This window comes from Paracoccus sp. P2, assembly GCF_046335115.1.
Classification (GTDB): domain Bacteria; phylum Pseudomonadota; class Alphaproteobacteria; order Rhodobacterales; family Rhodobacteraceae; genus Paracoccus; species Paracoccus pantotrophus.
The window spans coordinates 1-56,013 of the sequence record NZ_JBGOSN010000014.1; the positions used below are offsets into that span (position 1 = coordinate 1).

General features: G+C 68.1%; 50 protein-coding genes, 1 pseudogene and 1 other annotated feature. Of the genes and pseudogenes, 21 read left to right on the forward strand and 30 right to left on the reverse strand.

Going from position 1 to position 56,013, the window contains the following annotated elements; genetic code table 11:
- Window positions 1–750: 750 nt before the first annotated feature.
- The 3 genes and pseudogenes from ACDP63_RS10760 to rsmI all read right to left on the reverse strand — a co-directional run bounded on the left by ACDP63_RS10760 (window position 751) and on the right by rsmI (window position 3,487).
- Window positions 751–2,017: pseudogene (locus ACDP63_RS10760) on the reverse strand (IS3 family transposase).
- Window positions 1,619–1,736, reverse strand: a sequence feature (AL1L pseudoknot). Its footprint overlaps the pseudogene before it by 118 nt.
- Before the next feature lie 151 nt (window positions 2,018–2,168).
- Window positions 2,169–2,534 (reverse strand): YraN family protein, encoded by a 366-nt coding sequence (locus ACDP63_RS10765; protein ID WP_028711098.1) that lies wholly within the window; start codon window positions 2,532–2,534, stop codon window positions 2,169–2,171.
- 44 nt (window positions 2,535–2,578) lie between these two features.
- Window positions 2,579–3,487 carry a 16S rRNA (cytidine(1402)-2'-O)-methyltransferase gene (rsmI, locus tag ACDP63_RS10770; RefSeq protein ID WP_024845266.1) on the reverse strand — a complete coding sequence of 303 codons (909 nt, stop codon included), beginning with the start codon at window positions 3,485–3,487 and terminating at the stop codon, window positions 2,579–2,581.
- Window positions 3,488–3,589: 102 nt separating this feature from the next.
- On the opposite strand from rsmI, the gene ACDP63_RS10775 reads away from it, so the two are divergent.
- From ACDP63_RS10775 to murJ, 3 genes are read left to right on the forward strand one after another with little or no spacing between them, the layout of a single operon-like run.
- A complete protein-coding gene (locus ACDP63_RS10775; RefSeq protein ID WP_409928022.1) occupies window positions 3,590–4,792 on the forward strand; it encodes a penicillin-binding protein activator in 1,203 nt (400 codons plus the stop codon).
- A gap of 2 nt (window positions 4,793–4,794) precedes the next feature.
- The gene (locus ACDP63_RS10780) at window positions 4,795–7,605 is read left to right on the forward strand and encodes a [protein-PII] uridylyltransferase (protein WP_409928023.1); all 2,811 of its coding nucleotides are present in this window, start codon (window positions 4,795–4,797) and stop codon (window positions 7,603–7,605) included.
- A 10-nt stretch (window positions 7,606–7,615) separates the two neighbouring features.
- The gene (murJ, locus tag ACDP63_RS10785; protein ID WP_024845269.1) at window positions 7,616–9,160 is read left to right on the forward strand and encodes a murein biosynthesis integral membrane protein MurJ; all 1,545 of its coding nucleotides are present in this window, start codon (window positions 7,616–7,618) and stop codon (window positions 9,158–9,160) included.
- On the opposite strand, the gene ACDP63_RS10790 is transcribed toward murJ, so the two are convergent.
- A complete protein-coding gene (locus ACDP63_RS10790; protein ID WP_231486865.1) occupies window positions 9,151–9,867 on the reverse strand; it encodes a rhomboid family intramembrane serine protease in 717 nt (238 codons plus the stop codon). The genes murJ and ACDP63_RS10790 overlap by 10 nt on opposite strands.
- Window positions 9,868–9,974: 107 nt before the next feature.
- Between ACDP63_RS10790 and trpS the strand changes: the two genes are divergently transcribed.
- Together trpS and bmt are read left to right on the forward strand one after the other, a co-directional pair.
- Entirely contained in the window at window positions 9,975–10,994 is a 1,020-nt protein-coding gene (gene trpS, locus ACDP63_RS10795; protein WP_024845271.1) for a tryptophan--tRNA ligase, read from the forward strand.
- Window positions 10,995–11,077: 83 nt separating this feature from the next.
- Complete coding sequence (bmt, locus tag ACDP63_RS10800) at window positions 11,078–12,037, forward strand: betaine--homocysteine S-methyltransferase (RefSeq protein WP_024845272.1); 960 nt, start codon at window positions 11,078–11,080, stop codon at window positions 12,035–12,037.
- On the opposite strand, the gene ACDP63_RS10805 is transcribed toward bmt, so the two are convergent.
- Window positions 12,038–13,120: a PA0069 family radical SAM protein gene (locus ACDP63_RS10805; protein ID WP_024845273.1), complete on the reverse strand. Its 1,083-nt coding sequence runs from the start codon at window positions 13,118–13,120 to the stop codon at window positions 12,038–12,040.
- A 144-nt stretch (window positions 13,121–13,264) separates the two neighbouring features.
- Here ACDP63_RS10805 and ACDP63_RS10810 point away from each other — a divergent pair, with 144 nt between their 5' ends.
- Complete coding sequence (locus ACDP63_RS10810; protein WP_166435398.1) at window positions 13,265–13,429, forward strand: hypothetical protein; 165 nt, start codon at window positions 13,265–13,267, stop codon at window positions 13,427–13,429.
- 73 nt (window positions 13,430–13,502) lie between these two features.
- Here the strand turns inward: ACDP63_RS10810 and ACDP63_RS10815 are convergent, their stop codons facing one another.
- The 3 genes from ACDP63_RS10815 to ACDP63_RS10825 all read right to left on the reverse strand — a co-directional run bounded on the left by ACDP63_RS10815 (window position 13,503) and on the right by ACDP63_RS10825 (window position 15,009).
- On the reverse strand, window positions 13,503–13,739 hold the full coding sequence (locus tag ACDP63_RS10815; protein ID WP_028711094.1) for a hypothetical protein: 237 nt from the start codon (window positions 13,737–13,739) through the stop codon (window positions 13,503–13,505).
- Window positions 13,740–13,942: 203 nt separating this feature from the next.
- On the reverse strand, window positions 13,943–14,539 hold the full coding sequence (locus tag ACDP63_RS10820) for an HNH endonuclease (RefSeq protein WP_028711093.1): 597 nt from the start codon (window positions 14,537–14,539) through the stop codon (window positions 13,943–13,945).
- A 149-nt stretch (window positions 14,540–14,688) separates the two neighbouring features.
- Window positions 14,689–15,009: a DMT family transporter gene (locus ACDP63_RS10825; protein ID WP_024845275.1), complete on the reverse strand. Its 321-nt coding sequence runs from the start codon at window positions 15,007–15,009 to the stop codon at window positions 14,689–14,691.
- Window positions 15,010–15,106: 97 nt separating this feature from the next.
- Between ACDP63_RS10825 and ACDP63_RS10830 the strand changes: the two genes are divergently transcribed.
- On the forward strand, window positions 15,107–15,541 hold the full coding sequence (locus ACDP63_RS10830; protein ID WP_024845276.1) for a VOC family protein: 435 nt from the start codon (window positions 15,107–15,109) through the stop codon (window positions 15,539–15,541).
- Window positions 15,542–15,742: 201 nt separating this feature from the next.
- On the opposite strand, the gene ACDP63_RS10835 is transcribed toward ACDP63_RS10830, so the two are convergent.
- Genes ACDP63_RS10835 through ACDP63_RS10845 form a run of 3 tightly spaced genes read right to left on the reverse strand, consistent with a single transcriptional unit; the run spans window position 15,743 to window position 17,672 of the window.
- Complete coding sequence (locus tag ACDP63_RS10835) at window positions 15,743–16,402, reverse strand: alpha/beta hydrolase (RefSeq protein ID WP_024845277.1); 660 nt, start codon at window positions 16,400–16,402, stop codon at window positions 15,743–15,745.
- 11 nt (window positions 16,403–16,413) lie between these two features.
- Window positions 16,414–17,037 (reverse strand): DNA-3-methyladenine glycosylase family protein, encoded by a 624-nt coding sequence (locus ACDP63_RS10840; protein ID WP_024845278.1) that lies wholly within the window; start codon window positions 17,035–17,037, stop codon window positions 16,414–16,416.
- Complete coding sequence (locus ACDP63_RS10845; RefSeq protein WP_024845279.1) at window positions 17,037–17,672, reverse strand: GntR family transcriptional regulator; 636 nt, start codon at window positions 17,670–17,672, stop codon at window positions 17,037–17,039. The genes ACDP63_RS10840 and ACDP63_RS10845 overlap by 1 nt, the downstream gene beginning before the upstream one ends.
- A gap of 64 nt (window positions 17,673–17,736) precedes the next feature.
- On the opposite strand from ACDP63_RS10845, the gene ACDP63_RS10850 reads away from it, so the two are divergent.
- The 6 genes from ACDP63_RS10850 to purF all read left to right on the forward strand — a co-directional run bounded on the left by ACDP63_RS10850 (window position 17,737) and on the right by purF (window position 23,696).
- Complete coding sequence (locus ACDP63_RS10850) at window positions 17,737–18,423, forward strand: pyrimidine 5'-nucleotidase (RefSeq protein WP_024845280.1); 687 nt, start codon at window positions 17,737–17,739, stop codon at window positions 18,421–18,423.
- Between the two features lie 40 nt (window positions 18,424–18,463).
- A complete protein-coding gene (locus tag ACDP63_RS10855) occupies window positions 18,464–18,661 on the forward strand; it encodes a hypothetical protein (protein WP_024845281.1) in 198 nt (65 codons plus the stop codon).
- A gap of 43 nt (window positions 18,662–18,704) precedes the next feature.
- Window positions 18,705–19,895, forward strand: coding sequence for a UbiH/UbiF family hydroxylase (locus ACDP63_RS10860; RefSeq protein ID WP_024845282.1), 1,191 nt, complete (start codon window positions 18,705–18,707; stop codon window positions 19,893–19,895).
- Window positions 19,896–20,043: 148 nt separating this feature from the next.
- Window positions 20,044–21,408 carry a DNA repair protein RadA gene (gene radA / locus ACDP63_RS10865; RefSeq protein ID WP_024845283.1) on the forward strand — a complete coding sequence of 455 codons (1,365 nt, stop codon included), beginning with the start codon at window positions 20,044–20,046 and terminating at the stop codon, window positions 21,406–21,408.
- A 43-nt stretch (window positions 21,409–21,451) separates the two neighbouring features.
- Window positions 21,452–22,063: a CvpA family protein gene (locus ACDP63_RS10870; protein ID WP_409928024.1), complete on the forward strand. Its 612-nt coding sequence runs from the start codon at window positions 21,452–21,454 to the stop codon at window positions 22,061–22,063.
- A 136-nt stretch (window positions 22,064–22,199) separates the two neighbouring features.
- The gene (gene purF, locus ACDP63_RS10875; protein ID WP_024845285.1) at window positions 22,200–23,696 is read left to right on the forward strand and encodes an amidophosphoribosyltransferase; all 1,497 of its coding nucleotides are present in this window, start codon (window positions 22,200–22,202) and stop codon (window positions 23,694–23,696) included.
- Window positions 23,697–24,020: 324 nt separating this feature from the next.
- On the opposite strand, the gene ACDP63_RS10880 is transcribed toward purF, so the two are convergent.
- The 6 genes from ACDP63_RS10880 to ACDP63_RS10905 all read right to left on the reverse strand — a co-directional run bounded on the left by ACDP63_RS10880 (window position 24,021) and on the right by ACDP63_RS10905 (window position 31,250).
- Window positions 24,021–25,463 (reverse strand): NAD(P)(+) transhydrogenase (Re/Si-specific) subunit beta, encoded by a 1,443-nt coding sequence (locus ACDP63_RS10880; RefSeq protein ID WP_024845286.1) that lies wholly within the window; start codon window positions 25,461–25,463, stop codon window positions 24,021–24,023.
- A gap of 13 nt (window positions 25,464–25,476) precedes the next feature.
- Window positions 25,477–27,051, reverse strand: a complete 1,575-nt coding sequence (locus tag ACDP63_RS10885) for a Re/Si-specific NAD(P)(+) transhydrogenase subunit alpha (RefSeq protein WP_409928076.1) — start codon at window positions 27,049–27,051, stop codon at window positions 25,477–25,479.
- A gap of 126 nt (window positions 27,052–27,177) precedes the next feature.
- Window positions 27,178–27,843, reverse strand: coding sequence for a D-lyxose/D-mannose family sugar isomerase (locus tag ACDP63_RS10890; protein WP_024845288.1), 666 nt, complete (start codon window positions 27,841–27,843; stop codon window positions 27,178–27,180).
- A 10-nt stretch (window positions 27,844–27,853) separates the two neighbouring features.
- Window positions 27,854–28,300 (reverse strand): methyltransferase family protein, encoded by a 447-nt coding sequence (locus ACDP63_RS10895; RefSeq protein WP_231486867.1) that lies wholly within the window; start codon window positions 28,298–28,300, stop codon window positions 27,854–27,856.
- A complete protein-coding gene (locus tag ACDP63_RS10900; RefSeq protein ID WP_024845290.1) occupies window positions 28,297–30,444 on the reverse strand; it encodes a malate synthase G in 2,148 nt (715 codons plus the stop codon). Before ACDP63_RS10900 ends, ACDP63_RS10895 begins: the two co-directional genes overlap by 4 nt.
- A 170-nt stretch (window positions 30,445–30,614) precedes the next feature.
- A complete protein-coding gene (locus tag ACDP63_RS10905; protein WP_409928025.1) occupies window positions 30,615–31,250 on the reverse strand; it encodes a hypothetical protein in 636 nt (211 codons plus the stop codon).
- Between the two features lie 150 nt (window positions 31,251–31,400).
- Here ACDP63_RS10905 and pepN point away from each other — a divergent pair, with 150 nt between their 5' ends.
- Both pepN and ACDP63_RS10915 read left to right on the forward strand, forming a co-directional pair.
- Window positions 31,401–33,944, forward strand: coding sequence for an aminopeptidase N (gene pepN, locus ACDP63_RS10910; protein ID WP_024845292.1), 2,544 nt, complete (start codon window positions 31,401–31,403; stop codon window positions 33,942–33,944).
- 53 nt (window positions 33,945–33,997) lie between these two features.
- Window positions 33,998–34,903: a 1-acyl-sn-glycerol-3-phosphate acyltransferase gene (locus tag ACDP63_RS10915; RefSeq protein WP_024845293.1), complete on the forward strand. Its 906-nt coding sequence runs from the start codon at window positions 33,998–34,000 to the stop codon at window positions 34,901–34,903.
- A 153-nt stretch (window positions 34,904–35,056) separates the two neighbouring features.
- Here ACDP63_RS10915 and proB read toward each other — a convergent pair whose 3' ends face one another.
- Window positions 35,057–36,169, reverse strand: a complete 1,113-nt coding sequence (gene proB, locus ACDP63_RS10920; protein ID WP_024845294.1) for a glutamate 5-kinase — start codon at window positions 36,167–36,169, stop codon at window positions 35,057–35,059.
- On the reverse strand, window positions 36,157–37,188 hold the full coding sequence (gene obgE, locus ACDP63_RS10925) for a GTPase ObgE (RefSeq protein WP_024845295.1): 1,032 nt from the start codon (window positions 37,186–37,188) through the stop codon (window positions 36,157–36,159). Before obgE ends, proB begins: the two co-directional genes overlap by 13 nt.
- Before the next feature lie 123 nt (window positions 37,189–37,311).
- On the opposite strand from obgE, the gene ACDP63_RS10930 reads away from it, so the two are divergent.
- From ACDP63_RS10930 to eno, 4 genes are all read left to right on the forward strand, one after another.
- Window positions 37,312–37,650, forward strand: a complete 339-nt coding sequence (locus ACDP63_RS10930; RefSeq protein ID WP_024845296.1) for a DMT family transporter — start codon at window positions 37,312–37,314, stop codon at window positions 37,648–37,650.
- 62 nt (window positions 37,651–37,712) lie between these two features.
- Window positions 37,713–39,128 carry a protein adenylyltransferase SelO gene (locus ACDP63_RS10935; RefSeq protein WP_024845297.1) on the forward strand — a complete coding sequence of 472 codons (1,416 nt, stop codon included), beginning with the start codon at window positions 37,713–37,715 and terminating at the stop codon, window positions 39,126–39,128.
- Between the two features lie 18 nt (window positions 39,129–39,146).
- Complete coding sequence (locus ACDP63_RS10940; RefSeq protein WP_024845298.1) at window positions 39,147–39,929, forward strand: endonuclease/exonuclease/phosphatase family protein; 783 nt, start codon at window positions 39,147–39,149, stop codon at window positions 39,927–39,929.
- A gap of 66 nt (window positions 39,930–39,995) precedes the next feature.
- Entirely contained in the window at window positions 39,996–41,273 is a 1,278-nt protein-coding gene (gene eno, locus ACDP63_RS10945) for a phosphopyruvate hydratase (RefSeq protein WP_028711087.1), read from the forward strand.
- A gap of 48 nt (window positions 41,274–41,321) precedes the next feature.
- Here the strand turns inward: eno and ACDP63_RS10950 are convergent, their stop codons facing one another.
- Genes ACDP63_RS10950 through cysS form a run of 3 tightly spaced genes read right to left on the reverse strand, consistent with a single transcriptional unit; the run spans window position 41,322 to window position 45,181 of the window.
- A complete protein-coding gene (locus ACDP63_RS10950; protein WP_024844496.1) occupies window positions 41,322–42,140 on the reverse strand; it encodes a squalene/phytoene synthase family protein in 819 nt (272 codons plus the stop codon).
- The gene (cimA, locus tag ACDP63_RS10955) at window positions 42,137–43,759 is read right to left on the reverse strand and encodes a citramalate synthase (RefSeq protein WP_024844495.1); all 1,623 of its coding nucleotides are present in this window, start codon (window positions 43,757–43,759) and stop codon (window positions 42,137–42,139) included. Before cimA ends, ACDP63_RS10950 begins: the two co-directional genes overlap by 4 nt.
- A 33-nt stretch (window positions 43,760–43,792) precedes the next feature.
- A complete protein-coding gene (gene cysS, locus ACDP63_RS10960; protein WP_024844494.1) occupies window positions 43,793–45,181 on the reverse strand; it encodes a cysteine--tRNA ligase in 1,389 nt (462 codons plus the stop codon).
- 156 nt (window positions 45,182–45,337) lie between these two features.
- Between cysS and ACDP63_RS10965 the strand changes: the two genes are divergently transcribed.
- Window positions 45,338–45,679, forward strand: coding sequence for an MmcQ/YjbR family DNA-binding protein (locus tag ACDP63_RS10965; protein ID WP_024844493.1), 342 nt, complete (start codon window positions 45,338–45,340; stop codon window positions 45,677–45,679).
- A gap of 80 nt (window positions 45,680–45,759) precedes the next feature.
- Here ACDP63_RS10965 and ACDP63_RS10970 read toward each other — a convergent pair whose 3' ends face one another.
- The 6 genes from ACDP63_RS10970 to rmuC form a co-directional block, all read right to left on the reverse strand.
- Window positions 45,760–46,206 carry a pore-forming ESAT-6 family protein gene (locus ACDP63_RS10970; RefSeq protein WP_024844492.1) on the reverse strand — a complete coding sequence of 149 codons (447 nt, stop codon included), beginning with the start codon at window positions 46,204–46,206 and terminating at the stop codon, window positions 45,760–45,762.
- A gap of 96 nt (window positions 46,207–46,302) precedes the next feature.
- Window positions 46,303–47,400: an ABC transporter ATP-binding protein gene (locus tag ACDP63_RS10975; protein ID WP_177209321.1), complete on the reverse strand. Its 1,098-nt coding sequence runs from the start codon at window positions 47,398–47,400 to the stop codon at window positions 46,303–46,305.
- Window positions 47,401–47,465: 65 nt separating this feature from the next.
- Window positions 47,466–48,272, reverse strand: a complete 807-nt coding sequence (locus ACDP63_RS10980; protein WP_024844490.1) for an ABC transporter permease — start codon at window positions 48,270–48,272, stop codon at window positions 47,466–47,468.
- Window positions 48,269–49,138, reverse strand: a complete 870-nt coding sequence (locus ACDP63_RS10985; RefSeq protein ID WP_024844489.1) for an ABC transporter permease — start codon at window positions 49,136–49,138, stop codon at window positions 48,269–48,271. The genes ACDP63_RS10980 and ACDP63_RS10985 overlap by 4 nt, the downstream gene beginning before the upstream one ends.
- Window positions 49,139–49,227: 89 nt before the next feature.
- Window positions 49,228–49,650: a secondary thiamine-phosphate synthase enzyme YjbQ gene (locus ACDP63_RS10990; protein WP_409928026.1), complete on the reverse strand. Its 423-nt coding sequence runs from the start codon at window positions 49,648–49,650 to the stop codon at window positions 49,228–49,230.
- Window positions 49,651–49,725: 75 nt separating this feature from the next.
- On the reverse strand, window positions 49,726–51,165 hold the full coding sequence (gene rmuC / locus ACDP63_RS10995; protein ID WP_231486737.1) for a DNA recombination protein RmuC: 1,440 nt from the start codon (window positions 51,163–51,165) through the stop codon (window positions 49,726–49,728).
- A 164-nt stretch (window positions 51,166–51,329) separates the two neighbouring features.
- On the opposite strand from rmuC, the gene ACDP63_RS11000 reads away from it, so the two are divergent.
- Window positions 51,330–51,878 (forward strand): NADPH-dependent FMN reductase, encoded by a 549-nt coding sequence (locus tag ACDP63_RS11000; protein ID WP_024844486.1) that lies wholly within the window; start codon window positions 51,330–51,332, stop codon window positions 51,876–51,878.
- A gap of 63 nt (window positions 51,879–51,941) precedes the next feature.
- Here ACDP63_RS11000 and rpoD read toward each other — a convergent pair whose 3' ends face one another.
- Together rpoD and dnaG are read right to left on the reverse strand one after the other, a co-directional pair.
- Window positions 51,942–53,924, reverse strand: a complete 1,983-nt coding sequence (rpoD, locus tag ACDP63_RS11005) for an RNA polymerase sigma factor RpoD (protein WP_024844485.1) — start codon at window positions 53,922–53,924, stop codon at window positions 51,942–51,944.
- 141 nt (window positions 53,925–54,065) lie between these two features.
- A complete protein-coding gene (gene dnaG / locus ACDP63_RS11010; RefSeq protein ID WP_024844484.1) occupies window positions 54,066–56,009 on the reverse strand; it encodes a DNA primase in 1,944 nt (647 codons plus the stop codon).
- Window positions 56,010–56,013 lie beyond the last annotated feature (4 nt).

Below are 56,013 nucleotides of genomic sequence, written 5' to 3' on the forward strand. Positions count from 1 at the left end.
AAAAAGAGACTTTCGATCTGCAAGCGACGCTGACCTGATATCTGCAAGACTCCTTAGCGCGGGTTAGCTCGTTTCAAGCCAGGAAAGGGCCATAGCGTCATCGCGCCATGTGCCCCACCTATCGCCCCGCCCTGCCAACGACTGGCAACATTCTGGTACCGGATCTTCCGTCTAGCAGGAATCCTACCGCCCCAGCCAATTCATCTAAGTCAATAAGAAGATGATATTTTCTGTTCTCACGAACGGGATCTTTCCGGACCTTTTCGACGGAATAGCTTAGATTGGCTCGCGACCTGCTGCGTCATGGCGGTTGGGCGACGGAGAGGGTTATGCCCCAAGAGATGCCCCAGGGTCGGGCTGCTGGCGAGATAAAATGCAAGGTCGCCCGAGACGGTCGGAGCCTCGGGCAAAGACTGCATCATGGTTCAGGCACGGGAAGCCTATCCAGCCTGCTCCACCAAGAACTCGTACAGCATTTCCTGACACTCCCGCCGGTAGGTCTGACCCAGCGACTGCCGAAGGGAATCGGATTCTGCCGTGGAACTCCAGACACGATCCGTCAGCCATAACCCCACGACCACCATCAGAAGTGCGATTGCCTTCTCATTCTCATCTTCAACTTTTTCGAAGAGTTTTTCGTGTATAGCTCGAACTTCAGCTTTGAGCACTCCGGAGGCTTTGGCCCGGTAGATCTGTTCCGCACGCTCGGGATGAACCGCGCCGGGTTTTCCGGAGGCTGATTTGGGTTAGTTACGCGGCCATGTCTTCAGTTTCCAGAGCGGCGTAGAAGTTGGCCTCTGCTTCCGAAGGCGGGATGTTCCCGATCGGTTCGAGCAGACGGCGGTTGTTGAACCAGTCGACCCATTCCAGCGTGGCATATTCGACAGCCTCGAAGCTGCGCCACGGGCCGCGACGGTGGATAACCTCAGCCTTGAAGAGGCCATTGATCGTCTCGGCCAAGGCGTTGTCATAGCTGTCGCCGACGCTGCCCACCGATGGTTCGATGCCAGCTTCCGCCAGCCGCTCACTGTAGCGAATGCTCAGGTACTGCGAACCGCGGTCGCTATGGTGGACCAGCCCCATGCCCTTGGACGGGCGCCGATCATGCACGGCCTGCTCCAAGGCATCGAGCACGAACCCTGCATGGGCGGAAGTGCTGACGCGCCAGCCCACAATCTTGCGGGCATAGGCATCGATGACGAACGCGACGTAAGCGAAGCCTTTCCAGGTGGCGACATAGGTGAAGTCGTCGTCCATTGGGCTCGGACCAATGGCGCCACAATGGACGACCCCAGAGCATGTTCGGCGCAGGCACGCGAAACTGGCGGTTGACCTTGTCCAGCGGGCATGGCGCCTTCTTGTCCGGGATCGTGGTCCGGTGCGGCTTGCCGCGAATAATCCCCTGAACGCCCATGCCCTTCATCAGCCTTGCCACCGTGCATCGGGCAATATCGAAGCCTTCTCGGCCCAGCTGCCGCCAGACCTTGCGCACGCCGTAGACGCGCCAGTTCTCCTCGAACACGCGCAGGATCTCTGGCCGCAAGGCCTCGTCCCGGCGCGCCCGGTCGGACTGCCGCGTGGGATCGGCCCGCTTCGCCAGATGATCGTAATAGGTGGACGGGGCAATCGGCAGCACGCTGCAGATCGGCTCGACCCCGTGTGCATCCCGATGCGCGTCAATGAACGACACCATCACTTCGACCGGCGGTCGAGTATCCGCCATCGCAAAATACGCTGATGCCTTGCGCAGGATCTCGTTCGCCTGGCGCAGTTCCCGGTTCTCCCGCTCCAGCGCCTTTATCTTCTCGGCCATCTCGGTCGGTATGCCCGCGCGCCTGCCGCTGTCGACCTCGGTCTTCTTGACCCAGTCATTCAACGTCTGCGGGGTGCAGCCGATCTTCGCCGCGATCGACATGATCGCCTGCCAGCGCGACGGATGCTGAGCCTCGTTGTCGAGAACCAGCCGCACCGCACGTTCGCGCACTTCAGGGGAAAACTTGGTCGTCGTCTTGCTCATGATGCTCCATCCTACTCAGGAGTTGGAGCCTCCGGAAAACCCGGCGCGGTTCACCGGGGCGCAGCTCGGGTGCGGAGACAAGCGCCACCGGCTTGAGGACGGCAGTCTTCACCGGTCTTTGTACCGCTTACCAACGATGCAAAGGCGTTGCTCAGTTCGAGCCGAAGGCGTTCTCGATGATCTCGACGCGCCCGAACTGATCGACAAGGGCGGCATCGAAACGCATCGCGGTCAGCAGTCCCGAAGGCAGGCGCCCACAATATTCCAGCGCGGCATTGCAGATCCGCGCGATCTGCCGCGTCCCGATCCGTTCCGCCGCCCCGGCGTGAAAACGCGACTTCTTGACCTCCACAAAGGCATATTCGTCATCCTTGCGCAGGATCAGGTCGATTTCGCCGCCGCGCCCGCGCCAGCGTTCGGCCATGACCTCATAACCGCGCTGGCGATATTCTCGCGACACCGATTCCTCGGCGAAACGGCCGGAGGAATAGGCGACGGCACCTTGCCGGGCCTTCATGCCCAGGGCAGAAACCGGCGTTCCGCCGGAAATCCGTTCCAACCTCATTCCCGCTCCTTCTTCATCTCAAGCGCCAGCGCATAGATTTCGCGCCGGGGACGCCCGAACCTGGACGCCACTTCCGCAGCTGCTTCCTTTACCGGAAGCGTGCCCAGCAGGCCCGCCAGGGCCGCGCGCAAACTGTCCTCGTCGGCGACGACCGGCTCGGGGCGCCCGAACAGCACCACGATTTCGCCGCGCAACCCCTCGGCCGGGATCCGTTCCAGCAGCTCTGCGGCCGTGCCGTGCATCACCTCTTCGAATTTCTTCGTCAGTTCCCTGCAGATTACCGTATGCCGATTCGCCTCAGTTTCGCAGAAATTCTCCAACAGTTGCTTAACGCGCCTGGGGCTTTCGAAAACGATCACCGTCGCATCGACCTTGCGCCAGCTTTCGACCCAGCTTCGCCGCGCTCCGCTTGCCGCCGGGGGAAAGCCCACGAACAGGAACCGGTCGCTGGGCAGGCCCGAGACCGACAGCGCCGCCAGGGCCGCCGAGGGGCCGGGCAGCGCCCGGACCGCAAAGCCCGCCTCGGCGGCATCCCGCGCAAGCCGGTAGCCGGGATCGGCGACCAGCGGCGTGCCGGCATCCGAGGCATAGGCCACCGACCGTCCCTGGCCCAGGGCGGCAAGCACCGCCGGACGCTGCCGGTCGGCATTGTGGTCGTGATAGGCGATGATGCGCCGGCCGCGCAGCGGGATGCCGTGAATATCCATCAGGTGCCGCAGGTTGCGCGTATCCTCGGCCGCCAGGACATCCGCGGTGTTCAGGACGTCGAGCGCGCGCAGGGTGATGTCGCGCGCTGTGCCGATCGGGGTCGCAACCAGGTAGAGCCCCGGTTCGGGCGAGGCGGCCGATACGGTCAGGGAAAGCGGCCGCGCGCCCGTCCCGGTTGTGCTGGCGCCATCCTCCATCGCGGTCCCTTTCGTGCTGCCGGGGCAAGTTGCCATGTCCCGAATATGCCAATAACCTGCCCCCATCAAACCCCCAGCCTCGATCCAACAGGGAATCACGCCATGACCGTCCTGAAAACGATCCGCGGCGCCTTCGACCTGCGCCGCCCGCTCGCGCGCATCGGCGCTGTCCTTTCCGCCCTGGCACTTGCCGCCTGCCAGCCGATCGAGATGGGAGCCTCGGGCCCGCGGACCGGCCCGAGCATCGATCCTTCGCAGCCGGTGCAGGTGGCGCTGCTGGTGCCGGGCGGCACGGGAAGCGCGGATCTGGACTGGCTGGCGCGCTCGCTGAGCAATTCCGCGAAGATGGCGGCGGCCGATGCGCGCGGCGCCACCATCGACCTGCGCATCTACGATGCGGGCTCCGAGCCGGGCACCGCCGTCGCCATGGCCAACCGCGCCGTGGCCGAGGGCGCCAAGATCATCCTGGGTCCGCTTTTCGCCGACAGCGCCAATGCGGTCGGCAATGCCATGGCGCCGCAGGGCGTGAACGTGCTGTCCTTCTCGAACAACACCGACATCGCCGGCGGCAATGTCTTCGTGCTGGGCAACACCTTCGACAACGTGGCCGACAGGCTGGTGAAATACGGGGTCCGGAACGGCAAGCGCCGCATCCTGATGGTGGCCGAGGACGACACGGCCGGCCAGGTCGGTGCCCACGCCATCGAGCGGGCGATCCGCCGGAACGGCGCCACCCTGGCCGGGACCGCCGTGCATCCCCTGTCCCAGTCCGGCATCGACGGTATCGTCCCGAACGTCGCCCAGGCGGCGCTTTCGGGCAATGTCGATGCGGTGTTCCTGACCGCGAACCAGGGCGCGGTGCTGCCCTATCTGACCGACAGGCTGGCCGATGCCGGCGTCACCTCGGCCACGGTGCAGATGATGGGGCTGACGCGCTGGGACCAGCCCTCGGCCCGGCTGCAGCTGCGCGGCGTGCAGGGCGGCTGGTTCGCCATTCCCGACACCACGATGAAGGCGCAGTTCGACCAGCGCTATCGCGCCGCCTATGGCGAGACGCCGCATGAGCTGGGTTCGCTGGCCTATGACGGGGTATCCGCCATCGCCGCGCTGGTGCGGGCGGGCAAATCCAACGCGCTGACCACCTCGGGCCTGACGCAGAACTCGGGCTTTGCCGGGGTCTCGGGCGCCTTCCGCCTGCGGCGCGACGGCACCAACGAGCGCGCGCTGGCCGTGGCCACCGTGCGGGGCGGCCAGGTGGTGGTGCTGGATCCCGCGCCGCGCAGCTTCGGCGGCTTCGGGTTCTGATCTTGAGCGCCAAGGACACCGACAGCCTGCCGCAAAGCGCCCCGGCCCTGCCTGGGGCGCATTCGCTGTTCAGCCCCGAAAGCTTCCTGCCGGCGCTGACCGAGGCGCTGAACGACATCGCCGAGCCGCGCGAGATCCGGGCGCGCACCGTGGCCATCCTGGCCCAGGCCCGCAGTGCCGCCATGAGCGATATCGCGGCGGGCTTCATGTCCCATCCCCGCGCCGCGCGCGAGACGGTGCGCGCCATCGCCAGCCTGACCGATGCCACGGTGGCGGCCGTCCATCACGTCGCCACCACCGTCCTGCATCCCCTGCTCAACCCGACCGATGCCGAGCGGCTGGCCGTGCTGGCCATCGGCGGCTATGGCCGGGCCGAAATGGCGCCGCAATCCGACGTCGACCTGCTGTTCCTGACGCCGTGGAAGGTCAGCGGCTGGGCCGAGAGCGTCGTCGAATCCATGCTCTACATGTTGTGGGATCTGAAGCTGAAGATCGGCCAGTCCACGCGCTCGATCGACGATTGCCTGCGGCTGGGCGCGGGCGACATCACCATCCGCACCAGCCTGCTGGAACACCGGCTGATCTGCGGCCATGCCGCCGCCGCCGAAACCCTGCGCGACCGGCTCTGGGCCGAGCTGTTCGACAAGACCGTTCCCCAGTTCATCGAGGCCAAGCTGGCCGAGCGTGCCGAGCGCCACCGCCGCCAGGGCGGCCAGCGCTACGTGCTGGAACCGAACGTCAAGGAGGGTAAGGGCGGCTTGCGCGACCTGCAGACCCTCTACTGGATCGCGAAATACATCCACCGGGTCGACCGCGCCGTCGAGCTGGTCGACCTGGGCTTCTTCACCCGCGAGGAGCATCTGACCTTCTGGCAGGCCGAGGATTTTCTCTGGGCCGTGCGCTGCCACCTGCACCTGATCGCCGGGCGGCCGCAGGACCAGCTGACCTTCGACATGCAGGTCGAGGTCGCCCGCCGCATGGGCTATCGCGACCTGGGCGGCCGGCGCGCGGTCGAGATCTTCATGCAGGACTATTTCCTGCACGCCACCCGCGTGGGCGAGCTGACGCGGGTCTTCCTGGTCGCGCTGGAGGCCCGCCACCTCTATCGCGCGCCGATCATGAACATCCTGTTCCAGCGCCGCCGCCGCGTCCGCGCCGGCTTCCGCATGGACCGCGGGCGGCTGACCTATGGCGACGAGCGGCAGTTCCTGTCCGACCCGCTGAACATCCTGCGGCTTTTCGAAGAGGCGCTTCGGACCGGCATCCTGATCCACCCCGACGCCATGCGCGCCGTCACGGCCAACCTGGACAGCATAGACGACCGCATGCGCTCGGACCCCGAGGCGGTCAGGATCTTCCTCGACCTGCTCTTGAAGCACGGCAACCCGGAACGCTCGCTGCGGCGGATGAACGAATTGGGCGTGCTGGCGGCCTTCATCCCGGAATTTGCCCCGGTCGTGGCGATGATGCAGTTCAACGTCTATCACCATTACACGGTGGACGAGCACCTGATCCAATGCGTCGCGGCGCTGGCTGCCATCGAGCGCGGCGAGGATGCCGAGGATCTGCCCGTGGTCAGCAAGATCATGAAGGGCAAGGTGAACCGGCGGGTGATCTACCTGGCGGTGCTGCTGCATGACATCGGCAAGGGCCGGGCCGAGGATCACTCGATCCTGGGCGCCCGGCTGGCGCGGCGCATCTGCACCCGCTTCGGCCTGCCGGCGGACGAGATCGAGACCATCGAATGGCTGATCCGCAACCACCTGCTGATGTCGGACGTGGCGCAAAAGCGCGACATCGCCGATCCGCGCACGCTGCGCGACTTCGCCAAGGCGGTCAAGACCACCAAGCGGCTGGACATGCTCTTGGTGCTGACCGTCTGCGACATCCGCGGCGTCGGCCCCGGCACCTGGAACAACTGGAAGGCGATGCTGCTGCGCAAGCTGCACGAGGAGACCAAGCGCGCGCTGGAAAACGGCCTCGAGGAGCTGAACCGCGACAAGCGCATCGGCGAGGCCAAGCGGTCGCTGCGCCACCTGCTGACCGCCAAGGGCTGGGAGCCCAAGGCGATCAAGGCCGAGCTGGGCCGGCATTACGACAACTATTGGCCGGGCCTGCCGACCGAGACGCAATATGTCTTTGCCGAGATGCTGAAGGATCTGGGCGAGGACGAGATCCGCACCGACCTGCATCCCGACACCGACCGCGACGCGACGCGGGCGGCCTTCGTGCTGGCCGACCATCCCGGCATTTTCTCGCGCATGGCCGGGGCGCTGGCGCTGGTGGGCGCCAATATCGTCGATGCGCGCACCTATACCACCAAGGACGGTTTCGCGACCGCGGTGTTCTGGCTGCAGGACGCGGACGGCCATCCCTATGCCGCCGACCGCCTGCCGCGGCTGCGCACCATGATCCAGCGCACCCTGGGCGGCGAGATCGTCGCGCGCGAGGCCCTGGCCGGCCGCGACAAGCCCAAGAAGCGCGAGGCCGCCTTCCGCTTCCCGACCCATGTCACCTTCGACAACGAGGCCTCCGACGTCTATACGGTGATCGAGGTCGATACCCGCGACCGGCCCGGCCTGCTCTACGACCTGACCCGGACCCTGGCCGACAACCACATCCAGATCGCCAGCGCCGTGATCGCCACCTTCGGCGCGCAGGTGGTGGACACTTTCTATGTCAAGGACATGTTCGGGCTGAAGCTGCACCAGCCGGGCCGCCGCGAGTCGCTGGAAAAGAAGCTGCGCCAGGCGATCAAGGAAGGGACCGAACGCGCCGAACGGGCCGAGCGCCCGCCGGGCGGGACGTTCTGAGGGACAGAAGATGCAACCGATCAGGCTAATCCGGGGCTTTCTCTCGGTGGGGGCGTGGACTCTGGGCAGCCGCGTGGTGGGCTTCGTGCGCGACGTGATGATCGCCGCCTATCTGGGCACCGGCCCGGTGGCGCAGGCCTATATCGTCGCCTTCACCCTGCCCAACATGTTCCGCCGCTTCTTCGCCGAGGGCGCCTTCAACACCGCCTTCGTGCCGATGTTCGCCAAGCGGCTGGAAAGCGGCGAGAACCCGCGCGGCTTTGCCGAGGAGGCCTTCTCGGGCCTGTTCTCGGTGGTGCTGGCCGTGTCGCTGGTCGCGCATCTGGCGATGCCCTGGCTGGTGCTGATGCAGGCGGCGGGCTTTCAGGACGACGAGCGTTTCGAGCTGGCGGTGATCTATGGCCGCATCTGCTTTCCCTATATCCTGTTCATCTCGCTGACGGCGCTCTTGTCGGGGCTGCTGAACGCGGGCGGGCGCTTCATGGCCGCGGCCGCCGCGCCGGTGCTGATGAACCTCATCCTGATCGCGGCCATGCTGCTGGCTGACTGGCAGGGCTGGGACATGGGACTGGCGATGGCCTGGTCCACCCCGGTCTCGGGCATCGCCCAGCTTGCCGCGGTCTGGTGGGCGGCAAAGCGCATGGGCTTTGCGCTGCGGCTGCGCCGGCCGCGGCTGTCACCGGACATGCGCAGGCTGCTGGCGGTGGCGGCACCCGCGGTGCTGGCCGGGGGGGTGGTGCAGGTCAACCTGCTGGTCGGCCGCCAGGTCGGCTCGTTCTTCGACCGCGGCATCGCCTGGCTGACCAATGCCGACCGGCTGTATCAGTTGCCGCTGGGCGTCGTCGGCATCGCCATCGGCATCGTGCTCTTGCCCGACATCTCGCGCCGGCTGAAGAACGGCGATACCGGCGGCGGCCGCCATGCCTATAACCGCGCCGCCGAATTTGCGCTGTTCCTGACCGTCCCGGCCGCCGTGGCGCTGGTGATCGCGGCCTATCCGCTGATCTCGGTGCTGTTCCGGCGCGGCGCCTTCCTGACCGCCGATGTCGGTCCGACCGCGCTGGCGCTGGCGATCTATGGCCTGGGCCTGCCGGCCTTCGTTCTGCAAAAGGTGCTGCAGCCGCTGTATTTCGCCCGCGAGGACACGCGCACCCCGTTCCGCTTCGCTGTCTGGTCCATGGTGGTCAACGCGGTGGTGGCGCTGGGGCTTGCGCCCTTCATCGGCTTTTCCGCCGCCGCCTGGGGCACCACCGTCGCCGGCTGGACCATGGCGGCGCAGCTCTGGCGCGGCACGAAAGCCTTTGGCGAGGCGGCCGAGCTCGACGACCGCTTCCGCCACCGCCTGCCCCGCATCTGCGCGGCATCCGCGGTCATGGGCGCGGTGATCTGGGGCCTGATGCTGGCCCTGGGCGATACGCTGGAGCAGCCCGGCACCCGCTATCTGGCGCTGGCCGCGCTGGTCCTGGGCGGCATGGCGGCCTATGGCGCGGCGGCGCTGGTGCTGGGCGCGTTCCGGCCCTCGGACCTCCGCGCGGGCCTGCGGCGTCAGCGCTGACGGATCTGGCGCATCACGCGCCCGATCCCGCCCGGCACCAGCACGAAGGACAAAAGGAAACCGCAGCAGAAGCCGGCGATCTCGGCGATCCAGGTCAGGCTGCCGTCCTGGAACAGGATGCCGAAGACCAGCTGGAAGGCCAGCAGCATGCCGATCAGGGTGAAGGCGCGCAGCCGGTTCGCGTTCTCCTGCCCCAGCCGGGTCCAGAGCAGGAAGGTGAAGGCGCCGACGAAGCCGTAGACCGCCGGGTAGCCGCCGATCAGCGCCTGGAAGCGGAACTGCGGCAGAAGCCCCGCCGCCAGCGTATAGACCAGCGCGCCCCCGACGGCCGAGCCGAAGAACAGCGCCGCGACCGCCCAAGGCCGGAACTGGTTCGCGATCAGGTTTCCCAGCGCCAGCGTGAAGACGATGACGAACAGCGCATGGGTCAGCGACAGATGCACGAAGGAATAGGTCAGGATGCGCCAGCTCTGGTCCAGCAGGAGCACCTTCATCTGCCACAGCCGCAGCACGAATTCGGGGATATAGGCGGTGCGCTCGACCGCGATCTGGCGCATGGCAAGGCCGGCGCCCTGCCCGCTGCCGCCGATGAACCCCATCTGCGCAAGGCCGAACACCGCCTCGCAGGCGATCATCGGCAGGGCGATCATCCACACCACGGCGGGCACGGGGTTCAGGGGCGATTCATCGTAACCGGGTCGCATCATGGCTCCTTTCCAGCGGGCTGTTGCGCAACCCGTCACCCTGCGGGCGGTTGCGCCCGGACGGGGCAAGAGGTAAGCCAGCCACCGGGATTTTCCAAGCAGGTAGTGCCATGACCACGAGCTTCGCCAAGCGCATCTTCTCCGGCATCCAGCCCTCGGGCGGGCTGACGCTGGGCAACTATCTGGGCGCGCTGAAACGCTTTGCGGACTATCAGGGCAAGGGAGCCGAGACGATCTATTGCGTCGTGGACCTGCATGCGATCACCGTCTGGCAGGAGCCCGAGAAGCTCAGGCACAACACCCGCGAGGTCGCGGCGGCCTTTATGGCCTCGGGCGTCGATCCCGAGGTCTCGATCCTGTTCAACCAGAGCCAGGTTTCGCAGCATGCCGAACTGGCCTGGCTTTTCAACACCGTGGCGCGGGTGGGCTGGATGTACCGGATGACCCAGTTCAAGGACAAGGCCGGCAAGAACAGCGAAAACTCCAGCCTGGGCCTGCTGGCATACCCGTCGCTGATGGCCGCCGACATCCTGGCCTATCACGCCACCGCCGTCCCGGTGGGCGAGGATCAGAAGCAGCACCTGGAGCTGACCCGCGACATCGCCGCCAAGTTCAACCACGATTACGGCGTGGACTTCTTCCCGATCACCGAGCCGATGATCGAGGGCGCGGCGACGCGGGTCATGTCCCTGCGCGACGGGTCCAAGAAGATGTCGAAATCCGATCCCTCGGATGCCAGCCGCATCAACCTGACCGACGATGCCGATGCCATTGCGCAAAAGATCCGCAAGGCGCGCACCGATGCCGACCCGCTGCCGGGATCGATGGACGGCCTGAAGGACCGGCCCGAGGCCAAGAACCTGGTCAATATCTATGCCGCGCTGACCGGCGAGAGCGGCGACCAGGTGCTGGCCCGGTTCGAGGGCCAGGGCTTCGGCGCCTTCAAGCCGGCCCTGGCCGAGGTCGCGGTCGAGGCCCTGGCGCCGATCACCCGGCGGATGACCGAGTTCATGGCCGACCCGGCCGAGATCGACCGCATCCTGGGCCGCGGCGCCGGCCAGGCGCAGGCCATCGCCGAGCCGATCGTCGAGCGCACCAAGGACATCATGGGCATGATCCGCTCGCGCTGAGCGCGGGCTGTCCACGAATGTTGCAATGACTTCCCGGCAGGATGGGCTATGATTCCCCATCCTGCCGCAAAACGGGAAAAACCATGCCTGATCAATTGTCGAGGATGCTCGGCGAGCGCCCATGGTTGCTGGCCGATGGGGCCACCGGAACCAATCTCTACAACATGGGGCTGGCTTCGGGCCAGGCGCCGGACCTGTGGTGCGAGACCCATCCCGACCAGGTGCGCGTGCTGCACCGGCAGATGATCGCCGCGGGCGCCGACATCATCCTGACCAACAGTTTCGGTGCCAATGCCAGCCGGCTGCGGCTGGCCAAGGCGCAAGACCGCGTGGCCGCGCTGAACCGCGCCGCCGCCCGGCTGGCGCGCGAAGCGGCGGCCGAGGTCGGCCGCGCCGTGGTCGTCGCCGGCTCGGTCGGCCCGATCGGCGAGATCATGGCGCCGATGGGCCGGCTGACCGAGGCCGATGCCACCGCCATGTTCACTCAGCAGGCGCAGGCGCTGAAGGAGGGCGGCGCCGACGTGCTGTGGATCGAGACGATCAGCGCCGCCGAGGAAATGCGCGCCGCCGCCAAGGCCGCACAGGCGGTCGGCATGCCCTGGTGCGGCATGATGAGCTTCGAGCCGGGCGGGCGCAGCATGATGGGGGTGACGCCGCCGCAGCTTGCCTCGCTGATCGACCGGCTGCCGCATCCGCCCCTGGCCTATGGCGCGAATTGCGGCACCGGCCCGGCCGAGCTGCTGCTGGCCGTGGCCGGGTTCGCCGCCTCGGGCAACGAGCGCCCGCTGATCGCCAAGCCCAATGCCGGGGTGCCGCGCTATCAGGACGGCGGGCTGATCTATGACGCGACGCCCGAGGTCATGGCCGAGTTCGCCGTGCTGGCGCGCGACATGGGCGTGCGCATCATCGGCGGTTGCTGCGGCACCACGCCTGCGCATCTGGCCGCCATGCGCGACGCGCTGGTCGCCGCACCGCGCGGCCCCCGCCCCTCGCCCGAGCGGATCTCGGCCCGCATCGCGCAGGTGATGGGGCCGGGCGAGTAGTCAGAACAGCGACAGCTGGTCCCCCGCCCGCGGCGGCGGGGCGAAGCGGCTGCAATCCAGCACTTCGGATTCGCGCTGCAATCCCAGCCGCTTGCGGGCCAGGCGGAAACGCTGGTGCAGCAGGTCGGCCTCGGGCCCCTCGCCGCGCATGCGGCTGCCGAAGCGCGGGTCGTTGTCGCGTCCGCCGCGCATCGCCTGGATGCGCGCCATGACATGCGCGGCCTTGCCGGGATGGTGCCGCTCCAGCCAGTCGCGGAACAGCGGCGCCACCTCCAGCGGCAGGCGGATCGGGATCATGCCGGCAGCACTCGCCCCGGCGTCGCGGGCGGCCTGCATGATGCGCTCCAGCTCATGCTCGGTCAGCACCGGGATGATCGGCGCGACCATGACCCGCACCGGCACGCCGACATCCGAAAGCACCCGGATCATTCGCAGCCGGGTCGAGGGCGCGGGCGCCCGCGGCTCCATCTGCCGCGCCAGATCCGCATCCAGCGTGGTCAGGGAAATGCAGACCATCGCCTGCCCCTTGGCCGCCATCGCCCCGAGCAGGTCAGCGTCGCGCATCACCGTGGCGCCCCGCGTCACCAGGCTAAGCGGGTGGTTCCAGTCGTGCAGCACCTGCAGGCAGCTGCGCATGATGCCCAGCCTGGCCTCGACAGGCTGGTAGGGATCGGTATTGGTGCCAAAGGCGATGGGCGCGACGGCATAGCCGCGCCGGCCGATCTCGGCCTCCAGCAGTTCGGGGGCGTTGGGCTTGGCGACGATCCGCGTCTCGAAATCCAGGCCCGGCGACAGGCCCAGATAGGCGTGGCTGGGCCGGGCGAAGCAATAGATACAGCCATGCTCGCAGCCGCGATAGGGGTTGATCGAACGGTCGAAGGGAATGTCGGGCGAGCTGTTGCGGGCGATGATCGAACGCGCCCGCTCCTGCGTGACCTCGGTGCGCAGCAGGGCCTGCTCTTCGGGAATGTCCCAGCCGTCATCCTCGCGCTCGGTTCGATAGGGCTCGAAGCGTCCGGCAGGGCGCGAGTCGGCGCCGCGGGCGCGCAGGATCTCGTCGGGATTGCGGGGTGGCAGGCGCATGCCGCCAGACTAGAACATTTCGCGAACATTTTCCAGATCGTGCCGCGAAAGCGCAGCCGGAATCGGCAGCGGAACGCACAAAGCCGGATCTGGGGCTTTTCGACGCGCGCCGGCGGGGCCATATTGAAGGCAACGGAGGATGCCATGCCGCTGCCGCATTTCCTGATCCTGATCCTTGCCGTGATCCTGGCCGCCGGGCTGACGATCTGGGCTGCAAGCGCCATCGGCATTCCGCTGTTCGCGCTGGGGTTCCTGGCGCTGCTTGCGGCGGCGATCGCGCATCTGACGACGCGCGATCACCGAAGCTAGTCACCCCGCCGCACCAGGCGGGCGGGCTGGAAACAGGGCGCCGCTGGCGCCATTTTCCGTCATTCCTGCGGCGTTACGCCGCTGCATCGCTTGGCTTCTCGGCGTTTTCCTTGACCGCGGAAAGCGCGGCCTCCTCCGTCCATGCCCGCCCGTTCGCACTCGGATCGTGCAGGACCGTCCAGGCCCAGGCGGCCACGCCAGGCTGTTTCGGATCGTGACAGATACGCCCCACCGGCTCCTCATTGCGGCAAATGGTCCAGTCACCCGAAACGGGGTTGCCGTCCACCACGGTCTGAATACGTGTCCACATACGAGATCCTTTCTTGTCTTTTCGTTGATCGCCCTGCATGGCCGCAAGTTACGGGCAGCCATGCGCGCGGACGATGGTCGCAGCGCCGGACGAATGCGAATCGGCGCGTCACAGGCTTGATGTCATCACGCAAACCTGACCGCTTCTTTAACCGGCATTCTCCGGCGCTGCAATAAATCCGCTGCGTTCCGACGCGGCGGCGTCTAGTCCGAAAGCAGTTCCGTATCCCAGTAAAGGAAATCCATCCAGCTTTCATGCAGGTGATTCGGCGGGAAGCGCCGGCCTACGGCGTGCATTTCTTCGGGCGTTGGCCGGCGCGGCGGCCGGCGCAGCCTGAGCCCCGAATGTTTCAGCGATTTGTTGGCCTTCTTCAGGTTGCAGGGCGAACAGGCGGCGACGACATTCTCCCAGCTGGTCACGCCCCCGCGCGAGCGCGGCACGACATGGTCGAAGGTCAGCTCGCCCTTGGCGCCGCAATACTGGCAGCAGAATTCGTCCCGCAGAAAAAGATTGAAGCGCGTGAAGGCCACGCGCTTCTGGGGTTTGACGAAATCTTTCAGCACGACGACCGAGGGGATGCGTATCGCGTGATGCTGGCTTCGCACCACCTCGTCATATTCGGCGATGATCTGGACCCGGTCCAGGAACACCGCCTTCACCGCTTCCTGCCAGGGCCATAGCGACAGCGGATAATAGCTGAGCGGCCTGAAATCGGCATTTAGAACCAGCGCAGGATGGTGGCGCAAGAAGGATGGCTCGCGCACGAATTGGGTTCGAAAGTCGCCATGGTCGTCCAGCATCGGCCCTCGCTTCGCCTTGTCCGGGACGGGTCAGAACATGGCACCGACTATATATCGCGGCTCCGGGCTGACAAGTCCCTGAATATATGCCTGGCGCACAAATAGCCGGGCGGCGTGACAGGCGCGTGACAAGGCCCGCCGCGACGGCTTTACTGCGGCGAGGCGATCTTCATCAGCACCAGCCCCGCGACGATCAGCACGGCGGCGACAAGCCGCAGCGCGTCGGCCGATTCGCCCAGCAGCAGCACGCCCAGGACGAAGGTGCCGACCGCGCCGATGCCGGTCCAGATGACATAGGCGGTCCCCAGCGGCAGCACCTTCATCGACAGCGACAGGAACCAGACGCTGGCCACCATGGCGGCCAGGGTGATCGTGGTGGGCCAGGGCCGGCTAAAGCCCTCGGACTGCTTCATCGCGAAGGCCCAGATCACCTCGAGCAGCCCCGCCACGCCCAGATAGATCCACGCCATGCCGCGTCCCTGTCCTGCCCCGGGGCAGGCTGGCGCGCGGCGCGGCCAAGGTCAAGCCGGTCTGGCCCGGCAGCCCGATTGCTGGCAAGATGGCGGCATGACGCCACCGCCGCCCACAACCCCGCCCCAGCTGATCGGCACGCTGGAATCCGCGCTCTATGCCGAGGATCTGGACGAGGCCGCCCGTTTCTGGACCGGCATCATCGGCCTGGAGGAAATTGCCCGCGTGCCCGGCCGGCATGTCTTCTTTCGCTGCGGGGCGCAGGTGCTGCTGGTGTTTCGCGCCAGCGCAACGCGGGTGCCGCCCAAGCCCGGCGCCCGCCTGCCCGTGCCGCCGCATGGCAGCAAGGGACCGGGGCATTTCTGCATGGGCGCCGCGCCCGGCGCATTCGACGCCTGGCGCGCGCATCTGGAAGCATCGGGAATAGGGATCGAGGCCGATTTCACCTGGCCCCAGGGCGGCCGCTCGCTGTATTTCCGCGATCCTGCCGGGAACTCGATCGAGATCGCCGACCCCGCGATCTGGGCGTGAGCCCGCGGGGCCGGCCGGGAAGGTCAGCGACGGGCGCGCACCGCGGCGGGCTGCGGCGCCAGAAGGCGCAGGGAAACCATGCCGGCCGGAATCAGGGCGATTGCAGTCATCCAGATCAGGGTCATATGCGTCCTCCTTGGCTCCTTACTTCAAAGGTAGGGGCTGCGGACCGTTTCGCAAGTGCGAAACCGGGCGAAAACCCTATGACCCGGCGGCAAACCGCTCTTTCAGGAAGGCCAGCGCGACCGACAGCCCGTCGGGCGAGATGCCGTGCCCCGTGCCCTTCATCACATGGCCATAGACGGTGAACCCGGCCTTTTGCAGCGCCTCGCCGGCGATGCCCATGCTTTCGAAGGGCACGACCGGATCCTGGTCGCCATGGATCAGCAGCACCGGCGGCTTGACCCGCGCCGGCGTCAGGTTCTCGGCATCCAGCAGCCGGCCGGAAAAGCCCACCACCCCGGCGATCTCCTCGTCGCGCTGCGGGGCGACGGCCAGCGCCATCATCGTGCCCTGCGAAAAGCCGACCAGCGCCAGCCGATCCGCGCCCAGCCCCTCATCCGCCAGAACCTTGTCCAGGAAGGCATTGATGTCCTGGAAGGATTGCGCGGCCGAGGCCTGGGCCTGCGCCTCGGACGAACCGTCCATCCAGGGGATCGGAAACCATTGATAGCCCATGGGATTGTTCACGCAGCGTTCGGGCGCGTTCGGGGCATAGAAGGCGGTGCCGGGCAGATGCGGCGCCAGCGGGTCGGCCAGGCCCAGCAGGTCGGCCCCGTCGGCGCCATAGCCGTGCAGGAAGACCACCGCCGAATCGGCCTTGCGCGGGCCCTTGCGTTCGGATTTCAACTCGCGCGGCATCTCGTCCCCCTTCAGCGGACGCCCTCGCGCCCTTTTGCGACCCGGTAATAGGCCCAGAGGGCGCGCGCCGCAACCGCCCGCCAGGGCCGCCAGGGCTCGGCCAGTTCGGCCAGCGCCGCCGGGCGCGGCCGGTCCGGCAGGGCGTAGAGCAGCCGCGCCGCCTCGGCCAGTGCCAGGTCGCCCGCGGCAAAGGCATCCGCCCGGCCAAGCGCGAATTTCAGATAGATGTCGGCGGTCCAGCGCCCGATGCCCGGCAGCGCGGTCAGCCGGGCGATCACCTCCTCGTCGGGCAGCACCCGTAGGCCGTCCCAATCGAGCTGCGCCGCGGCGATGCCGCGCAAATAGCGGATCTTCGGCCGCGACAGGCCCACGGCGCGCAGCGCCTCGTCATCGGCCGCAGCGATCCCCGCCTCATCGGCCAGGCCGGCCGCGGCCATGCGCGCGCCGATGGCACTCGCGGCCTGGGCCGAGATCTGTTGCGAGACGACGGCATCGCGGATCGCCGGAAAGCCCTCGGGCCAGCGCCGCAGCGGCAGGGGCAGCAGCGCCGGCAATTCGCGCGCCCAGACCGGGCAGGCGCGCATCAGATGCGCCGCGCCTTCCTCCAGATCGGCGGCGGCGCGGATCTCGCGCATCAGCCCTCGTCCTCCTCGGCCAGCCGCGCCTCTTCCTTCAGCCGGGTCTCGAAGGCCATCGAGATATGGTGGCGCAGCGCCTGCTCGGCAGCCGCCCCGTCATGGGCGGCGATGGCATCGACGATGGCCTGATGCTCGTCCAGCGTGACCACGTCGCGGCCCTGCGCCGCCAGGCTGGTGCGCGCCATCAAGGCCATGCTGCGATGCACCAGGTCCAGCTGCTGCACCAGGTAGCGGTTATGCGAGGCCAGGTGGATCTGGTGGTGAAAGCGGCGATTCGCCCGTGCCAGCGCCTGCGGATCGCCCAGGATGGCGCGGTCGTCCTCGACCATGCCGGCCAGCACGCGCACCTCTTCGGGCGTGGCGTGGCGGGCGGCCAGCCGCGCCGCCAGCGCCTCAAGCTCGGCGCGCACGGTGTAAAGCTCGGCCAGCTGGTTGTGGTCCAGCGTGGCGACGATCAGGCTGCGCCCGTCGCGCTTGAGCATGGACTGGGTCTCCAGCCGCTGCAGCGCCTCGCGGACCGGGGTGCGCGAGACGCCGAAGCGTTCGGCCAGCTCGGATTCGACCAGCCTGTCGCCGGGGCGATAGATGCCATTGTCGATGGCAGAGAGGATCAGGGAATAGGCGTCTTTCATGCCCGCACGATCCGCGCTCGGAACGGCGATTGCAAGCGCCATGCCGCGGGTTTAGGCAGGGGCCATGGATTTTCGGCATGTCACCACCTGGATCTTCGATCTGGACAACACGCTTTATGCGCCCGAGGTCAGGCTTTTCGCCCAGATCGAGCGGCGCATGACCGCCTTCGTCATGCGCGAGCTGCGCGTGACCGAACCCGAGGCCAACCGGCTGCGCAGTCATTACTGGCGCAGCCACGGCACCACCCTGGCCGGGCTTATGGCCGAGCATGGCGTCGATCCGCTGCCCTATCTGCGCGAGGTCCATGACATCGACTTCACGGTGCTGACCCCCGATCCGGAACTGGCCGGGCTGATCGCCGCCCTGCCCGGCCGCAAGATCGTGCACACCAACGGCGACAGCGCCTATGCGGCGCGGGTGCTGGAACATCGCGGGCTGATGGTCTTCGACGCCATCCATGGCGTCGAGGAGGCGGATTTTCACCCCAAGCCCGATCCGCGCGCTTATGCCGCAGTCCAGGCCGCCGAGGGATTCGACCCCGCCCAGGCCGCCATGTTCGAGGACGACCCCCGGAACCTCGCCATCCCGCATTCGCTTGGAATGCGGACGATTCTGGTCGGTCCAGGCCGCCACGGCCCCGACGAACTGGCCCAGGATCACGACCATGGCCCGCATGTGCATCACCGCACCGGGGATCTGGCTGCCTTCCTGCGCGGGCTTGCCGCAAGCCCAAGCTTGGCTAAGATCTGACCCTCGCCGACAGGAAACCCAAGAAAAACAGGGAACGCGTATGTCCGAACCACTTACCCCCGCCGAGGCGCAGGCCGAGGCGCGCACCGCCACCTTCCTTTTCACCTTCGCGCTGCTGGTCGTCGTGCTGGCGGTTGTCGGCCTCCTGCTCTGGGGCCTGCCGGCGCTCGGCATGCTCGCCCTTGCGGCGACCGTGCTGATGTTCGCCATGCTCGCCGCCTATGCGGCCGGGTTCTAGGCCGGCCCGCACCGACCCCCCTCACCAGCCCCGGCGCCAGACCATGCAGATCGACGATACCGAGATCCTCGTTTCCGGCGGCGGCATCGCCGGGCTGATCGCCGCGGCCGCCTTCGGCAGCGCCGGGCATTCCGTGACCTGCGTGGACCCCGCCTCGCCCGTGACCGAGGAAGGCGCCCAGGGTTCGGACCTGCGCAGCACCGCCTTCCTGCACCCCTCGATCGCGGTGCTGCAGGCGGCCGGGCTCTGGGACCGCCTCGCGCCGCATGCCACCGCGCTCCAGGTCATGCGCATCATCGACGCGGGCGGGAAATTGTCGCAGGCGCGGCTCACCCGCGATTTCGACGCCTCCGAGATCTCGGACCAGCCCTTCGGCTGGAACCTGCCGAACTGGCTGCTCAAGCGGGAAATCTCAGCACGGCTCGCCAGCCTGCAAAACGTCCGCTTCCTGCCCGGCACCGGCACCGCGGGGCTGGTGGCGCGCGACAGCGAGGCGCTGGCCACCCTGACCGATGGCAGCCGCATCCGGGCCAGGCTGGTGATCGGCGCCGACGGCCGCAACTCGCCCACCCGCGAGGCGCTCGGCATCGGCATCCGCACGCTGCGCTACGGGCAAAAGGCGCTGGCCTTCGCCGTCACCCATGACCGCCCGCACGACAATGTCTCGACAGAGATCCACCGCTCGGGCGGCCCCTTCACCCTGGTTCCCCTGCCCGATCGCGACGGCAAGCCCTCCTCGGCCGTGGTCTGGATGGAGCGCGGCCCGGAAACCGCCCGGCTGCGCGCCCTGCCGCCCGAGGATTTCGAGGCCGAGCTGAACCGCCGCTCGGCCGGGGTGCTGGGCCATCTGACCCAGGCCACGCGGCTGACGGAATGGCCGATCATCAGCCAGATCGCCGACCGCTTCACCGGTCCCCGCACGGCGCTGATCGCCGAGGCGGCGCATGTCGTGCCGCCCATCGGCGCGCAGGGGCTGAATATGAGCCTTGCCGATCTCGGCGCCCTGATCGCGCTTTCGGCCGGCGATCCCGGTAGTGCGGACTCGCTCGCCGCCTATGAACGCCGCCGCCGCCCCGAGGCGCTGGCGCGGCTGATCGGCATCGACGCGCTGAACCGCGCCAGCATGATCTCGGCGCGTCCCCTGCGCGATCTGCGCGCTGCCGCCCTGGGCGGGCTCTACGCCGTCGCCCCGGTGCGCCGCATCATGATGCGCGCCGGCCTGGGCGTGACCTGAGCCGCTTTCACCGTTTCCCAAACACTCATCCGGCCGCGCCCGCCTGGCGCGACCCGGCTTCTTCGTTCCCCAAATACCCAGGGGACCGCGCCGCCGGCAGCGCCCTTCCCGGCTGGCGCGCGCCCGCGCAATCTGCCAGATAACGGCCATGGCCAAACCGATCACCGCCTTCACCTGCACCGCCTGCGGCGCCAACCATCGCAAATGGGCCGGCCGCTGCGACGCCTGCGGTGCCTGGAACACCATCATCGAGGAAGCGCCGCTTTCCCAGGGCCCGGGCCGCGGCCTCGGCACGCTCAAGGGCAAGCCGATCCCGCTTTCCGGCCTCGCCACGCAAGAGGCGCCGCCGCCGCGCGCCACCTCGGGCATCGCCGAACTGGACCGGGTGCTGGGCGGCGGGCTGGTTCCCGGCTCGGCGATCCTGGTCGGCGGCGATCCGGGCATCGGCAAGTCCACGCTGCTCTTGCAGGCCGCCGCCGCCTTCGCCCGCGCCGGCCAGCAGGCCGTCTACATCTCGGGCGAGGAAGCCAGCGCCCAGGTCCGGCTGCGCGCGCAGCGCCTGGGTCTCGGCGACGCGCCCGTCCGCCTGGGCGCCGAGACGGCCTTGCGCGACATCCTGACCACGCTCGATGCCGAGCGGCCCGATGTCGCGGTGATCGATTCGATCCAGACGCTCTGGTCCGACCGGATCGAGGCGGCGCCGGGCTCGGTCGGCCAGGTCCGCGCCAGCGCGCATGAGCTCGTCACCTTCGCAAAGCGGCGCGGCACCTCGGTCATCCTCGTCGGCCATGTCACCAAGGAGGGCCAGATCGCCGGTCCCCGCGTGGTCGAGCACATGGTCGACACCGTGCTTTATTTCGAGGGCGAGCGCGGCCACCAGTTCCGCATCCTGCGCGCCCACAAGAACCGCTTCGGCCCGGCGGACGAGATCGGCGTCTTCGAGATGACCGGCGGCGGGCTTTCCGAGGTCGCCAACCCCTCGGCGCTGTTTCTGTCCGAACGCGGCGAGGCCAGCGCCGGCTCGGCGGTCTTCGCCGGGATCGAGGGCACGCGCCCGGTGCTGACCGAGGTGCAGGCGCTGGTCGCGCCCTCGACATTGGCGAGTCCCCGCCGAACCGTGGTCGGACTGGATAGCGGCCGGGTCTCGACCATTCTCGCCGTGCTGGAGGCGCGCTGCGCCGTCCCCTTTGCCGGGCTCGACGTTTTTCTCAACGTTGCCGGGGGGATGCGCGTCGCCGAGCCTGCCGCGGATCTCGCCATCGCTGCGGCGCTGCTCAGCGCGCGCGAGGACGTGGCGCTGCCGGCCGAGGCGGTGCTTTTCGGGGAAATCAGCCTGTCGGGCGCGCTGCGCCCGGTCGCGCAGGCGGAAAACAGGTTGAAAGAGGCGCAGAAACTTGGTTTTTCACGAGCGATCCTGCCTTCGGCCACCAAGGTCGAGGGCGTGGCCGGGATGCGGATCGACCGCACCCCGGATCTGACAAGTTTCGTGGGCGAGACATTCGGCGCCGGATGAACTCGTCCCAAAGACGCGGACAATCCCGCGAAAGGGCGTGAAAATGGACGGATTCACCATCATCGACGGCATCGTCGCAGCCGTGATCATCCTCTCGGCGATCCTGGCCTATGCGCGGGGATTCGTGCGCGAATCGCTGGCGATCCTGGGCTGGATCGGCGCGGCCGTGCTGGCCTTCATCTTCGCGCCGACGGTGCGGCCGATGGTGGCGCAGGTGCCGGGGCTGAACAAGTTCCTGGCCGACAGCTGCGAACTGGCCACCATCGCCGGCTTCGCCGCGGTCTTTGCGCTGGCGCTGGTGCTGTTTTCCATCATCACGCCGCTGTTCTCCTCGGTCGTGCAGCGCTCGGCGCTCGGCGGCGTGGACCAGGGCATGGGCTTCCTGTTCGGGGTGGCGCGCGGCATCCTGCTCGTCGCCATCGCCTTCATCGTCTATGACCGGGTGATGGCCAGCCAGCCCGTGGCGGTGGTGGACAATTCCCGCTCGGCCCAGGTGTTCGAGCGCATGCGTGGCCAGATGGACCAGCAGATCCCGCAGGACGCGCCGGGCTGGGTGGTCAGCCGCTATGAGCAGCTGGTGCGCAGCTGCGCGCCCACGGGCCAGCCGGTCGATGCCCAGATGCCCACTCCGGCTCCCGCCGCGCCGGCGAATTGAGCCGATATGGCCAATTTGTGACATAAAATGCGCCCCGCGATGGCCGTGGGGCGTGACTTCGCCCGCCTGACACCCTAGATTGGCGTCAAGCGTCCCATATACCCCTGCCCCGGAATAGCCCCAAGAGTCGGTGATGATGCAGCCATTCCTTGCCCATCCCTTCGATTCCGACCGCCTGCATGAAGAATGCGGCGTGTTCGGCGTGATCGGAGTGACGGATGCCGCCAATTTCGTCGCATTGGGGCTGCATGCCTTGCAGCATCGCGGTCAGGAGGCCGGCGGCATCGTCAGCCACGATGCCGAGCAGGGCTTCAACAGCGCCCACCGCTTCGGCTATGTGCGCGACAATTTCACCAAGCAAAGCCTGATGGAGACCCTGCCCGGCTCGCTCGCCATCGGCCATGTGCGCTATTCCACCGCCGGCACCAAGGCGGCGACGGCGATCCGCGACGTGCAGCCCTTCTTCGGCGAATTCGCCATGGGCGGCTGCGCCGTGGCGCATAACGGCAATATCACCAATGCCATGGCCCTGCGGCGCGAGCTGATCGAGCGCGGCTCGATCTTCCAGTCCTCCTCGGATACCGAATGCATCATCCACCTGATGGCGCGTTCGATCCAGCGCAATATCCCCGAGCGGATGAAGGATGCGTTGCGCCGGGTCGAGGGCGCCTTCGCGGTGATCGCCATGACCCGCACCAAGCTGATCGGCGTGCGCGATCCCTTGGGCGTGCGGCCGCTGGTGCTGGGCCGCATCGGCGAGGACGGCTTCGTGCTGGCCTCGGAAACCTGCGCGCTCGACATCATCGGCGCCGAGTTCCTGCGCGAGATCGAGCCGGGCGAGATGGTGGTGATCTCCAAGGGCGAGGTCGAAAGCTCGCGGCCCTTCGGCCCGTCCAAGGGCCGGTTCTGCATCTTCGAGCATGTCTATTTCTCGCGCCCCGATTCGATCATCGGCGGCCGCTCGGTCTACGAGACCCGGCGCCAGATCGGCGTGGAACTGGCGCGCGAAGCCCCGGTCGAAGCCGACCTGGTCTGCCCGGTGCCCGACAGCGGCACTCCCGCCGCCATCGGCTATGCCCATGAAAGCGGCATCCCCTTCGGCATGGGCATCATCCGCAACCAGTACATGGGCCGGACCTTCATCGAGCCGACCGAGCAGATCCGCAACATGGGCGTGCGGCTGAAGCTCAACGTCAACCGGGCGCTGGTCAAGGGCAAGCGCGTGGTGCTGGTGGACGATTCCGTGGTGCGCGGCACGACCAGCCGCAAGATCAAGGACATGATCCTGGATGCAGGCGCGGCCGAGGTGCATTTCCGCATTGCAAGCCCGCCCACCGCCTGGCCCTGCTTCTACGGCGTGGACACGCCCGACCGCGAAAAGCTGTTGGCGGCGCAGATGTCCGAGGAGGAGATGCGCGAATGGATCGGCGTCGACAGCCTGGCCTTCGTGTCGCTGGACGGTCTCTATCGCGCCGTGGGCGAGGCCAAGGGCCGCAACAATGCCTGCCCGCAATATTGCGACGCCTGCTTCTCGGGCGAATATCCGGTGGCGCCCTTCGACCAGCTTGAGCGCGGCTTTCGCATGAAATCCGCCGGCGTCCCGAACCCCGTCACCGGCCACGCGGCAGAATGACCGCTCCGGCGGTGCTGTGCCATGCCCGGATGAGAGCCGGTATCAATACGGGCTCTCCCTCTTTCTGAACGATTGTTTTCCGGATCGGGACGGGCGGACAGCCGCGCTTTCGCGGGTGCCGGCTGCCCAGCTTGGCCCTTGGGACAGGGGCGCCGGCATTCGGCCACACGGCCTTGGCAGCAGCATGGATGGCGCATCGCCGCCACCTCGGGTCCGGCTGCGCGATATTGCTTACCCATGCCGAAAAAGAAAAGAGCCGCATCTTGCGGCTCTTTCCCGTTCTGTCGCAAGGGGCGGGCCGGGGGGCCCGCCTTTCGCGGCGGCCTATTCGACCATCGGCAGGAGCTGGTCGATGCTCTTCTTTGCGTCGCCATAGAACATGCGCGTGTTTTCCTTGTAGAACAGCGGGTTCTCGATGCCGGAATAGCCGGTGCCCTGGCCGCGTTTCGACACGAACACCTGCTTGGCCTTCCAGACCTCCAGAACCGGCATGCCGGCGATGGGCGAGTTCGGATCCTCCTGCGCCGCCGGGTTCACGATGTCGTTCGAGCCGATCACGATCGCGACGTCGGTCGAGGGGAAATCCTCGTTGATCTCGTCCATCTCCAGCACGATGTCGTAGGGCACCTTGGCCTCGGCCAAGAGCACGTTCATATGCCCCGGCAGACGGCCCGCCACCGGATGGATGGCGAAGCGCACGTTCTTGCCCTTGGCGCGCAGCTTGCGGGTCAGCTCCGACACCGATTGCTGCGCCTGCGCCACCGCCATGCCATAGCCCGGCACGATGATGATCTCGTCGGCATCGTTCAGCGCCGCGGCCACACCGTCGGCGTCGATGGCCACCTGCTCGCCTTCGATCTCCATCGCCGGACCCGCCTCGCCGCCGAAGCCGCCCAGGATCACGCTGACGAAGTTGCGGTTCATTGCCTTGCACATGATGTAGCTCAGGATCGCACCGGAGGAGCCGACCAGCGCCCCCACCACGATCAAGAGGTCGTTGCCCAGCGTGAAGCCGATCGCCGCCGCCGCCCAGCCGGAATAGCTGTTCAGCATCGACACCACCACCGGCATGTCGGCGCCGCCGATGCCCATGATCAGGTGATAGCCGATGAAGAAGGCCAGCAGCGTGATCAGCAGCAGCCACAGCACCGCCGGCCCGATCCCGGCGCAATAGAGGATGCCCAGCAGCACCGACAGCGCCAAAGCACCCGCGTTCAGCATATGCCCGCCCGGCAGCTTGCGGGGCTTGCCGTCGATCTTGCCCGCAAGCTTGCCGAAGGCCACCACCGAGCCGGTGAAGGTCACCGCGCCGATGAAGATGCCCAGGAAGACCTCGACCTTCAGCATGGCGATCTCGGCCGGGGTCTTGTGCGCCAGCACCGCGGCGAAGCCCTCGAAATGCGCGGCGGCATCGGCGGCGCGGACGCGGATCACCCGCGCCAGCTCGAACTGGGCGTTGAAGCCGATCAGCACCGCGGCAAGGCCGACGAGGCTGTGCATGGCCGCGACCAGCTGCGGCATCTCGGTCATCTGCACCCGCTTGGCCACGACCCAGCCCACGGCGCCGCCGATGGCCAGCATGATGAGCGTCAGCCCCCAATTGCCGTAACCCGGCCCGATCAGCGTCGCCACGATGGCCAGCGCCATGGCCGCGATGCCGTACCAGACCGCGCGCTTGGCGCTTTCCTGGCCCGAAAGCCCGCCCAGGGACAGGATGAACAGCACGGCCGCGACCACATAGGCGGCGGTGGTGAATCCGTATTCCATGCGCCCTCTCCCCTTACGACTTCTGGAACATGGCGAGCATCCGGCGCGTGACCAGGAAGCCGCCGAAGATGTTGACGCCCGCCATCAGCACCGACAGCGCCGCGAGCAGCACCACCAGCCAGCCGCCCGAGCCGATCTGCAGAAGCGCGCCGACGATGATGATCGAGGAGATGGCGTTGGTGATCGCCATCAGGGGCGTGTGCAGCGAATGGCTGACGTTCCAGATCACCTGGAAGCCGACGAAGACCGCCAGCACGAAGACGATGAAATGCGACAGGAAGCTCGCGGGGGCAAACAGGCCCACCAGCAGCATCAGCACCGCGCCCGCACCAAGCAGCGTCACCTGGCTGCGGGTCTGGGCGCGGAACGCGGCGATTTCCTTCTCGCGCCGTTCCTCGGGGGTCAGCTCCTTCGGCTTTTCCTTGGGCTTCGCGGCGGCGATGGCCGCGACCTTGGGCGGCGGCGGCGGCCAGGTCACGTCGCCCTCGAAGGCGACGGTGGCGCCGCGGATCACGTCGTCCTCCATGTTCTGCACGATGACGCCGTCCTTGCCCGGCGTCAGGTCCGAGAGCATGTGGCGGATGTTGTTGCCATAGAGTTCAGATGCTTGCGCGCCCATCCTCGACGGGAAATCGGTATAGCCGATCACCACCACGCCGTTTTCGGTGACGATGCGCTCGTCCGGGACGGTCAGGTCGCAATTGCCGCCGCGCTCGGCCGCCAGGTCGACGATGACGCTGCCGGTCTTCATCGCCTCGACCATGTCGGCGGTCCACAGCTTCGGCGCGTCGCGGCCGGGGATCAGCGCCGTGGTGATGACGATGTCCATTTCGGGCGCAAGCTCACGGAATTTCTCGAGCTGCTTTTCGCGGAACTCGGGGCTGGAAGGGGCGGCATAGCCGCCGGTGGCGGCGCCGTCCTGCACCTGGTCCTGGAAGTCCAGATAGACGAATTCCGCGCCCATGGATTCGATCTGCTCGGCCACCTCGGGGCGCACGTCGAAGGCGTAGACCTGCGCGCCCAGGCTGACCGCGGCGCCGATGGCGGCAAGCCCGGCGACGCCGGCACCCACCACCAGCACCTTGGCCGGCGGCACCTTGCCCGCCGCCGTCACCTGGCCGGTGAAGAAGCGGCCGAAATTGTTCGCCGCCTCGATCACCGCCCGATAGCCGGCGATATTGGCCATCGAGCTCAGCGCATCCATCTTCTGCGCGCGCGAGATGCGCGGCACCATGTCCATGGCGATGGCGGTGACGCCCTGTTCGCGCGCCAGCTCCAGCAGGTCCGGGTTCTGCGCCGGCCAGAAATGCGAGATCAGCGTCTGGCCGCGCCGCATCTGCCTGAGTTCGCCCTCGGTGGGCGGGCGGACCTTGACCACCACGTCCACCGCACCGATCAGCGCCGCGGCACTGGGCGCGACGGTGACCCCCGCGGCCTCATAGGCGGCGTCGGAAAACCCCGCCCGAACCCCCGCGCCTGTCTCCACATGGATCTCATGGCCCAGCTTCTGCAGATGGGCCGCAGAGGACGGCGTCACAGATACCCGCGCCTCCCCCTCGTAACTCTCCTTCAATGCGCCGATCTTCACGAGGCGATCTCCCATGTTAGCGACTTTCAGCGTCCCCCATAGCAGAGCGCAACAATCTTTCACAAGGGAGTGAGGCGCCGCACATTCCAGGAATGTGACCCAGCGTCAAAAACGCCGTTGCCGAACTCAGTAGTCGCTTACCAGCAGGTGCAGCGGTGGCTCGTCCTCGCGGACATTGGCAAAACGGCCGATGGGCGCGGCAAAGATATTGTCGGTCAGGTCGTCGTTGACGGTCGAGACCTCTCCGATCAGCACCGGTCCGCCCTCGGCCCAGAATTCGTGCCAGTCGCCCGGACGCAGCGTCACGGATTCGCCCGGTGCCAGCCGCAGCACGCCGCCCGGCGCCACCTCGCGCGTGATGCCGTCGCAATCGACCCGGCAGGGCGCATTGCGGTCCATGCGGCCCTGCGTGTCCGAACCGCAAAGCCGGATCGCCAGCGTCGCGCCCCAGCGGTTGATGATGTCCTCGGTCTTGATGACATGGGTATGCATCGGGCTGATCTGGTTTTCCTGCGAGATCAGCAGTTTTTCGGCATAGACCATGCCCCTGCCCGCCTGCAGCTCGGCCAGCCGGCCGTTGCGCAGCGTGAACAGGAACAGGCCCAGCCGGTCGAAATCGCCCTGGCCGTAATCGGTGATGTCCCAGCCCAGCCGGCCTTCGCGAATCGCCGGCGTGGCGCGGGTGCGAAATTCCTCGGGGCTCCAATACGCAAAGGGTGGCAGGTGAAAGCCTGCCTTGCCGATCAGTTCGGCGGCCTCGGCCATGATGCGGTTGATGCGCGAGCGTTCCACGATGCCCTCCCTAGATCCAGCGCCTGACCTGCATCCTATAGCGGTCATAGGCGGAACCGAAAGCGGCGGCGATCACGGCCTCCTCGCGCAGGATGAAGCGGCGCTGCAGCAACAGGGCAAAGGCCGGCACCGTGACCAGCCCGGCCGGCGCGGCCAGCGCCAGCATCAGCCCGGCCAGCAAAATAACGTCGGCCAGATAGATCGGATTGCGCGAAAAGCGGAAGGGGCCGGCCGTCACCAGCGCCTCGGGCCGGCGGCCGGGCATGACGGTGGTGCGCGCCCGCCACATGGTCAGCGCCGCCCAGAGCATCAGCGCCAGCCCCGCCGCGACCAGCAACAGGCCCAGCCCGCGCAGCGCGGCCGGCAGGTCCAAGGGCACCAGCCGACCCAGCACCGCCCCGGCCGATGCGAACAGCGCCAGCCAGACCGGCGGCAGGCCGGCCAGCCGCGCGATCACGCGGCCTTCTGCGCCTGCTCGGCCTTGGCCTGCAGGCGGCGGGCATGCAGCACCGGCTCGGTATAGCCCGAAGGCTGCATGCGGCCCAGGAAGACCAGGTCGCAGGCCGCCTGGAAGGCCACCCCGTCATAGCCCGGCGCCATCGGCAGATAGGCCGGGTCGCCCGCGTTCTGGCGGTCCACCACCGCGGCCATCTTGCGGAAAGTATCCATGACCTGCCGGTCGGTGACGATGCCGTGATGCAGCCAGTTCGCCAGAGACTGGGCCGAGATGCGCAGCGTGGCCCGGTCCTCCATCAGCCCGACATCGTTGATGTCCGGCACCTTCGAGCAGCCGACGCCCTGGTCGATCCAGCGCACGACATAGCCCAGGATGCCCTGGCAGTTGTTTTCCAGCTCGCGGGCGATCTCGGCCTCGCTGTAGTTGCGGCCGCCGGCCAGCGGGATGGTCAGCAGGTCGTCGAGCCGCAGGGGCCGGCGCAGCGCGGCGATCTGGGCCTGGCGGGCAAAGACATCGACCTTGTGGTAATGCGTCGCATGCAGCGTCGCGGCGGTCGGGCTGGGCACCCAGGCGGTGTTGGCGCCGGCCATGGGATGGGCGATCTTCTGCTCCAGCATCTCGGCCATCTTGTCGGGGATCGCCCACATGCCCTTGCCGATCTGCGCCTTGCCCGAAAGGCCGCAGGCCAGGCCGATGTCGACGTTGCGATCCTCGTAGGCCGAGATCCAGGGCTGGGTCTTCATCTCGCCCTTGGCCAGCATGGCGCCCGCCTCCATCGAGGTATGGATCTCGTCCCCGGTGCGGTCCAGGAAGCCGGTATTGATGAAGGCCACCCGGTGCTTCGCGGCACGGATGCATTCCTTGAGATTGGCCGAGGTGCGGCGTTCCTCGTCCATGATGCCCAGCTTGACGGTATGGCGCGGCAGGCCCAGCACCTCTTCGACGAAATCGAAGATCTCGCAGGCGAAGGCGACCTCCTCGGGGCCGTGCATCTTGGGCTTGACCACATAGATCGACTGCGTGACCGAGTTCTTCGGCCCCTCGCGGTCCAGGTCGCGCTTGGCGCAAAGCGCCGTGACCATGGCGTCGAGCAGCCCCTCGTAGACCTCGTTGCCCTCGCGGTCCAGCACGGCGGGGGTGGTCATCAGGTGGCCGACATTCCTGACCAACATCAGCGCGCGGCCTTTGGCAGTGACTTCCGAGCCGTCGGGCGCGGTGAAACTCACGTCCGGGTTCAGGCGGCGGGTAAAAGTCTTGCCGCCCTTCTCGACCTCCTCGGCCAGGGTGCCGTCCATCAGGCCCAGCCAGTTGGCATAGGCCAGCGCCTTGTCCTCGCCATCGACGCAGGCGACGGAATCCTCGCAATCCATGATCGCCGACAGCGCCGATTCGATCACGATGTCCGAGATGCCCGCCTTGTCCTGCGCGCCCACCGGCTTCGAGGAATCGATGACGATGCGGATCAGCAGGCCGTGGTTCTTCAGGAAGATGTCGGTCGGATTGGCGCCGTCGCCGCGATGGCCGGCGAACTTGGCCCCTTCACGCAGCGCCGGGACCAGCGCGCCGTCCTTGACCGACAAAGCCTCGACCGCGGCCCAGGAGCCCTCGGCGAGCGGCGCGGCCGTGTCGAGGAAGTCGCGGCCCCAGGCGATCACGCGGGCGCCGCGCGCGGCGTCATAGCCCTTGCCCTGCGGCAGGTCGCCCAAGGCGTCGGTGCCGTAAAGCGCGTCGTAAAGGCTGCCCCAGCGCGCATTGGCGGCGTTCAGCGCATAGCGCGCGTTGGTGATCGGCACCACCAGCTGCGGCCCGGCCACGCTGGAAAATTCCGGGTCGGTCTCGGGCGTCTCGATCTGGAAATCCTCGCCCTCGGGGACCAGATAGCCGATCTCGGCCAGGAAATCGCGATAGGCTCCGGCATCCTTCGGCTCGGCGCGATGGGCGATATGCCAGGCGTCGATGGCCGATTGCAGCTCCTCGCGTCGCTCCAGCAGCGCCCGGTTGCGCGGGCCGAACTCGTGCAGCAGCGTCGAAAGCCCTTCCCAGAACCGGCGCGGCTCGACACCGCTGCCGGGCAGCGCACGCTCGTTGATGAAGGCGGCAAGCGTCTCATCCACCCGCAATCCTGCCTTTTCCACGCGACCCATCGCACTTCCCCTTGCTTCAATTGTCCGGCTGGCTTGGTGTGCCGTGGTATGCCAAACGGCAACGGGTTTCAACCGGCCCGACCTTCAACTATTCCGCAATTCTATCTTGCGTAAAAATTGAAAACCGCCGCCCGAGAGACCGGACGGCGGCACGCATCCGCTTGGGACGATCAGTTGCTCGCCGGCGGCGCGGCGGTGGTATCGTCGGCCGGCGGCTCTTCCACGGTCACGGCATCGTCCAGCGCCTCGCCGGCGTCCTGCATCGCCTCGCCCATGGCCTCGGCGGCATTGTCGGCGGCTTCCTGCGCAGCGGTTGCAGCCTCGCCGGCGGCTTCCGCAGCGTCCTGCGCGGCTTCGCCGGCAGCGGCGGCGGCGTCCTCGGCCGCCTCGCCCATCGCCTCGCCCGCGGCTTCGGCGCCGCTTTCGACGGTGGTGGCGGCATCGCTCGCGGCCTCTCCGGCGGCATCGGCGGCGTCTTGCGCAGCGGCGGCCGCATCGTCAGCCGCATCCGAGGCAGCCTCGGCCGGGGTCTCGGTCGTGGTTCCGGCCGGCATGTCGGCGGTGGTATCGGCGGGCTCGGTGGTGGTCACGGCCGCGTCTTCGCCGGTGGTCGCGCCTTCGTCGCTGCCCATGAAATACTGCAGCACGAAATAGGCGATGGCCAGGGCCAGCAGGATGCCGATGATCAGCGGCAGCGGAGAGGCACGCCGCTCGACCGGCTCGACATAGGTTTCGGGCGCCGCGGCCGGGCGCTGTGGGTCGGTGCCTTCCGTCCGCTTCGGATCGTTCGGATCGTAATGGGCCATTCTTGTTCCTCGCTCTTCTGGTTGGCGCATGCGGCTGGTCGGCCGGGACGGACCCCGGCTTGCGACGCGGCTGTCCTGCGTCTAACACTTGGGTTTCGCACAAGTTCCCCCGTGCCGCCGTTTTTTTTTCACCTGCCCGGAAGGTGCCGCATGACCGTCACGCAATATCTCGCCGACTGGCGCCCCTATCCTTTCGAGATCACCGAGACCCGTCTGGACTTCGACCTCGCCCCCCGCGCGACGCGGGTGCGCTCGCAGATCGACTTCCGCCGCAAGGGCGCGGGCGACCTGGTGCTGGACGGGGCCGGGCTGAAGACGCTGTCGCTGGCCATCGACGGCCGCCCGCTCGACCCCGCGCAAGTCGCGGGCGAGCGGCTGGTGATCCCCGCCGCCGACCTGCCCGACGCCTTCACCTTCTCGGCCGAGGTCGAGATCGACCCCGAAGCCAATACCGCGCTGGAGGGGCTTTACCTGTCCGGCGGCATGTTCTGCACGCAATGCGAGGCCGAGGGTTTCCGCCACATCACCTGGTATCCCGACCGCCCGGACGTGATGGCGCCCTTTCGCGTCACCATCCGCTCGGACCAGCCGGTACTCTTGTCGAACGGCAACCCGGTGTCGCAGGCGCCGGGCCAGGCCGTCTGGCACGATCCCTGGCCGAAGCCCGCCTATCTCTTCGCGCTGGTCGCGGGCGCGCTGGTGGCGGTCCCGGACAGCTTTACCACCCTGTCGGGCCGCAAGGTGGCACTGAACGTCTGGGTGCGCCCCGGCGACCAGGACCGCGCCGGCTATGCGATGGAATCGCTGATCCGCTCGATGAAATGGGACGAAGAGGCTTACGGGCGCGAATACGATCTCGACGTGTTCAACATCGTCGCCGTGGATGATTTCAACATGGGCGCGATGGAGAACAAGGGGCTGAACATCTTCAACTCCAAGCTGGTGCTGGCCAGCGCCGAGACCGCGACCGACGGCGATTACGAGCGCATCGAGGGCGTGATCGGCCATGAATATTTCCACAACTGGACCGGCAACCGCATCACCTGCCGCGACTGGTTCCAGCTTTGCCTGAAGGAAGGGCTGACGGTGTTCCGCGACCAGCAGTTCACCAGCGACATGCGCTCGGCCGCGGTCAAGCGCATCCATGACGTGCAGACCCTGCGCGCCCGGCAATTCCGCGAGGATGCAGGCCCCTTGGCCCATCCGCCGCGCCCGGACCATTACCAGGAGATCAACAATTTCTACACCGCCACCGTCTATGAAAAGGGCGCCGAGGTCATCGGCATGCTCAAGCGGCTGGTGGGCGATCAGGGCTATCGCCGGGCGCTCGACCTCTATTTCGACCGCCATGACGGCCAGGCCTGCACCATCGAGGACTGGATCAAGGTCTTCGAGGACGCCACCGGCCGCGACCTGACCCAGTTCAAACGCTGGTATACCGATGCCGGCACGCCCCGGCTGACGCTTTCCGAGGACTGGCAGAACGGCCGGCTGACCCTGAATTTCCGGCAGGAGACCGCGCCCACCCCCGGCCAACCGGAAAAGCCGCCGCGGGTCGTTCCCATCGCGCTCGGCCTGATCGGCCCCAATGGCGACGAGGTGCTGCCGACCACGGTGCTCGAGATGACCGAGGCCGAGCAGAGCTTCCATTTCGACGGCCTGGGCGCGCGGCCGGTGGTCTCGCTCCTGCGCGGCTTCTCGGCACCGGTCACGGTCGCGCGCGAGATCGCGGCGGACGAACAGGCGCTGCTGCTGGCGCATGACACCGACCCTTACGCCCGCTGGCAGGCCGGCCACGACCTGGCGCTGGACGCGCTGATCGCGCGGGCCACAGCGGGCGAAGGCGGCGCCGAGTTCAGCCGCGCCATCGGCGGGCTGCTCGACGATGCCGAGGCCGACCCGGCCTTCGCCGCCCTCTGCCTGTCGCTGCCCGGCGAGGAGGAGATCGCGACGACCATCGCCGCCCGCGGCCAGATCCCCGACCCCGACGCCATCCATGCCGGGCGCGAGGCGCTGGCCCGCGACATCGCCCGGGCGCATGAGCCGGCGCTGGCCCGGCTCTACGAGGCGATGCAGACCCCCGGCCCCTACCGGCCCGATGCCGAGGGCGCGGCGCGGCGCAGCCTGCGCCTGGCCTGCCTGGGCCTGCTGTCGCGCATCGATGGGGCTGCGCGGGCCGAGGCGCTGTTCGCCGCCGCCTCGAACATGACCGAGCGGCAGGGCGCGCTGGAATGCCTGATCGCCGCGGGCAAGGACGAAAAGGCATTGGCGAGCTTCGCACAGCAATTTGCCGGCAACCGGCTGGTCATGGACAAATGGTTCATGGTCCAGCCGCTGCGCGCCGCGCCGGACCGCGCCGTGGCCCGCGCCCGCGATCTGGCCGCGCGGCCGGATTTCGACTGGAAGAACCCCAACCGCTTCCGCGCCCTGATCGGCGGGCTGACCGCGAACCACGCCGCCTTTCACGCCGCCGACGGCTCGGGCTACGGTTTCACCGTGGACTGGCTGATGCGGCTCGACCCGGTGAACCCGCAGACCACGGCGCGCATGTGCTCGGCCTTCGAGACCTGGACGCGCTACGACGCCGGCCGGCAGGCCCATGCCCGCGCGGCGCTGAACCGTCTGGCGGCAATGCCCGACCTGTCGCGCAACACATCCGAGATGGTTACGCGCATCCTTGCCGGTGGCGCCTGACCATGGCCGAACCGCTCTTGCGGGCGTCCCGCGGGCGCGGCAATACTGGCCGCATGGATGCCCGCGAGGACATGAAACGCCGTCTCGATCCGCTGATTGCCGAGCGGGCGCCCTGGCTTTTTTCGGGCCGGCGGCACCACGCGCTGGCGCGGCAACTGCTGATGCGCCTCTTGCGCTATCCGCGCACCCTGGACCTGGCGGCGGAATACCGCGACCTGCCCACGGACGAGGTCATGCGCCGCATCGCCGCGCTGATCCTGCGCGATCTCTGCGTCGAGGGGCTCGAGCATATCCCCGCCACCGGCCCGGCACTGATCGTATCGAACCACCCGACCGGGATTGCCGACGGCATCGTGCTGAACGCGGTGATCTCGGCGGTCCGGGACGATCTGTTCGTCTATGCCAATCACGACATCCTGCGCATCCTGCCGCAATTCGACAGCCTGATCGCCCCGGTGGAATGGCGCGTCGAAAAGCGCAGCCACGCCAAGACCCGCGCCACCATGGATTACACGCGCGAGGCGCTGGGACGCGGGCGGATCGGCCTGATCTTCCCCTCGGGCCGGCTGGCCAAGCGCCGCGGCCTGAGCCTGCACGAACGCCCCTGGATGGCCAGCGCGGCAATGATCGCGAAGAAGTTCGACGCGCCGATCATCCCGCTGCGCATCCGCGCCCGGAACTCGGCGCTGTTCTACCTGCTCGACGCGATCCACCCGACGCTGCGCGACGTGACGCTGTTCAACGAGGTGCTGAACAAGGCGGGCCAGCCCTTCCGCGTGACCATCGGCCCCCCGATCTCGGCCGCGTCGCTGCCCGGCCGCAGCGAGGACGGCATCGCGCTCCTGCGCGACGCGGTTCTGGCCCTGCCGGCGCCGGGCCAGAATGCCGTGCGCATGCCGCAGATCCGCGGGCTGTTCCAGCGCCGCCACGCGCTTGCCAAGCCGCGCCCGATCGAGTGAGGGGCGGGCTTTGCCTCCGCAATCGGCGTTGCAGATGGGTATTTGAAGAACGAAGAAGGCAGGTGCTGCGCCCAGAATCAGGGAACGGCACCCGGCCTCTTCGTTCCACAAATACCCCTGCGGCCGCGACGCCGGGCCCGCCGCCGCCGGCCGTCACACCACCATGTCGTCGCGATGGATCAGCGCGGCCCGGCCGGGATAGCCGAGGATGCCCTCGATCTCGTCGCTGCGATGGCCGGCGATGGCGCGCGCCTCGGTCGAGGAATAGCGCACGAGGCCCGCGGCCAGCCGCGCACCCTTGCCATCCAGTACCACCACCGGGTCGCCGCGGCCGAAGCGGCCCGATACGGCGGTGACGCCCGCCGGCAGCAGCGACTTGCCCTGCCCCAGCGCCCGCGCCGCGCCGGCATCGACGGCGATCTCGCCCTTGGGCTTCATCGCCGCGATCCAGCGCTTGCGCGCCGCCTGCGGGTCGGTATCGGGCAGGAACCAGGTCACCCGCGCGCCACCCGCCACGGCAGAGAGCGGGTTCAGCACCGAGCCCTCGGCGATGGCCATGGCGCAACCGCCCGCCACCGCCGTGCGCGCGGCCATGAGCTTGGTCTTCATGCCGCCCTTGCTGACGCCCGAGATCGGGTCGCCGCCCATGGCCTCGATCTCCGGCGTGATCTGTTCGACCACCGGCAGATGCCGCGCAGAGGGGTCGGTCTTGGGATTGGCGGTATAGAGCCCGTCCACGTCCGACAGCAGCAAGAGCTGGTCGGCGCCGCAGGTCACGGCGATCTGCGCCGCCAGCCGGTCGTTGTCGCCGAAGCGGATCTCGTCGGTGGCCACGGTGTCGTTCTCGTTCACGATGGGCACCACGCCGAGGCCCAGCAGCGTCTGCATGGTCGCGCGGCTATTGAGATAGCGGCGCCGGTCGGTGGTGTCGTCCAGCGTCACCAGCAGCTGCGCGGTCTTGACGCCATGCGGAGCCAGCGCCTCCTCATAGGCGCGGGCCAGCTTGATCTGGCCGACGGCGGCGGCGGCCTGCGACTGCTCGACCCGCAGCGGGCCGGCGGGCAGGCCCAGCACCTGCCGCCCCAGCGCGATGGCGCCCGAGGAGACCAGCACCACATCCGTGCCCCGCGCCCGTGCCTGGGCCACGTCGTCGCAAAGCCCGCGCAGCCATTCGGCGCGCAGCCCCGCGCCGTTCACCAGCAGCGCCGAGCCGATCTTGACCACCAGCCGCTGCGCGCGGCCCAGTTCCGGCGTCACGGCTGCCACGGCTTGTCTTCCCGATCCTTGGCGGGCCTGCGCGAGGGCGCGATCCGCGACCAGAGCGCGCGCAGGACCTCGGTCACGCCCTCGCGCGAGACGCCGGACATCAGCAGGACCGGGCCGCCGATCTCGGCCTCGAGCGCCGCCTTGCGCTCGGCCAGCGTCTCGGGGTCGAGCGCGTCGATCTTGTTCAGCGCCGTCACCCGCGGCTTTTCCGCCAGCGCCGGGGAATAGGCTTCGAGTTCGGTCAGGATGGTACGGGCGTCCTGCGCCACGTCCTCGGCGGTGCCGTCGACCAGGTGCAAAAGCACGCGCGAACGCTCGACATGGCCCAGGAACTGGTCGCCGAGCCCCCTGCCCTCGCTTGCCCCCTCGATCAGGCCGGGAATGTCGGCCATGACGAATTCATGCCCGTCCACGCCGACCACGCCCAGGTTCGGGTGCAGCGTGGTGAAGGGGTAGTCGGCGATCTTGGGCCGCGCGTTCGAGACGGCGGCAAGAAAGGTCGATTTCCCGGCATTGGGCAGCCCCACCAGCCCGGCATCGGCGATCAGCTTCAGCCGCAGCCACAGCGTGCGCTCCACCCCCGGCTGGCCGGGATTGGCATGGCGCGGCGCGCGGTTGGTCGAGCTTTTGAAATGCAGGTTGCCAAAGCCGCCATTGCCGCCCCTGGCCAGCAGCACGCGCTGTCCGGGCTCGGTCAGGTCGGCGACCACGGTTTCCTGGTCCTCTTCCAGGATCTCGGTGCCGACCGGCACCCGCAGCAGGATGTCGTCTCCCGAGGCGCCGGTGCGCTGCGCCCCCATGCCGTGCCCGCCCGACTTGGCAAAGAAATGCTGCTGGAAGCGAAAGTCGATCAGGGTGTTCAGCCCCTCGACCGCCTCGGCCCAGACATCGCCGCCCTTGCCGCCGTCGCCGCCGTCCGGCCCGCCGTACTCGATGAATTTCTCGCGGCGGAAGGACACGCAGCCCGCGCCCCCGCCGCCCGAGCGGACATAGACCTTGGCGAGATCGAGGAATTTCACGGGCGCAATCCTGTCGGCTGTGGCAAAGCCGTGGGATACGCGCTTGGCCGTTTCCGTGCAAGTGGCGTGACTTTCACCCGGCCGGTGAATTAGATGGGCCGGCGACGAACGAGGGGAGACGCCATGCCGGTCCTGACCTATGCCACGCTTTTCACCGCCATCACGCTGGAGGTGGTCGGCACCACCTTCCTGCAGCGCAGCGAGCAGTTCACTCGGCTTGTCCCCACGCTGCTGATGGGGCTGTGCTATGCCGGTTCGTTCTACTTCCTGTCGCTGGCCTTGCGCGCCATGCCGCTGGGCATCGCCTATGCGATCTGGAGCGGGCTCGGCATCGTGCTGGTCTCGCTGATCGGGCTGGTCGTCTTTGGCCAGCGGCTGGATTTCGCGGCGGTGCTCGGGCTTTCCATGATCGTCGCGGGGGTGGTCATCGTGAACCTGTTCTCGGGCAGCGTGACGCATTGAAGCGCCTCCACCCTTAACATTCCGGCAATCGGGTCTAGATAATGTCCGAAGGGAGGGCCGCGATGATCCACTTCGACAACAGCTATGCCCGACTGCCGGAAGGTTTCTTCACCCGCACCCGACCGACGCCGGTGCGCGACCCGCAGCTTGTGGCGCTGAACCGGCCGCTGGCCGAGCGGCTGGGCTTCGACGCCGACTGGCTTGCCAGCCCCGAGGGCGTGGCCGTGCTGGCCGGCAACGCCCTGCCCGAGGGGGCCGAGCCCATCGCGCAGGCCTATGCCGGCCACCAGTTCGGCGGCTTCGTGCCGCAGCTCGGCGACGGGCGCGCGGTCCTGCTGGGCGAGGTGGTGGCCCCCGACGGGGCGCGCTTCGACATCCAGCTGAAGGGCGCGGGGCCCACGCCCTTCTCGCGCCGGGGCGACGGGCGGGCCTGGCTGGGTCCGGTGCTGCGCGAATACCTGGTCAGCGAGTTCATGGCGGCATTCGGCATTCCGACCACGCGCGCCCTGGCGGCCGTCACCACCGGCGAGACGGTGATCCGCGAGACGGTCCTGCCCGGCGCGGTGCTGACCCGCGTGGCCGCCAGCCATATCCGCGTCGGCACCTTCGAATTCTACGCCGCGCGCGGCGACCGGCAACGGCTGCAGCTTCTGGCCGATCACGTCATCGCCCGGCACTATCCCGATGCCTCGGGCGCGGCCGACCTGCTGCAGCGCGTGGTCGAGCGGCAGGCGGCGACCATCGCCGGCTGGATGGCGCTCGGCTTCATCCACGGGGTGATGAACACCGACAACATGTCGGTCTCGGGCGAGACCATCGACTACGGCCCCTGCGCCTTCATGGACGGCTACCGGCCCGACAAGGTGTTCAGCTCGATCGACGCCCAGGGCCGCTATGCCTGGAACGAACAGCCCAACATCGCGGTCTGGAACCTGGCGCAATTCGCCAGCTGCCTGGTGCCCCTGATGGGCAATGACGACGCCGCGGTGGCCGAGGCCACGCGTATCGTCCACAGCTTCCCCGGCCTCTATCAGGCCGAATGGCTGAACCGCTTTGCCGCCAAGCTGGGCATCGCCGCGCCGCAGCCCCAGGATCGCGCGCTGATCGAGCGGCTCTTGACGCTGATGGCGGCCGAGGAGGCGGATTTCACCCGCACCTTCGCCGGGCTGGCGGATGGCCGCGCCCGCGACGAGTTCAGGGCGCCCGAGCGGTTCGACGCCTGGGCCGAGGGCTGGCAGACGCGCATCCGCGACCTGCCGGACGCCGCGCAGGTCATGGCGCGCGCCAATCCGCGCCGCATCCCGCGCAACCACCGCATCGAGGCAGTGATCGCGGCCGGGCGCGAAGGCGATTACGGCCCCTTCCACGCGCTCGACGCCGCCTTGCGCGCCCCCTTCCAGGACCGGCCGGAATGGGACGGCTATGCGCTGGCTCCGCAGCCAGATGAGATCGTCCGCCGCACCTTCTGCGGCACCTGAGCAGCAGCGAAAGGCCCTATGCCGAAAAGCCCCGACCGCCTGAGACTGGCCAGCTACAACCTGCACAAGTGCCGCGGCATGACCGGCCCGCACGCGCCCGAGCGCAACCTGCGCGTCATCGCCGAACTGGATGCCGACGTGATCGCCCTGCAAGAGGTCGATTTCCGCTTCGGCGCCCGGCCCGAGGCGCTGCCGCGCAAGCTGATCGAAAAGACCACGGGCATGGTCCCCGCCCCCTTTCTGGGCACCGGCGAAAATTCGCTGGGCTGGCACGGCCAGACCATCCTGCTGCGCCCCGAACTGCGCGACAAGGCCGAGATCCGCCGCCTGCCCCTGCCGGGGATCGAGCCCAGGGGCGCGCTGGTGCTGCGCCTGCCGGGGCTGACGGTGGTAGCGGTGCATCTGGGGCTGATGCGCTCGTCGCGCCGCGCGCAGCTGTCGCGCATCATCGCCCAGTCGCGGCGCATCGGCCATGACCGCATGGCGCTGACCGGGGATTTCAACGAATGGCACGATTCGCGCGGGCTCGAGGCGCTGGAGGCGCTGCGCGTCATCACCCCGGGCCCCAGCTGGCCCGCGCCCTTCCCGCGCCTGCGCTATGACCGCTTTGCCGTCTCGCGCAGCATCGAGGTGCTGGATTGCGGCGTGCTGGACAACGAGATGGCGCGGGCGGCCTCGGACCACCTGCCGGTCTGGGCCGATCTGGCGGTCGATGCGCATGAGGAGGTGCCGCGCGGCTATCAGCCGGCCCGCGTCACCTCGCGCATTCCCGGCGAGGATGGGGCGGCCGGGGCGGATTGACGCTTTTCTGCAACTGCGAAGGCGGTTAAACAGCGCCAAAGCTCGTCAGCCAAGGGGGACGCAGACATGACCGCCATCATCGACATATTCGCGCGCGAGATACTGGACAGCCGGGGCAACCCGACGGTCGAGGTCGATGTGACGCTGGAAGACGGCACCATGGGCCGGGCGGCGGTGCCCTCGGGCGCCTCGACCGGCGCGCATGAGGCGGTGGAAAAGCGCGACGGCGACAAGGCGCGCTACCTGGGCAAGGGCGTGCTCGAGGCCGTCGCCGCCGTCAACGGCGAGATCGCCGAGAACCTGATCGGCGAGGATGCGACCGAGCAGGTCGCCATCGACCGCATGATGATCGAACTGGACGGCACCCCGAACAAGGGCCGGCTGGGCGCCAATGCCATCCTGGGCGTGTCGCTGGCGGTGGCCAAGGCCGCGGCCGAGGCCTGCACCCAGCCGCTCTATCGCTATGTCGGCGGCGCCGGTGCCCGCGTGCTGCCGGTGCCGATGATGAACATCATCAACGGCGGCGAACATGCCGACAACCCGATCGACATCCAGGAATTCATGATCATGCCGGTCGCGGCGGAGAACATCCGCGAAGCCGTGCGCATGGGCTCGGAAGTCTTCCACACGCTGAAGAAGGAACTGTCCTCGGCCGGCCTCGCCACCGGCGTCGGCGACGAGGGCGGCTTCGCGCCGAACCTCAGCTCGACCCGCGATGCGCTGGACTTCATCCTCAAGGCCATCGAGAAGGCCGGCTACCAGCCCGGCGACGACATCATGCTGGCGCTGGACTGCGCCTCGACCGAATATTTCAAGGGCGGCAAATACGAGATGGCCGGCGAGGGCAAGTCGCTGAGCCCGGCCGAGAACGTCGCCTACCTGGAAGCGCTCTGCAACGACTACCCGATCCTGTCGATCGAGGACGGCTGCGCCGAGGACGACTGGGACGGCTGGAAACTGCTGACCGACACGCTGGGCAGCCGGGTGCAGCTGGTCGGCGACGACCTCTTCGTGACCAACCCGGCGCGGCTGGCCGAGGGCATCGCGAAGGGCTGCGGCAACTCGCTGCTGGTCAAGGTGAACCAGATCGGCACCCTGACCGAGACGCTGGACGCGGTGCGCATGGCCGACCGCGCGCGCTATACCTCGGTGATGTCGCACCGCTCGGGCGAGACCGAGGACGCCACCATCGCCGACCTGGCGGTGGCGACGAATTGCGGCCAGATCAAGACCGGCAGCCTCGCGCGCTCGGACCGGCTGGCGAAATACAACCAGCTGATCCGCATCGAGGAAATGCTGGGCGCCGCGGCCGAATATGCCGGCAAGTCCATCCTGCGCGGCTGATCCGCGGGGCATCGCAACGAAGCAGGGCGGCCCAGGCGGCCGCCCTTTTCATATCCACCAGCGATGCGTCAGGGCAAAGGCGCCAAGCGCCAGGCGGCGGCGGAATTCCGAAGGGGCGGCACCGGCCAGCGCCTCGATCCCCCGCGGCGCGGCCCGCAACGCGGCCCGCACGCCCGCCCCGGCAAACAGCACCGGCGCCAGCCGGCGCGGCACGAACCGGCGCTGCGCCCGGGCCTCGGCAAGTTTCGCACGGGCCTTGCCTGCAATCCCGGCCAGCACCTCGGGCGAGGCGTCCCAAAGCCCGAGCCCCAGCCCCTGCAAGGCCGGCAGCGCGGCCAGCCAATGCGCCAACCCCACCCCCTCGGCCTGGGCGTCGACGACCTCGGCAACATCCGGCTTTCTCCGTTTTCCAAATACCCCGCGGGGGTCCGGGGGCGCGAAGCCCCCGGCAGCCTCCCAGCCCATGGCCTCGGCGGCGAAGCGCGCCAGCGGCACCGCCGTATCCCGCACATAGGCCGCGACGGCTTCGGGCCCGTCCAGCGGCTCGCGCGCCGCATCGCGGCGCCGCGCCTCGGCCAGTACCGGGAAACCGGCGGCGCGCGGTCCCCAGGCCTCGGCCAGCGGCGTCAGCAGCTCATGCGACTGCACCTTGCCGGCGCCGATGTCCTCCAGCCGCTCGATCCACCATTGCAGCCGCATCTCGGCGATCAGCGGCTCGGTCGAGGCGAGCGGCGCACGCGCCAGCTCCAGGTTCAGCGCATAAAGCGTCAGCAGCCGCGGCCGCGCCTCAGCGGGGGCCAGCAGACAGATGCCGAAGCGGTCGGGATCGTGCTCGCGCAGCGCCTCGGCGCAATCGTCCAGGCTCATGCCGGCACCACCCTGTCGCGGATCAGCTTCCAGCGGATCGCATCGACCAGCGCCTCGAAACTGGCATCGACGATATTGGGCGACACGCCGACGGTGGACCAGCGATGGCCCTGGCCGTCGGCGCTGTCGATGATGACCCGCGTCGCCGCCTCGACCCCTTCGCCGGTGATGCGGACGCGGAAATCCACCAGATGCATGTCGTCGATGGCGGCCTGATAGGGGCCCAGATCCTTGGCCAGCGCCCGCCACAGCGCGTTGACCGGGCCACGGTCATGCCCCTCGGCATCCATGCTTTCGCTGACCGAGAGCATCCGCTCGCCGCCGATCTGCACCACCACCACCGCCTCGGAAACCGAGATGCGTTTCCCCAGCGCGTTCCGGCGCCGCTCGACGGTGACGCGGTAGCGCTCGACCGAGAAATAGTGCTGCATCCGGCCCAGCTCTGCCAGGGCCAGCAGCTCGAAGCTGGCCTGGGCGCCGTCATAGGCATAGCCGGCATCCTCGCGCGCCTTGACCAGGTCGAGGATGCGCGCCAGCGCCGGATCGTCGCGACCGACCTCGATCCCCGCCTCGGCCAGACGCGCGCGCAGGTTCGACTGCCCGGCCTGGTTCGACATCGGGATGATGCGCTCGTTGCCCACGGTGGCGGGGTCCACATGCTCGTAGGTCGCGGGATTCTTCAGGATGGCGCTGGCATGCAGCCCGGCCTTGTGGGCGAATGCCGAGGCGCCGACATAGGGTGCGGGCCGGGCGGGCGGGCGGTTCAGGATCTCGTCCAGCCGGCGCGAGATGCGCGTGAGCCCCGCCAGCCCCTCGGCGGTGACGCCGGTTTCCAGCGCCGAGCGATAGGGCTCCTTCAGCAGCAGGGTCGGGATCAGGCTGGTCAGGCTGGCGTTGCCGCAACGCTCGCCCAGGCCATTGAGCGTGCCCTGCACCTGCCGCGCCCCGGCAGCGACGGCAGCCAGCGTGCAGGCCACGGCATTGCCGGTATCGTCATGGCAATGGATGCCCAGCCGCTCGCCGGGGATGCCGGCCGCGATCACGGCGCGCGTGATCTGCCCCACCCGGTCGGGCAAGGTGCCGCCATTGGTGTCGCAAAGCACGATCCAGCGCGCGCCCGCCCCCAGCGCCGCGCGCAGGCAGGCCAGCGCATAATCCGCGTCCTCGTCGTAGCCGTCAAAGAAGTGCTCGGCATCGAACAGCGCCTCGCGGCCCTCGGCCACCAGATGCGCGACCGAGGCACGGATATTCTCGAGGTTGTCCTCCAGCGAGATCCCCAGCGCCTCGCGGACATGGAAGGGATGCGTCTTGCCGACCAGGCAGACCGCGCGGGTGCCCGCGTTCATCACCGCCGCCAGCACGTCGTCGTTATCGGCCGAGCGACCGGCGCGCTTGGTCATGCCAAAGGCGGTCATGGTGGCGCGGGTCGCCGGCGCCTGGGCGAAGAAATCGCTGTCGGTCGGGTTGGCGCCCGGCCAGCCGCCCTCGATGTAATCCACGCCCAGCCGGTCCAGCATCCCGGCGATCTCGGCCTTTTCGGCGGCGGAAAACTGCACGCCCTGGGTCTGCTGCCCGTCGCGCAGCGTGGTGTCGTAAAGATATAGGCGCTGGCGCGTCATCGGGGCGGCCCCTTTCGGCTGGCTGGCATGCGGTTATTCGGGCAGTCTGGCGGCGTCGAAATCCGGGCCGGGCAGAAGCTCGACCCCGGCAGGGCCCATGCGGACCTCGACCCCCGCGTCCAGAAGACGCTGCTTGAGACCATCCACGGCCGAGAAATCCTTGCTGGCCTTGGCTTCTGCCCGCAACGCATTCATGCGCTCGGCCCAGGGCGACAGGTCGGGGCCCGCGGGGATCCAGCCGCCCAGCTCCTCGGTCAGCAGGCCCAGCATCCGGGCGCCGGCGAGCAGCCCGGGCGCATCGCCCTGCCCTGCCATCTCGTGCAAGGCCGCGATCGCCCCCGCGGTATTGAGGTCGTCGGCAAGCGCGGCCAGGACGGCGAGGGCCGGGCTTGGCGCGGGCTCGATGCCCGCGACAAGGCCGCGCCACTTGCGCAGCACCGCCTCGGCTTCGCGCGCCTTCTCGGCCGTCCAGTCCATCGGCTTGCGGTAATGCGTCGACAGCAGGACGAAGCGGATCACCTCGCCCGGAATGCCCTGGTCCAAGAGATCGCGGACGGTGAAGAAATTGCCCAGGGATTTGGACATCTTCCGGCCCTCGACCTGCAGCATCTCGTTATGCAGCCAGACGCGGGCGAAATCGCCATGCGGATGGGCGCAGCAGCTTTGCGCGATCTCGTTCTCGTGATGGGGGAATTGCAGGTCGATGCCGCCGGCATGGATGTCGAAGCTCTCGCCCAAAAGCTCGTAGGACATGGCCGAACATTCGATATGCCAGCCCGGACGGCCGCGTCCCCAGGGGCTGTCCCAGCCCGGCAATTCGTCGTCCGAAGGCTTCCACAGCACGAAATCCATCGGGTCTTCCTTGAAGGGCGCGACCTCGACGCGGGCGCCGGCGATCATGTCGTCTACCGAGCGCCCCGAAAGCTTGCCGTAATCGGCGTAACTCCGCACCCGGAACAGCACATGGCCGTCGCGCGCATAGGCATGGCCGCCGGCGACCAAGGTCTCGATCATGGCGATCATCTGGGCAATGTAATCGGTGGCGCGCGGCTCGTGATCGGGACGCTCGGCCCCCAGCGCGTCCATGTCGGCGTGATACCAGCCGATGGTTTCCCGCGTGCGCTCGCGGATCAGCGCCTCCAGCGTGCCGGGGGCGCCGGCCTCCTTGCGGGCCAGGGCGGCGGCGTTGATCTTGTCGTCCACGTCGGTGAAGTTGCGCACATAGGTGACATGGTCCGCGCCATGGACATGGCGCAAGAGCCGCACCAGCACGTCGATCACCACCACCGGCCGGGCATTGCCCAGATGCGCCCGGTCATAGACCGTCGGCCCGCAAAGATAGAGCCGCACATTCTGCGGGTCGATGGGCCGGAAAACCTCTTTCCGGCGCGTCCTGGTATTCGTCAGCCTGATCTCGACCATGACTTCCCCTTTGCGGGCGTCGTCAGGTCACGATGAACCGCCCGCCTGAATTTTCAGCCGGTAATGATGCAGCGGGTGGTGGCGGTTCCTGCCTTCATGCGCCCCGCCTTAACGCATTGTCTTGCCTATGCCAAGAGAGGCTGCAAAACTTGGTCCATGAGCCGCGAACTGGTCAACGAGATCTGTGCCGCACAGCCTGGGGCCGAGTGGTCGGATCCCTGGGGCGGCGGCCATGATTGCTGGAAGATCGGTGGCAAGACCTTTGCCGTGACCGGTGCAGTCGGCACCCATGTCTCGGTCAAGACCGACAGCACCGAGATGGCCGAGTTCCTGATCGAGACCGGCGTGGCCGAACGCGCGGCCTATCTGCATCGCAGCTGGGTGGCGCTGCCGCTCGATTCGGCCCCCGACGAGCTGGCGCATCGCATCCGCCATTCCTATCGGCTGGTGCGCGGCGCCCTGCCCAAGAAGGTGCAGGCCGCCCTGCCGCCCCTGTGACGAAAATGGCCGGCCCCGCGCAGGGACCGGCCAGAGACGCAGGACCGAGCGACTGGCCCCGCGCCGGAATCGCCCGGTGATCAGGCAGGAACCTGCGCGGCCAGCTGTTGCAGCAGGCCTTCCATCTGCTGGCAAAGCGCCGCTTCGGTGGTGTTCTGCTCCTTGGCGGCGTCTTCCAGCGTCCGCTCGACGCCCATGGCCGAGACGGTGCCTTCCTTGCCCTTGGCCTCGGCCGCATCGCCCTGGGCGCTGTCGCCCGCCGGGATCATCGCCAGCAGCTTGGTCTGGATCTCGACCGCCTTGCCGTCGATATGGCCCTGTTCCTGGCAATAGGCCAGGACGCCCAGCTGGTTGCGCGCGCTTTCATAGGCGGCGGCGCTGTCCTGGGCCGGCACGGCAGCGGGCGCCTCGGCCGTAGCCGGGGCCTCGGGGGCGGCGGGCGCGGCCGGGGCCGCGTCTTGCGCCAGGGTCACGCCTGCGGTCAGGCCAAGGGCCAGGGCGGGCAGGATTGCGAAACGTGCGATCATCTCGATCTCCGTCTGTTGCGTGTGCCGGGACTGTGGCACGCCCCAGTCAGGGCCGCAAACCGGCTCGGCGGAATGCCGCGGCCGGTTTCACGCCGATCAGCGGAAAAGCACCAGCGAGCCGGGGGACCAACTCACATTCGCGCGGGTGCCGACATCCTGCACCTCGCGGCCGAAGACGTTGCGCATGGCGATCCGCACCGGCCGCACCTGGCCGTCGAAGCCCGCCGAGCCGTCCAGCCGCACGTCGTAATAGGTCATGTCGCCGTAATAGACGACCTCGTCGATCACCCCCTCGGCCACCCGGTTCGTGCCCTGCGCGCCGGGCGCCAGCAGCGACACCGCCTCGGGCCGGAAGCCGACCGAGGGGCCGTCGTCGCCGGGATCGGCGCGGCTGACATTGGCCAGGGGAATATCGACGCGGCCCAGCCCCGGCGCCTCGATCTGCACGGCCTCGCCGGTCTCGCCCAGCACGCGGGCAGGCAGGAAGTTCATCACCCCGATGAAATTCGCCACCCGGCGGCTGGTCGGGCGGGCATAAAGCGCCTCGGGCCCGTCCATCTGGGCGATCTGGCCCTCGAACATCACCGCGATGCGGTCGGACATGACCAGCGCCTCCTCCTGGTCATGGGTGACAAGAACGAAGGTGATGCCGACCTGGCGCTGCAGCTTGATCAGCTCGACCTGCATCTGCTCGCGCATCTTGCGGTCCAGCGCCGAAAGCGGCTCATCGAGCAGCAGCACCTTGGGCTTGAGGATCAGCGCCCGCGCCAAGGCCACCCGCTGCCGCTGCCCCCCCGACAGCGCATGGCTGGCGCGGTTGCCATAGCCTTTCAGCCCGACCATCTCCAGCGCCTGCTCGACCGCCGCCGCCTTCTCGGCCCTGCTTCGCGGGTCGCGGCGCAGCCCGAAGCCCACGTTCTCGGCCACGGTCAGATGCGGGAAGATGGCATAGGACTGGAACACCATGTTCGTGGGCCGCCGGTTCGCCGGCACCTCCTGCATGTCCTGCCCGTCGATCAGCACGACGCCCGAGGAGATGTCCTCGAACCCGGCGATGGTGCGCAGAAGCGTGGTCTTGCCGCAGCCCGAGGGGCCCAGCAGCGAAAAGAACTCGCCCGAGCGGATGGTCAGGTCGATGCCGCGCAGCGCGTGATAATCGCCGTAATGCTTCTGCACCTGCCGGATCTCGATCATCGGCTTCGCCCCGGCCATGGCGGCGCGATGGGCGGCGGTGGTCTTGGGGCCCGGGTTTTGGGTGGTCACAGGAAGCCTCCGGTATCCTTGGCGCCGGTCTTCGCGATGCCGCGGCGGCGGAAATATTCGGCAATGGTCAGAAGCAGGATCGACATGAGCACCAGCACCGTCCCCAGCGCCATGATCATCGGGATCTGCTTGGGGAAACGCAGCTGGCTGAAGATATAGGTGGGCAGCGTCGGCTCGTTCCCGGCCAGGAAGAAGGCGATGATGAACTCGTCGAGGCTGATGGTGAAGCTCATCAGCAGGGACGAGATGATCCCCGGCATGACCAGCGGCAGGATCACCAGCCGAAAGGCGCTGATCCGCGTCTCGCCCAGGTCATAGGCCGCCTCCTCCAGCGAGCGGTCGAGCGAGTTGAAGGCGGTGGACAGGATCACCGTGGCATAGGGCATGCAGATCAGCGTATGGCCCAGGATCACCGTCAGGATGCTGAGCTGCACGCCCAGCGACAAAAGCACCACCAGAAGCGAGATCGAGACGATGATCTCGGGCAGCACCAGGGGCAGCATGATCAGCCCCATGATCGGCCCCTTGCCCGGAAAGGTGAAGCGGGTCGAGGCGCGGGCGGCGAATACGCCCAGGCAGGTCGCCAGGATCGAGGCGCTGACGGCGATGGTCAGCGAATTGGTCAGCGCCCGGCGCAGCGAGGCATTGCCCCACATCTGCGCGAACCATTCCGTGGTGAAGCCCCGCAGCGGAAAGGCGATGATCGTGCCCGAGTTGAAGGCGAAGATCGGCAAGAGCAGGATCGGCGCGTAAAGGAACAGCAGGTAGATCAGCGCATAGGCCCGCAGGCCCCCGCCCTTCATTGCCGCACCTTCAGGAAGCGGCGGTTCAGACCGATGAAGGCCAGGCTGATCACCGCCACGATCAGCATGGCCGTCACCGCCAGCGCCGAGCCCATCGGCCGGTTGTCCAGATCCAGCATCTGCGCCTGGATCATGTTGGCGATCATCGGGATCTTGCCGCCGCCGATCAGCGCCGGGGTGACATAGTCGCCGATGGTCGGGATGAAGACGATCAGCGCCGCCGCCACCACGCCGGGCATGGCCAAGGGCAGGGTGACGCGCCAGAAGGTCATGGCCCGGCTTTCGCCCAGGTCGCGCCCGGCTTCCAGAAGCGAGCGGTCGATCTTTTCCAGCGCGATGAAGATCGGCAGGATGGCGAAGGGCGCATAGGCATGGGCCAGCGTGATCACCATGGCGTTGACATTGTAGAGGATGAAGGTCAGCGGCTGCTCGATCAGCCCCAGCGTCTTGAGCCCCGAGTTGATGACGCCGTTATAGCCCAGGATCACCTTCCACAGGAACACCCGGATCAGGTAGCTGGTCCAGAACGGGATGGTGATGAGGAACAGCCACATGGCCTTTTTCTGCGGCGCGACGGCAAAGGACAGGAAATAGGCCACCGGAAAGGCCAGAACCACGGTGGCCAGCGTCACCAGCGCCGCCACCCCCAGCGAGCGCAGCATGATGCGGTGAAAGATCGGGTCGGCCCAGACGGTGCGGTAATTCTCCAGCGTGAACTCGCGGATCACCGTCAGGTAGCCGTCCTTGAAGAAGGAATAGGCCAGGATGGTCAGCAGGGGTGCTGCCAGCACCAGCACGGCATAGCCCAGCGGCGGCGCGATCAGGGTCAGGCCCTGAGCCGTCTGAGATCGGTTTCCTGACGCCATGCCCTGCCCTGTGAATCCCTGTCGCTTGGGGTGGCAGGTTTCCATATCCGCGCCGCGAGGAAAAGGGTTTTCCTGCGCTGCGGCGACCGTTACGCCGCCTGGAACTGCGCCGCCACCTCGCGCCGATGCGGCTGGGCGCGATGCTCGACCAGGTAGATCCCCTGCCAGGTGCCCAACTCCATCCGGCCGCGCGCGACCGGGATCTGCAGGCTGACGGGCAGGATCGCGGCCTTCAGATGCGCGGGCATGTCGTCCGGCCCCTCGGCGCGATGCGTCAGGTAGCGCATAGACGGATGGTCGGCCGGCGGCGCGATGCGGTCGAGCCAGGCCAGCAGGTCGCGCTGCACGTCCGGATCGGCGTTCTCCTGCACCAGAAGCGAGCAGGAGGTCTGGCGCACGAACAGCGTCACCACACCGTCCCTCGCGCCGATGCCGCGCAGCCAGGCCGCCACCTCGGCCGTGAAATCATGGCAGGCCGGCCCGCGGGTCGGGATGGTGAAGCTGGTCCTCACGAGCGGCCTTCCCGCCAGGACGATTCCCGCCCTTTTTCAACCATGGGCTTCTCCGTTCCCCAAATACCCAATGAGCTATTCCGCCGCCTCGCCCGGTGCTTCCAGCGACTCGGCACCGTCATGGTCCAGCGCCAGCCGCTTTTGCGTGCGCGCGCCCAGGTCGCGCAGCATCTCGGCCTGGCGGATGACGTTGCCCGGCCCGCGGGTCAGCCGGTCCATGGCGGTGGCGTGGCTTTTCTGCGCCCGCTCCAGCGCGCTGCCCACATCCTCGACCGCCGAGACGAAACCGTGCAGCTTGTCGTAAAGCTGGCCGGCGCGGGCGGCGATGGCCATGGCATTGGATTCGCGCCGCTCGACCGTCCAGATGTGATCGACCGTGCGCAGCGTCAGCATCAAGGTGGTCGGCGTGGCCAGCCCGACGCGGTTCTCCATCGCGTGCCGCGCCAGGTCTGGATCGACGCGCAGCGCCTCGGAAAAGGCGCCCTCGACCGGGATGAACATCAGCACGTAATCGACCGAGCCCTCGTCGATCGCCTGATAGCCCTTGGCCGCCAGCCCGGCGACATGGGCGCGGACCGAGGCAACATGGCGGCGCAGCGCGGCGTCGCGGGTCGGCATGTCCTCGGCATTCACCGCCTCCTCATAGGCGTTCAGCGAGACCTTGCTGTCGATCACCAGAAGCTTCTTCTGCGGCATCTTCACGATCACGTCCGGCCGCCACAGCTTGCCGTCGGCGTCGCGGTGGCTCGCCTGCGTGTCGTAATGCGTGCCGGCGATCAGGCCGGAATCCTCAAGGATGCGCTCCAGGATCATCTCGCCCCAGGCGCCGCGCTTCTGGCTGTCGCCCTTCAGCGCCCGGGTCAGCGCCACCGCCTCGCGCGAGATGTCCTCGGAACGCTTGTGCAGGTATTCGATCTGCTCGCGCAGCCTTGCGCGTTCCTCGTCGGTGGCCTTGTTGCGGGCCTGAAGCTCGGTCTGGAAGCGGTGAACCTGGTCGCGAAAGGGCGTCAGCAGGGCCGACAATTGCTCGCCATGCGCCTTTTGCATCTCGCTGCCCTGGGATTTCAGCGTCTCGTTGGCCAGCAGGCGGAACTGGCCGGTCATCTCCTCGCGCAATTCGCGCAGGGTGGCGATGTCGCGCGCGGCCGCCTCGCGGTCCTTCTGCGCCGCCAGACGGGTTTCCGCCAGCTCGCGCTCCAGCCCCGAGACCTGCTGGCGTTCGCGGTGCAGCGCGTCGGTCAGCCCGTCGCGTTCCTCGACCAGTTCCTGCAGGCGCTGGCTCAGCGATTCCGCCCGCGTCTCCAGCCGGCTTACGGCCAGAAGCTGGTCGCGCAGCCCGGCCGTTTCGGCATCGAGCCGCGCCTGCAGCTCGGCCTCGCGCCGCCGGGCCAGCAGGGCATCCGCCTGGGCCGAACGCCGCGTTCGCCACAGCGCAACAAGGCAAAGCGCCAGCACCGCCAGCGCCGCGATCAACAGCAGCCGCAGATTGCCCGCATCCGCCAGCCATGCCTGCATTTTTTCCGCCTCGCCCATCGGCCCCTGCGCCTTGTCCCAACCGCGGTTTCGCGTCGCTTGCCGGGACTGTTCCCGTTTTTCCCCAAGAATGCAAGCGCGGCCCCCTTCCTTCGCCCCGGTTGCGCCCCTAGCCTTCGCCTGAAAACCGCAAGAGGAGATCAGGCATGGTCAAGACCGTCGCCGTCATGGTGGGCTCGCTCCGCAAGGATTCTCTCAACCATAAGCTGATGAAGGCATTGCAGAAACTGGCCGAGGGCCGGTTGCAGTTCCACCTGCTGCATATCGGCGATCTGCCGCATTACAATGAGGATCTCTGGGCCGAGCCACCCGAATCGGTGCTGCGGCTCAAGGACCGGATCGAGCATTCCGACGCGGTGCTGGCGATCACGCCGGAATACAACCGCAGCTATCCGGGCGTGATCAAGAACACCATCGACTGGGGCACCCGGCCCTATGGCCAGAACTCGTGGAAGGGCAAGCCCGCGGCCGTCATCGGCACCTCGCCCGGCGTGATCGGCGCGGCGCTGGCGCAAGCGCGGCTGAAAAACGACCTGGTCCATGTCGGCACGGTGATGATGAGCATGCCCGAGGCCTATATCCAGTGGAACGCCGAAGCCTACGGCGCCGATGGCAGCGTCACCGACGAAAAGACCGCGAAATTCCTGCAAGGCTTCGTCGATTCCTTCGCGGACTGGATCGAGAAGCACGGCTGAGCCCGGCCGCAGGACGACAAAGGCCGCGCCCGAAAGCGCGGCCTTCTTGCGTTGATCGGCCGGTTACTGGTCCAGGAAGGACCGCAGCTTGCGCGACCGGCTGGGATGCTTGAGCTTGCGCAGCGCCTTGGCCTCGATCTGGCGGATGCGCTCGCGGGTGACGCTGAACTGCTGGCCGACCTCTTCCAGCGTGTGGTCGGTGTTCATGCCGATGCCGAAGCGCATGCGCAGCACCCGCTCCTCGCGCGGCGTCAGCGATGCCAGCACCCGCGTGGTGGTTTCCTTGAGGTTTTCCTGAATGGCGCTGTCCAAGGGCAGCACGGCATTCTTGTCCTCGATGAAATCGCCAAGCTGGCTGTCCTCCTCGTCCCCGATCGGGGTTTCGAGAGAAATCGGCTCCTTGGCGATCTTCATCACCTTGCGGACCTTTTCCAGCGGCATCTGCAGCTTTTCGGCCAGTTCTTCGGGCGTCGGCTCGCGGCCGATCTCGTGCAGCATCTGGCGGCCGGTGCGCACCAGCTTGTTGATCGTCTCGATCATGTGGACCGGGATGCGGATGGTCCGGGCCTGATCGGCGATGCTGCGCGTGATCGCCTGCCGGATCCACCATGTCGCATAGGTCGAGAACTTGTAGCCGCGGCGATACTCGAACTTGTCCACCGCCTTCATCAGGCCGATATTGCCTTCCTGAATGAGATCAAGGAATTGCAGGCCCCTGTTCGTGTATTTCTTGGCGATCGAGATCACCAGCCGCAGGTTCGCCTCGACCATTTCCTTCTTGGCCTGGCGCGATTCCTTTTCGCCGCGCTGGACCTGGCTGACGATGCGGCGGAACTCCTCGATATCGACGCCGACATGCTGGCCGACCATGGCCATCTCGGCGCGCAGGCTTTCCACCTGGGCGCGGGACTTCTCGAACAGCGCCTGCCAGCCGCGGCCCTTGTGCTGCATCATGCGCTCGACCCAGGTCGGGTCCAGCTCGCTGCCGCGATAGGCGTCGATGAACTCGCGCCGGTTGATGCGCGCGGCATCGGCCAGCTTCACCACGTTGGAATCGATGGTGACGATGCGGCGGTTGATGCCATAGATCTGGTCGACCAGCGCCTCGATGCGGTTGTTGTGCAGGTGCAGCTCGTTCACCAGCGCGACGATGCGCGAGCGCAGTTCCTGATAGGCGCTTTCCTGCGCGGCCGAGAAGGTGCCGTCCTCGTTCAGCGTCGCCGACATGCGGTTGTCCTGCATGTGCGACAGCTCCTCGTAGCCCCGCGCGATGGCCTCCAGCGTCTCCAGCACCTTGGGCTTCAGCGAGGCTTCCATCGCCGCCAGAGACAGGTTCTGGCCGTCGTCCTCGTCCTCGTCCTCCTCGCGGCCCATGGGGTTGCCGTCGGCGTCGAACTCCTCCTCGTCGCGCGCGGCACCGTTGGCCGCGGCGGGGCGGGCCTCGGTCGGCAGCACCTCCTCTTCCTCGCCATCCTCGTCCATCGAGCGGCCGAAGGTGGTCTCCAGGTCGATCACGTCGCGCAGCAGGATGTCCTCGTCCAGAAGCTCCTGGCGCCACATGGTGATGGCCTTGAAGGTCAGCGGGCTTTCGCAAAGCCCGGCGATCATGGTGTTGCGGCCGGCCTCGATGCGCTTGGCGATGGCGATCTCGCCCTCGCGCGACAGCAATTCGACCGAGCCCATCTCGCGCAGATACATGCGCACCGGGTCGTCGGTGCGGTCCAGCTTTTCCGTCTCGGCGGTGGCGACCGTCAGCTCACGCGAGCCCGAGCCGGTGGTGGTCAGCTCGCCGCCCGTTTCGGCCTCCTCGGCCTCCTCGTCGTTCTCGACCACGCGGATGTCCATTTCGGACAGCATGGACATGACGTCCTCGATCTGGTCGGAACTGACCTGTTCGGGCGGCAGGACGGCATTGAGCTGGTCATAGGTGATGAAGCCGCGTTCGCGCCCTTCGGCGATCATGCGCTTGACCGCGGCCTGCGACATGTCCAGCGAAGGATCGTCATCCTTGGCCTCGGGCTTCTGGTCTTCGTCGTTGGCTGCCATGCTGGCTCCCTTGAAGCGGTGATTCGCGAATCGGCGAATCGGGATCGGCTATCGGCCGGTTCTAGCGCGAATCGCAGGCGATTCAAAGCCTGCGAGCCGGCGTCGGCCGGGGTGATTCGGCGCAGGTGATTCGCGCGCCTTTCAGCGGCGCGGCTTGCGCCAGATCTCGTTCTTCAGCGCCGCATCGAGGATGGCCCGATAGGCGTCGCTGTCCTCGCCCAGGTCCGACAGGTCGGCCAGCGAGGGGTGGTCGGCCTGCTGGCGGGCACGGGCGGATTGCGCCATGCGCCAGGTCAGGCCCTCGTCCGCGAGCCCCTCGATCTCGGCCTCGGCACGGGCGATTTCCTCGCGCGCGGCGCGGCGGGCCTCGATCCGGTCCAGGGCATTGGCAAGGATGCCGGCGGCGGCATCGCGGTCATGCGGGCGCAGGATCGCCGGGGCCGCCCTCACATGGGGGTCGGCCATGATGCTTTCAAGGGCGCGCTGCCCGGCCTGGGATTGCGTCCCCGACAAGAGATCGTGGACCAGCGCCGCGCGGTCCGCATCCTGCGGCTCCAGCCGTTCCAGCCGCGATTCGACCGGGGCGATCAGGCCGGGATGGGTGGCGCAGATCGCCAGCACCATGGCCTCGACCAGCGCCTCGGCCTCGTGTTCGTTCAGGTCAGGCGAGGAAAGCCGCGAGGCCCGTGTCGGTGCCGTCGGCGCGACCGGCTGGAAGCGGGCGCCGCGCCCCCCTTGCCACTCGCGGCCCTGCCATTCGCGGGCGGGACGCGCGGGCGCGGGGGCATCGGCGCGGCGGCGGTTGCCGAACAGCTCCCATTTCAGGTTGCGCAGCACGGCGTGGTAATGGTCGCGGGTGTCCTTGTCGGGGATCTTGGCCACCGCCTCGGCAAGGGCCTTGTCCAGCGCCGCGCGGCGCTCGGGGCTGTCGAAGACCCGCCCCTCGGTCTCGCGCCGCCACAGCAGGTCGACCAGCGGCCGCGCCTCGTCCAGCACGGCGCCCATCGCCCCTGCCCCGCGGGCGCGGATCAGGTCGTCCGGGTCCAGCCCCTGCGGCAGGAAGGCAAAGCGCAGCGCCTGCCCCGGCCCGGTCATCGGCAGCGCCAGGTCGATCAGCCGCATCGCCGCGCGCAGGCCCGCCTCGTCGCCATCGAGCGCGATCACCGGCTCGGGCGAGATGCGCCACATCAGCCGCAGCTGGTCCTCGGTGATCGCGGTGCCCAGCGGCGCCACGGCGCCCTCGAAACCCGCCCGGACCAGGGCGATCACGTCCATGTAGCCCTCGGCCACCACCAGCGGCCTGCCCTTGGCCACCGCCGCCCGCGCCGGGCCGATATTGTAGAGGTTGCGGCCCTTGTCGAAGAGCGGCGTCTCGGGGCTGTTGAGGTATTTCGCCCGCGCGTTCGGGTCCATCGCCCGGCCGCCGAAGGCGATGCAGCGCCCGCGCCCGTCGCGGATCGGAAAGGTGATGCGGCCACGGAAGCGGTCGAAGGGCGCACCGCCCTCGTCGGGCTTGGCCGCCAGCCCGGCCTCGACGATCAGAGCCTCGGCGATGCCCTTGGCACGCAAGGCGTTGAACAGGCCCTGCCGCTGGTCGGGGGCGAAACCGATGCCAAAGGCTTCGCAGGCGGCCTCGTCCAGCCCGCGCCGGGCCAGATAGGCCCGCGCCGCCTCGGCCGGGCCCATGCCCAGCTGCATGCGGAACCAGCGCACCGCCTGCTCCATCACCTCGACCAGTTCGGTGCGGCGGTCGGCGCGCTGCACCTGACGCGGGTCGCGCTCGGGCATCGGCAGGCCGGCCTCGGCGGCCAGCAGCTCGACCGCCTCGATGAAGCCCAGCCCCTCGGCCTCGCGCAGGAAGGTCAGCGCGTCGCCCTTGGCGTGGCAGCCGAAGCAGTAATAGAAGCCTTTCTGGTCGTCGACATGGAAGGAAGCGGTCTTTTCGCCGTGAAAGGGACAGGGCGCCCACCAGTCGCCCTTGGCCTGATTCGAGCGGCGCAGATCCCAGACCACCTTGCGCCCGATGACGCGTGACAAAGGCACGCGGGCGCGGATCTCGTCAAGGAATTGCGGCGGAAGGCTCATGCCG

What these genes read in the sequence shown, in the direction of transcription:
- ACDP63_RS10765 (WP_028711098.1), bottom strand. Translation starts at nt 2,534, where the DNA reads ATGAAGGCCCGGCAAGGTGCCGTCGCCTATTCCTCCGGCCGTTTCGCC.
- rsmI (WP_024845266.1), bottom strand. Translation starts at nt 3,487, where the DNA reads ATGGAGGATGGCGCCAGCACAACCGGGACGGGCGCGCGGCCGCTTTCC.
- ACDP63_RS10775 (WP_409928022.1), top strand. Translation starts at nt 3,590, where the DNA reads ATGACCGTCCTGAAAACGATCCGCGGCGCCTTCGACCTGCGCCGCCCG.
- murJ (WP_024845269.1), top strand. Translation starts at nt 7,616, where the DNA reads ATGCAACCGATCAGGCTAATCCGGGGCTTTCTCTCGGTGGGGGCGTGG.
- ACDP63_RS10790 (WP_231486865.1), bottom strand. Translation starts at nt 9,867, where the DNA reads ATGATGCGACCCGGTTACGATGAATCGCCCCTGAACCCCGTGCCCGCC.
- trpS (WP_024845271.1), top strand. Translation starts at nt 9,975, where the DNA reads ATGACCACGAGCTTCGCCAAGCGCATCTTCTCCGGCATCCAGCCCTCG.
- bmt (WP_024845272.1), top strand. Translation starts at nt 11,078, where the DNA reads ATGCCTGATCAATTGTCGAGGATGCTCGGCGAGCGCCCATGGTTGCTG.
- ACDP63_RS10805 (WP_024845273.1), bottom strand. Translation starts at nt 13,120, where the DNA reads ATGCGCCTGCCACCCCGCAATCCCGACGAGATCCTGCGCGCCCGCGGC.
- ACDP63_RS10810 (WP_166435398.1), top strand. Translation starts at nt 13,265, where the DNA reads ATGCCGCTGCCGCATTTCCTGATCCTGATCCTTGCCGTGATCCTGGCC.
- ACDP63_RS10815 (WP_028711094.1), bottom strand. Translation starts at nt 13,739, where the DNA reads ATGTGGACACGTATTCAGACCGTGGTGGACGGCAACCCCGTTTCGGGT.
- ACDP63_RS10820 (WP_028711093.1), bottom strand. Translation starts at nt 14,539, where the DNA reads ATGCTGGACGACCATGGCGACTTTCGAACCCAATTCGTGCGCGAGCCA.
- ACDP63_RS10825 (WP_024845275.1), bottom strand. Translation starts at nt 15,009, where the DNA reads ATGGCGTGGATCTATCTGGGCGTGGCGGGGCTGCTCGAGGTGATCTGG.
- ACDP63_RS10830 (WP_024845276.1), top strand. Translation starts at nt 15,107, where the DNA reads ATGACGCCACCGCCGCCCACAACCCCGCCCCAGCTGATCGGCACGCTG.
- ACDP63_RS10835 (WP_024845277.1), bottom strand. Translation starts at nt 16,402, where the DNA reads ATGCCGCGCGAGTTGAAATCCGAACGCAAGGGCCCGCGCAAGGCCGAT.
- ACDP63_RS10840 (WP_024845278.1), bottom strand. Translation starts at nt 17,037, where the DNA reads ATGCGCGAGATCCGCGCCGCCGCCGATCTGGAGGAAGGCGCGGCGCAT.
- ACDP63_RS10845 (WP_024845279.1), bottom strand. Translation starts at nt 17,672, where the DNA reads ATGAAAGACGCCTATTCCCTGATCCTCTCTGCCATCGACAATGGCATC.
- ACDP63_RS10850 (WP_024845280.1), top strand. Translation starts at nt 17,737, where the DNA reads ATGGATTTTCGGCATGTCACCACCTGGATCTTCGATCTGGACAACACG.
- ACDP63_RS10855 (WP_024845281.1), top strand. Translation starts at nt 18,464, where the DNA reads ATGTCCGAACCACTTACCCCCGCCGAGGCGCAGGCCGAGGCGCGCACC.
- ACDP63_RS10860 (WP_024845282.1), top strand. Translation starts at nt 18,705, where the DNA reads ATGCAGATCGACGATACCGAGATCCTCGTTTCCGGCGGCGGCATCGCC.
- radA (WP_024845283.1), top strand. Translation starts at nt 20,044, where the DNA reads ATGGCCAAACCGATCACCGCCTTCACCTGCACCGCCTGCGGCGCCAAC.
- ACDP63_RS10870 (WP_409928024.1), top strand. Translation starts at nt 21,452, where the DNA reads ATGGACGGATTCACCATCATCGACGGCATCGTCGCAGCCGTGATCATC.
- purF (WP_024845285.1), top strand. Translation starts at nt 22,200, where the DNA reads ATGCAGCCATTCCTTGCCCATCCCTTCGATTCCGACCGCCTGCATGAA.
- ACDP63_RS10880 (WP_024845286.1), bottom strand. Translation starts at nt 25,463, where the DNA reads ATGGAATACGGATTCACCACCGCCGCCTATGTGGTCGCGGCCGTGCTG.
- ACDP63_RS10900 (WP_024845290.1), bottom strand. Translation starts at nt 30,444, where the DNA reads ATGGGTCGCGTGGAAAAGGCAGGATTGCGGGTGGATGAGACGCTTGCC.
- ACDP63_RS10905 (WP_409928025.1), bottom strand. Translation starts at nt 31,250, where the DNA reads ATGGCCCATTACGATCCGAACGATCCGAAGCGGACGGAAGGCACCGAC.
- pepN (WP_024845292.1), top strand. Translation starts at nt 31,401, where the DNA reads ATGACCGTCACGCAATATCTCGCCGACTGGCGCCCCTATCCTTTCGAG.
- ACDP63_RS10915 (WP_024845293.1), top strand. Translation starts at nt 33,998, where the DNA reads ATGGATGCCCGCGAGGACATGAAACGCCGTCTCGATCCGCTGATTGCC.
- ACDP63_RS10930 (WP_024845296.1), top strand. Translation starts at nt 37,312, where the DNA reads ATGCCGGTCCTGACCTATGCCACGCTTTTCACCGCCATCACGCTGGAG.
- ACDP63_RS10935 (WP_024845297.1), top strand. Translation starts at nt 37,713, where the DNA reads ATGATCCACTTCGACAACAGCTATGCCCGACTGCCGGAAGGTTTCTTC.
- ACDP63_RS10940 (WP_024845298.1), top strand. Translation starts at nt 39,147, where the DNA reads ATGCCGAAAAGCCCCGACCGCCTGAGACTGGCCAGCTACAACCTGCAC.
- eno (WP_028711087.1), top strand. Translation starts at nt 39,996, where the DNA reads ATGACCGCCATCATCGACATATTCGCGCGCGAGATACTGGACAGCCGG.
- ACDP63_RS10950 (WP_024844496.1), bottom strand. Translation starts at nt 42,140, where the DNA reads ATGAGCCTGGACGATTGCGCCGAGGCGCTGCGCGAGCACGATCCCGAC.
- cimA (WP_024844495.1), bottom strand. Translation starts at nt 43,759, where the DNA reads ATGACGCGCCAGCGCCTATATCTTTACGACACCACGCTGCGCGACGGG.
- cysS (WP_024844494.1), bottom strand. Translation starts at nt 45,181, where the DNA reads ATGGTCGAGATCAGGCTGACGAATACCAGGACGCGCCGGAAAGAGGTT.
- ACDP63_RS10965 (WP_024844493.1), top strand. Translation starts at nt 45,338, where the DNA reads ATGAGCCGCGAACTGGTCAACGAGATCTGTGCCGCACAGCCTGGGGCC.
- ACDP63_RS10970 (WP_024844492.1), bottom strand. Translation starts at nt 46,206, where the DNA reads ATGATCGCACGTTTCGCAATCCTGCCCGCCCTGGCCCTTGGCCTGACC.
- ACDP63_RS10975 (WP_177209321.1), bottom strand. Translation starts at nt 47,400, where the DNA reads ATGATCGAGATCCGGCAGGTGCAGAAGCATTACGGCGATTATCACGCG.
- ACDP63_RS10980 (WP_024844490.1), bottom strand. Translation starts at nt 48,272, where the DNA reads ATGAAGGGCGGGGGCCTGCGGGCCTATGCGCTGATCTACCTGCTGTTC.
- ACDP63_RS10985 (WP_024844489.1), bottom strand. Translation starts at nt 49,138, where the DNA reads ATGGCGTCAGGAAACCGATCTCAGACGGCTCAGGGCCTGACCCTGATC.
- rmuC (WP_231486737.1), bottom strand. Translation starts at nt 51,165, where the DNA reads ATGCAGGCATGGCTGGCGGATGCGGGCAATCTGCGGCTGCTGTTGATC.
- ACDP63_RS11000 (WP_024844486.1), top strand. Translation starts at nt 51,330, where the DNA reads ATGGTCAAGACCGTCGCCGTCATGGTGGGCTCGCTCCGCAAGGATTCT.
- rpoD (WP_024844485.1), bottom strand. Translation starts at nt 53,924, where the DNA reads ATGGCAGCCAACGACGAAGACCAGAAGCCCGAGGCCAAGGATGACGAT.
- dnaG (WP_024844484.1), bottom strand. Translation starts at nt 56,009, where the DNA reads ATGAGCCTTCCGCCGCAATTCCTTGACGAGATCCGCGCCCGCGTGCCT.